The following is a 57,076-nucleotide window of genomic DNA, read 5'->3' on the forward strand; positions in this document are numbered from 1 at the left end:
GACGAGCCGGTGCGCGTCTCTATCCAGCATCTGATGGGCTATCCGCCGCGCACGGCCGGCAGCATCATGACGACGGAATTCGTCAGCGTGCCGGATAGCTGGACCGTTGCCCAGACGCTCGATCATGTGCGCCAGGTCGAACGTTCGCGCGAAACCGTCTACGCCATCTACGTGCTCGACGAGGTCAGCCATGCGCTGATGCACGTGGTGACGCTGCGTCGCCTGATCACCGGCGAGCCGGATGCCTCCATCCTCACTGTCGCTCAAAAAGGCGCTCCGGTTTCGGCCGATCCGCTGATGAAGCAGGAGGACGTCGCCCGGCTGATCCGCAAGCACGACCTGCTCGCCTTGCCTGTCATCGACGAACATGGGCAGGTGCTCGGCATTGTCACCGTCGACGACGTGATCGACACGATGATATCGGACACCACGGAAGCGGCCCAGAGGTTCGGCGGCATGGAGGCGCTCGGCCAGCCCTACATGAAGATCGGCTTTGCCGGCATGATCCGCAAGCGCGCAGGCTGGCTCGCCGCCCTCTTCCTCGGCGAGATGCTGACGGCGAGCGCCATGCAGCACTTCGAAGGCGAGCTGGAAAAGGCCGTCGTGCTGACCCTGTTCATCCCACTGATCATGAGCTCCGGCGGCAATTCCGGTTCGCAGGCGACCTCGCTGATCATCCGCGCCCTTGCACTCGGCGAGCTGAAGCTTTCGGACTGGTGGAAGGTGCTGTTCCGCGAATTGCCGACCGGCATCGTGCTCGGCGCGATCCTCGGCCTCGTCGGCTTCATCCGCATCGTTTTCTGGCAGTCAGCCGGGCTCTATGATTACGGCCCGCATTGGCAGATGGTCGCCATCACGGTGTTTGCCGCCCTGATCGGAATCGTCACCTTCGGCTCGATCTGCGGCTCGATGCTGCCCTTCATGCTGCAGAAGTTGCGGCTCGATCCGGCCAGCGCCTCGGCCCCCTTCGTCGCCACGCTGGTCGACGTCACCGGACTTGTCATCTACTTCTCGGTGGCGCTGCTTATCCTCAGTGGGACGCTGCTGTAGAGCAAAAAGCCCCTCATCCTAGCCCTCCCCGTTCTGACGCGGAGGGGGGACGTGCCTTGCGAGAGGCCTATGGAGGCTGAGAGGTCGCGACCTATCCCCTTCTCCCCGCGTGCGGGGGAGAAGGTGCCGGCAGGCGGATGAGGGGGCGGGCTCGAGGTCCGAGCAGAGAAAAAAGTATTGTTCGTCAACAAACTGCCAGCAAACCGAGGGAAATTATCTCACCTCTGGCAGCTTCAGCGGCCCATGCGTCTTGATGCTGCGGATGGCGAAGTTCGAGCGGATGTCGCTGACATTCGGCAAGGTCAACAGCGTGTCCGTCAGAAGTCGTTCATAGGCAGCGAGATCCTCCACCACCACTTCTGCCAGAAAGTCGGCGGTACCCGAAATCAGGAAACACGAGACGATCTCGGGGATGGCGAGCAGCGCCTTCTGCTGCGCCTCGGAATTTTCGCGGCTGTGATGCACCACCTTGAACTCGACGAAGACCGTCAGGCCGAGACCGACCTCCTTGCGGTCGATATCGGCGGTGTAGCCGCGGATGATACCGGAGCGTTCGAGATTACGAATGCGGCGCAGGCAGGGTGACGGTGAGAGATTCACCTTCTCGGCGATCTCGACATTGGTGGCGCGGGCATCCTCCTGCAGGCATTTCAGGATGGCAATATCGAATTTATCGAGATTTGGCATTTCCGCGATATCCATAGGCATAATTTGGCAGAAGATTGCGTGTACCACGATTTTCAAGCCACAGATAGCAAGGACATGCCCCAGCCTCCGGCGCTAATCTCTTCCTCAACCGGACAAGATCCGGATGGAGGAAAGGATTGGAACGATGAGCACGATCGCATTTTCAAACGACAAGTCACCTTCGCAGACGCTCGGTTATGCCGCCGGCAGCATCACCGTCTTGATCTGGGCGACCTGGTTTCTGGCGACCCGCCACAGCGCCGCGACGTCGCTCGGCTCGATCGATATCGGCCTCATCCGCTACGGCATTCCGGCGCTTGCGCTTTCGCCCGTCTGGCTTCGCATCGGTCTGCTGCCGAAGGGCGTGCCGCTCTATCTGCTGGCGGTCATGGTCGCCGGCTGCGGCGCGGTCTTCTTTCTGGTGACGACGCTTGCCATTCACTCCACACCGGCGGCCTCCTCCGGCATCCTGCTCGGCGGCTCGATGCCGCTTGCCACCGCACTGATCGGCATTGTGCTGTTTCGGGAACGGCCGGATGTCACGCGCCTCGCCGGGCTGGCCGCCATAGTCGGCGGGGTCCTGATCCTGCTTGCCCGCAGCCTTGCCGATGCCTCCCTGCCCTGGACAAGCTTTGTCATGCTGCCGGCCGGCGCCGTGCTCTGGGCAAGCTACACCCATGCCTTCCGCCGCTCGGGTCTGACGGCCATTCAGGCGAGCGCACTGATTGCCGTCTGGTCCTTCCTGATCATGGCCGTGCTCGCACTCGTCTTCGGTATCTCGCTGCCGCAGGCCCCGCTTCCGGAAATCGGCCTGCAGGTGTTGAGCCAGGGCATTCTGTCGGGCCTCGTCGCCATGGTCGCCTATGGCACGGCCGTTCGTACCCTCGGCGGAACACAGGCCGCCGCCTTCACGGCGCTGACGCCCGTTCTTGCCACGCTCGGCGGCGGCCTCCTGCTTGGCGAAGCAATTGGCGTTGCCGAAATCAGCGCCGCCGTGATCACCGGCATCGGCGTCGCACTTTCGACGGGGATTGCCGCGCGACGCTGACCGTCAGCCGCGACCGACAATACGAAGCCGCCGACAGCCATTGCTGCGGCGGCTTTTCAGTGTGTTCTCGGTCGTTCAGGCCTGGATGACGACGACCCTGGCGCCGACCTCGACGCGGCTATAGAGGTCGATCACATCGTGGTTCATCATGCGGATACAGCCGCTCGACATGGCGAGACCGATCGATTCCGGCTGATTGGTGCCGTGAATGCGGAAATGCGTGTCGTTGCCGCCGCGATAGAGATACATCGCCCGCGCGCCGAGCGGGTTGTTCGGGCCGCCCGGCATGCCGCCCGCAAGCCTGCGATAGCGTTCCTCGCGGCGCTGCATGTTTTCCGTCGGCGTCCAACTCGGCCACTCGGCCTTGCGCCCGATATAGGCGTTGCCGGCAAATGCCAGTCCCTCGCGGCCGACACCGACGCCATATCGCATCGCCCTGTTGTCACCGAGGACGTAGTAGGCGCGACGCGCCGGCGTGTCGATGACGATCGTGCCCGGCGCATGCGCGCTTTCATAGGCCACTTCCTGGCGGCGAAGTTCCGGCTTGATCTTGTCGATCGGCACCTGCCTCAGCGGAAACTTTTCATCCGGAAGCGCGGCATAATTCGTCTGGCTGTTCAAGCCGGTCGAGGAGCAGCCGGCGACGAAGAGCGGCAAAGCGATCAGAAAACCCCGGCGGGAGATCGTCATGAATGTGTCCTTAGCGCGTCAACAAGATGTCGCAAGCTAAGGAATTTATGGTTAACGAACGGCTAACAGCAGCCGCCGAAAGGCGATCACGAAGACGTCAGCGGTCGAAACAACCGCCGATGTCCGGCGCTCCACCTCACATATTCGGATAGACTGGCCCCTCGCCGCCCTGCGGCGGCACCCAGTTGATGTTCTGGTTGGGGTCCTTGATGTCGCAGGTCTTGCAGTGCACGCAGTTCTGGGCGTTGATGACGAAGGTCTTGTCGCCATCCTTCTCCACCCATTCGTAAACGCCGGCCGGACAGTAGCGGGTCGACGGGCCGGCATAGACGCCGAGTTCGGAGCTCTTCTGCAGCCCCATGTCCTTGACCTGCAGATGCACCGGCTGGTCTTCCTCGTGATTGGTGTTCGACAGGAACACCGACGACAGGCGGTCGAAGGTCAGGACGCCATCCGGCTTGGGATAGGCGATCGGCTGGTGATTGGCGGCCGGCTCCAGCGACTGCGCATCGGTCTTGCCGTGACCAAGCGTACCGAAGAAGGAAAATCCGAACAGCGTGTTGGTCCACATGTCGAGGCCGCCAAGTGCCACGCCAATCGCGGTGCCGAACTTCGACCACAGCGGCTTGACGTTGCGCACCCGCTTCAGATCCTTGCCGATGTCGCCTTTGCGCCATTCATTCTCGATCTCGACAACCTCGTCGTGGCTGCGGCCGGATGCGATCGCCGCCGCCACCCTCTCGGCCGCCAGCATGCCCGACAGCACCGCATTATGGCTGCCCTTGATGCGCGGCACGTTGACGAGGCCGGCCGAACAGCCGATCAGCGCGCCGCCGGGGAAGGAAAGCTTCGGCACCGACTGATAACCGCCCTCGGTGATCGCACGCGCCCCATAGGACAGCCGCTTGCCGCCCTCGAAGGTTCCCCGGATCGCCGGATGCGTCTTGAAGCGCTGGAACTCCTCGAAGGGATAGAGATAGGGGTTTTTGTAATTGAGGTGGACGACGAAGCCGACCGCCACCAGATTGTCTTCGAGGTGGTAGAGGAAGGAACCGCCGCCGGTCTTCATGCCGAGCGGCCAGCCGAAGGAGTGCTGCACCAGGCCCCGCCTGTGATTCTCGGGCTTCACCTGCCAGAGCTCCTTGATGCCGATGCCGAATTTCTGCGGCTCGCGATCCTTCTGCAGATCGAACCTGGCGATCAGCTGCTTGGCGAGCGAACCGCGCACGCCTTCACCGATCAGCGTATATTTGCCGCGCAGCTCCATGCCGCGGGTGTAGTTCGGGCCGGGCTCGCCGTTCTTCTCGATGCCCATGTCGCCGGTGGCGACGCCGATAACCCCACCCTTGTCGTCATAGAGCACTTCGGTTGCGGCAAAGCCCGGATAGATCTCGACGCCGAGCTCCTCCGCCTTGCCGGCCAGCCAGCGACAGACGTTGCCGAGCGACACGATGTAGTTGCCGTGATTGTTCATCAAGGGCGGCATCAACACATTCGGCAGACGGATCGAGCCGGCCGGGCCGAGCACCAGGAAGTGATCTGCCGTCACCTCGGTCCTGAAGGGATGATCGGCTTCCTCGCGCCAGCCGGGCAGCAGCCGGTCGATGCCGACCGGATCGACGACGGCGCCGGACAGGATATGGGCGCCGACCTCCGCGCCCTTTTCCAAGACCACGACCGACAGTTCCGGATCGACCTGCTTCAGCCGGATCGCCGCCGCCAGACCGGCAGGACCGGCGCCGACGATCACAACGTCGAATTCCATGCTCTCGCGTTCGGGCAGCTCAGTCGTCTCGGTCATTCATTCGTCTCCGCTCGGCCAGTGGCCATCATCCCATGGCCACTGTCTTGTCAAAACCGCGACGCATTGTCGAGCCGGGATGCGACAGCCAATCCTCAATTCGCACAAAGACATTTCTGCCGATACGAGAGTTACAATAACGCTTACGTTAACGTCAATTGCGAAACCAGCGAGACCCAACCCTCCCTTTCCTTTTTCGTCGCCCGCGCCTTATACATCCCTCGAAGACATCGGAGAAGATCATGGATCTCGGTATCAAGGGAAAACGGGCGCTCGTTCTCGCCTCCTCGCGCGGGCTTGGCCTCGGCATCGCCGCGGCACTCGCGCGCGAAGGCGCAAACGTGCTGTTGTGCGGGCGCAGTGGCGAACAGCTGGAGGCCAATTGCGCGGCGATCAACAACGAAGGCAATGGCCGGGCCGACTGGATCTGGGCTGATCTTGGCGACGAGCGCTTTGTCGAGACGGCAACGACGGCGGTGAAGGAGAAGTTCGGCGGCCTCGACATCCTCGTCAACAATACCGGCGGACCAACGCCCGGCACGACCGAAGAGATGACGGCCGAAAAGCTCGAAACCTATTTCCTCTCCATGGTCGCGCGGGTGATCACGCTCACCAACGCGCTGCTGCCTGATATGAAGGCGCAAGGCTGGGGCCGCATCCTGACGGTCGCCTCATCAGGCGTGATCGAACCGATCCCCAACCTGGCCCTGTCGAACACGCTGCGCCCGGCGCTTGCCGGCTGGAGCAAGACGCTTGCCTCCGAAGTGGCGAGCTTCGGCATCACCACCAACCTGCTTCTGCCGGGCAGCATCTTGACGAGGCGGCTCGACGATCTTGACGGCGCCGCGGCAAAGCGGACGGGCAAAAGCCTCGAGGAAATTCGCGCCGACAAGGAGGCGCGCATTCCCGTCGGCCGCTATGGCAGGGTCGAGGAATTTGCCGCAACGGCCGCCTTCCTGTGCAGCCAGCCCGCAAGCTACATTACCGGCTCGCTGATCCGCTGCGACGGCGGCGCGGCACGGTCCGTCTAGAGCCGCTCAGGCCGCACGGGCCGCCGCGGCGGCCCAGGTCGCCGCGCTCCGGATCATCTGTTCGACATTGGCCGGATCGTCGGCGAGTTCGGCGAGTTCGGAAAGCCGATGGAAGCCGGTCAGGATCGCAATACGCCGTCGGTCGAGCCTGCGTCCGGTCAGGAATTCATAGGCCGAGACGATGCGCGCGGTCAGATCGGGCGAGATGAAGTTTGAATAGATGAACTCCTGGTGCAATGGACCAAAACCTGAATCGGCGAAATCGTAAATGCCGTTGAGCCTACCCTGCCGATAGTCGAAGGCCATATTCCAGCCGTGACCGTCGAAGAAACCGTAGATGTTGCCGTAGGGATCCGGCGGCAAGGCTTCGAAATCCGAAACAACGGTCTCGGCAAAGCCTTTGATATCAGCCGGCAGCACCGGCAAAGCCTTCGTTCGAACCGCCTCTGGCGATTGCCATGGCTGGATCGCTCCGGCGCCGGCCGCCCGCACGCGATCGGCATCGAGCGCGTGCAGTTCGGCGTAGAAACGCGAGAGATCCTCCGCCAGGCGCTGGCGGTCGCCCTGCCCGAGCGCATCGTAATCTTCGGCAATGAGATGTTGCCCCTCGAGCTTGGCATGGCTGGAGAAGATCGGCGGCCCGTCGTGAATGCGCATGTCGGGCACCGCCATTGACAGCGACGGTCGAACGATATCGAGCAAGGCGGCTTCCTTCACGAGCGCTCTTTCGGCGCCGATATGGCGGGGAAACTTGAAAATCAGCGTGTCGTCGACGTCGACCGCCATCGAATCCCAGCCCTTTGCCGCGAGCTTGAAAACGGAGCCCGTCAGTTCAGGAAACACGCTTGTGATGAGGGTGCGAAATTCGCTGACGTTCAACTCTGTCATGACGACCTGCCTTTTCTGTTTCCCTGTTCCTTGGGTGCAGGCGAGCAGCATCGGCCCGTCGGGAACTGTCGGCGTGCAGCCGCCGAAGCCGCGCCAAGTGGCACCCGGACTATATTAGTACAATTTGAATATTACGGAACATTCATTACAAAAATTTAAGCCGTTATAACCACTTAGTGATCGCGACACGGGAATTATGTCCTTTTTGCGCCGCAATATAAGCTGCTCAATCAAGCATAAATTCGCACCCTTGCTCGAACCCCGGTCTCGCCCATGAAGAAATTTTGGATCACCGTCAGTTTTGTCGCAATCGCCGCGGTCGGCGTTTGGCAATTCGGGAATCTGGTCCCCTATGCCGCGCACATTCCCTACCTCTCGCAGCTCATCAAGCAGCCGGCCGGCGGCAATGGCGGCAGGCAGGCACAGGGCGATCAGACGCAGACCAATCAGGCGCCGACCGACCAGGCCGAGAATGGCGGGCAACACCAGGGTGGCGGGCGCAGACGCGGCGGCGGTCCGACCGTCGTCAAAACAGTCGCTGCGGTGAAAACGACGCTGCCGACGGATGTCACCGCGTCCGGCTGGGCCGATGCCGACGACAATACGACCATGGCCGCACAGGAACAGGGCCTGATCGTCAGCATCAATGCGCAGGATGGAGCCACCGTCAAAGCCGGCGATCTGATCGCCAAGCTCGACGACCGGACGGCGAAGGCGGCGGTCGACAAGGACAATGCGATGATCGTCCGGGATACGGCAACGCTTTCGGAAGCGGAGACGGCCCTGGTTCGCGCACAGGACCTGTTCGACCAGAAGGCCGGCACCCAGCAGAGCCTCGACCAGGCAAGAGCTGCCCGCGACACCGCCACGGCCACAGTCGAGGCTGACAAGGCCACCCTCGCCTCGGATCAAATCATCCTCGAGAATACGGATATCCGGGCGCCCTTCGACGGCCGGCTCGGCGATATTGCCGTCAGCAAGGGCGCCTTCCTCAATGCCGGCTCGGCAATCGTCACCATCGCGAAATACGACCCGATCTATGTGAAATTCCACCTGCAGGAGCGCTATTTGCGCGCCCTGAAGAAGGCGCTGGCAGTCGGTCCGGTTGAAGTCAGCACGGTTCCCGCCTCCGCCAAGGGGCAAGTCCGCAAGGGCGAAATCAGCTTCTACGACAACACGGTCGATACCGCCTCCGGCACGATCTTGGCCAAGGCACAGTTCGAGAATGCCTCCGGTGCGCTCTGGCCCGGCCAATCGGTCAACATCGTCGTGCACTTCAACAACGACGAACAGCAGGTTGTGGTGCCGACGGTTGCCGTCAGTCCCGGCCCCGACGGGTTCTTCGCCTTTGTCACCAAAGACGGCAAATCACATCTGACACCGGTCACCGTCGCCCGCGCCAATGGCGGCTTCACTGCCATCGAATCCGGGCTTCAGGCAGGCGACCATGTCGTGGTCGAAGGCCAGGGTCAGCTCAGCGACCAGCAGACGATCAACGAGCAGTTCGACGACAAGACGCTTGACGTCGCGTCTGCCGAAGCGACTCGGCAACCGCAGCAGTCCGAGACGATCGCGGTGGGAGCGCAGCAATGATCCCGAATTTCTGTATCCAGCGCCCCGTCGCGACGACGCTGCTTGCCATCGGCGTCATTCTGGCCGGTCTTGCCGGCTACCGGCTCGTGCCGGTTGCAGCCCTGCCGCAGGTCGATTTTCCGACGATCAACGTGTCGGCGCAGCTGAGCGGCGCCTCGCCGCAGACGATGGCGACCTCCGTTGCCACGCCGCTGATCAAGCAGTTCGAGACCATTCCCGGGATCAGCGAAATCAGCGCCTCGAGCTCGCTCGGCAGCACCAGCATCGTGCTGCAGTTCGATCTCAACCGCGATATCGATGCGGCCGCTGCCGACGTGCAGGCGGCGATCTCACACGCGACCCGGCAGCTGCCCGACAACCTGACGACACCACCGAGCTATCGCAAGACCAACCCCGCCGATGCGCCTGTGATGCTGCTTTCCGTGCAGAGCAACACCATGCCCCGCAGCAAGCTCGACGAGATCGCCGAGGACATCATCTCGCCATCGCTTTCGACGCTGCCCGGCGTTGCCCAGGTGAGCGTCTATGGGGCGCAGACCTACGCCGTGCGCGTCGAAGTCGACCCCAACAAGCTGCTCACCCGCGGCATCGGCATCGATACCGTCAACAAGGCGCTTGCTGCCGCCAACAGCCAGCAGCCTGTCGGCACGCTGCAGAATAATTCGCAGAGCATGACCATCACCGCGAACACGCAGCGCACCAATGCCGAACAATTCCGATCGCTCGTCATTGCCAATCCGAACGGTGCGCCGATCCATCTCGGCGACGTCGCCGATGTGCAGGATGGGGTCGAGAACCAGTATACCGGCAGCTGGTATGATGGCCAGCGCGGCATCATCCTCGCTATTCAGCGTCAGCCCGATGCCAACACGGTCGACGTCGTCGATGCGATCAACGCCAAGCTGCCGCAACTTCACGCCGAAATCCCGTCTTCGATGACGACCGTGGTCATGAACGACGCTGCAAAACCCATTCGCGCCGCCATCACCGATGTGAAGTTCACGCTGTTCCTGACCATCGGCCTCGTGGTTTTCGTCATCTACCTCTTCACCGGCCATGCGACGGCGACGATCATTCCGGGGCTTGCCGTTCCGCTGTCGCTGATCTCGACCTTCGGGATGATGTATGTGCTCGGCTACAGCATCGACAATATCTCGCTGTTGGGGCTGACGCTCGCGGTGGGTCTGGTGGTGGACGATGCGATCGTCATGCTCGAAAACATCCTGCGTCACGTCGAAGAAGGCATGCCGGTGCGCGAAGCGGCGATCAAGGGGGCGGGCGAAGTCAGCTACACCATCATTTCCATGTCGGTTTCGCTGATCGCCGTCTTCATCCCGATTCTCTTGATGGGCGGCGTCGTCGGCCGCGTGTTCAACGAATTCGGCATGGTGGTCGCCATCGCCATCATCTCGTCGGCGATCGTCTCGCTGACGGTGACGCCGATGCTCGGCTCGCGTCTTTCCAACAATCACAGCCGGCCGCCGCTCCTCATTCGCCTCTTCGATGCCGGCTTCGAGCGGACGCTCAACGGCTACGACAGGGCAGTCGGCTGGTGCCTTCGCCATCGTCTGACGATCCTCGGCGTGTTCCTGGGCTCGGTGGCGCTGACGGTCTATTTCTTCATGACGCTGCCGACGAGCTTCTTCCCGCAGGAGGATATCGGCCGCCTGTCGATCAGCACGCAGGCCCGGCAGGACATTTCCTATTCCGCCATGGAGGCGCTGCAGCAGCAGGCGGCAGCCGCCGTCAAGGCGAACCCGGCGGTCAACCACGTGATGTCGACGATCGGCGGCAATCCAAACAGACCGCAGAACAATGGCTCGATGTTCGTCGAACTCAAGGACAAGAAGGAGCGCCCGCCGCTTGATCAGACATTGCGTGAGCTGCGCACTGCGATCAACAAGATCCCCGGATTGCAGGCCTTCGTGACGCCGAACCAGAGCCTGCGCTTCGGCGGCCGCCAGACCGCCAGCCAATATCAGCTGGTCATTCAGGCGCTGAGCGCCGACCAGACCAACCTCTGGGCCGGCAAGATCCAGGCGGCGATGCGTGTTGACCGCGGGCTGTTTACCGATGTGACATCGGATGCCCAGAACAACGCCCTGCAAGCCAATATCGTCATCGATACCGAGCGGGCGGCGGCCTATGGGATCGACAACGATACGCTGCGCACGACGCTGCAGGAGTCCTTCAGCGGATATGCAGCGGCGGAGATCCAGTCGACCGGCGACAGCTACGACGTCATCGTCGAATACGACACCAGCAAACCCTGGGACGACCAGAAGCTGTCGGAGATTCGCATCGCCTCGTCCAATGGCAGTCTGGTGCCGCTTTCGAACTTCGCGCACGTGCAGCGCACCACCGGCCCCGTGACGATCAACCAGACGGGCCAGCTCGTCTCGACCACCGTTTCCTTCAACCTGCCGGAAGGGGTTTCGCTCAGCGACGCGACGGCAGCGATCGACCAGATCAAGAAGGAGATCGGCCTGCCGGCCGATGTCTTCACCTCCTATGGCGGCACGGCCGAGATCTTCGCACAGTCGCAAGGCAATACGCCGTATCTGATCCTGGCGGCGGTGCTGACCATCTATGTCGTGCTCGGCGTCCTCTATGAAAGCTTCATCCATCCGCTGACCATCCTGTCCGGCCTGCCCGCGGCGGCGTTCGGTGCGCTGCTGGCGCTTGACATCATGGGGTTCGACCTGTCGATCATCGCCCTCATCGGCCTGTTGATGCTGATCGGCATTGTCAAGAAAAACGCGATCATGATGATCGACGTGGCGGTGGAGACCATGCGCACGACGGGGGAAAAGGCGACGGCGGCGATCCACGAGGCCTGCGTACGACGCTTCCGGCCGATCATGATGACGACGTTCTGCGCCCTGCTCGGCGCCCTGCCGATCGCGCTCGGCACCGGCGCCAGCTCGGAGCTGCGCCAGCCGCTCGGCATCGCCGTGGTCGGCGGCCTCGTCGTATCGCAGCTGCTGACGCTGTTCATCACCCCCGTCATCTTCGTCGAGATGGACCGGTTCGGAAACTTCCTCGGCCGGTTGGTGGGCGGCCGGAAGAGGGTCGAGGAACCAGTGCTGCAGGAGACAAGGGCGCTGGCCGCCGAGTAAGGCGTTCTGGCGATGCCGGGCCTTGCTGGTCCGCTTCCTGCCGCCGATCGGCGAAGAAGCGGACATGGCAGAGCGCCTCGATCTTCAATCCACTTGAATGTGTCACGCCCCTGTGGCATCAACCGCCCTCCTTGATCCGGGCGTCCTTACGCCCTTGCGGAGCGCTGCTCCGTCTCCAACAACAATCGGCATGAAGAGGTGCGGGCATGGCTCAGGCCCTGGGTTTCGACTTCGGCACGACGAATACGGTTCTCGCCATGGCGGATGGCGGAGCAACGGGCTCGATGACGTTCACAAGCGCGGCCGGGACGGCCGACAGCATGCGGACGGCACTTTCCTTCATGAAGGACGCCCAGCTCGGCGCCTCGGCGCTGAAGGTGGAGGCGGGCCATGCGGCGATCCGGCAATTCATCGACAATCCCGGCGAATGCCGGTTCCTGCAGTCGATCAAGACCTTTGCGGCAAGCGCGCTGTTCCAGGGCACGCTGATCTTCGCCAAGCGGCACAATTTCGAGGACCTGATGGAGGTCTTCGTGCGGCGCCTTCGCAACTATGCCGGCGACAGCTGGCCCTCGGATGTCAGCCGCATCGTCACCGGCCGTCCGGTGCATTTCGCCGGCGCCAGCCCCGATCCGGCGCTCGCGACCGAACGCTACAACGAGGCGCTGTCGCGTTTCGGCTTTCCCGAAATCCACTATGTCTACGAACCGGTCGCCGCCGCCTTCTATTTCGCGCAGAACCTGAAGCAGGATGCGACGGTGCTGGTCGCCGATTTCGGCGGCGGCACGACCGACTATTCGCTAATCCGCTTCGAAACCGTCGCCGGAAGGCTGACGGCAACGCCGATCGGCCATTCCGGTGTCGGCGTCGCCGGCGATCATTTCGATTATCGAATGATCGACAACATTGTCGCACCGCTGATCGGAAAGGGCAGCCACTTCAAGAGCTTCGACAAGATTCTCGAGGTGCCGTCCAACTACTATTCCAGCTTCGGCCGCTGGAACCAGCTGTCGATCTTCAAGACCACGCGCGAATTCGAGGATCTGAAGAAACTGGTGCGCACCAGCCTGGAGCCGGAAAAGCTCGAAATTTTCATCGACCTCATCGACCATGACGAAGGCTATCCACTCTACCAGGCGGTGTCGGCGACGAAGATGGCGCTCTCGGCTGCCGACGAGGCGCCTTTCGACTTCGCGCCGCTTGGCCGCGGCGGACAGCGCAGCGTCAAGCGCCGCGACTTCGAAGGCTGGATCGCCGAGGATCTCGCCCGCATCGAAGGCGCACTCGACGAGGTGCTCGTCAAGACCGAGACGAAGCCTGCTGACATCGACAAGGTATTCCTGACCGGCGGCACCTCCTTCGTGCCGGCGGTGCGCCGCATCTTCACCGAGCGGTTTGAGCGTGACCGGATCGAAAGCGGCGGCGAGCTGTTGTCGATCGCCCACGGACTGGCGCTGATCGGCGAACGCGACGACATCGCACAATGGACTGTGCAATAAAGTCGGCGAGCGCGGCCAATGTGCCGCCCGCCCTTTCAATGCCACGATCTCTTCGCTAGATTTGCCGCATGATCTCCGCCAACGACCTTTCGCCCGCCGAGCTTGCAGCGCTTCTGCATTTCCATGCGGATGCCGGCGTGGAATGGCTGCTGGAAGAAGAGGCGGTCGACCGCTTCGCCGAATTCGAGGCGATGAAGTCCGCGCGCCGTCCGGCGGCGCAGGCGCAGCAGGAAAGGCCCATTGCTGAGGAACGTCCTCTCCCTGGGCATCGCCAGACATCGCCTCGTCCGACTGCAGCGGCGCATCCAGCGCAGGTCTCCGGGCCGCAGCCGGCGATCCCGGACGGCGAGGCCGTGCAGCAGGCGCGTTTCGTCGCCGAAGCTGCTCGGTCGCTCAGCGAGTTGAAGACCGCGATCGAAGCCTTCAACGGTTGCAATCTCAAGCACAGCGCCCGCTCGACCATTTTTGCCAGCGGCGACGCCGAAAGCGGCATCATGGTGATCGGCTCGGCGCCGAGCGCCGAAGACGACCGTGAAGGCCTGCCCTTCTCGGGTAAGTCCGGCCAGTTGTTCGACAAGATGCTGGCGGCGATCGGGCTGAACCGCTCGAGCGTTCTGCTGACGCAGGTCATCCCCTGGCGCCCGCCGGGCAACCGGGCGGCATCGGCGGCCGAGATCGACATCTGCCGGCCCTTCATCGAACGACAGATCGCGCTCATCGAACCGCAGGCGATTCTGCTGCTCGGCAATTTCGCGGCGCGATTCTTCTTCGGGGAAAACGACACGATTCACGGCCTGCGGGGCCGCTGGAAGGACATCGTCATCGCGGATCGTGCCATTCCGGCCATCGCCAGCCTGCATCCCCAGGATCTGTTAACCGCGCCAGTCAACAAGCGGCTGGCCTGGAACGATCTTCTCGCTTTTCAGGCGAAACTCATTTCCCTCTCCTTGCTCAGAAATTAGCCGAAGTTGAATAATTTATGAAGCGCGCCATGCATTTTTCGCATGGCTGCACCGCGTCAGCATGCCTTGCAGAATCTATGTTGCACTGCAATATAAGCCTGTGTCTTGGGAGGAATCACAGGAACCAAGGCCATGAACAAAAGATATCGTCCTATCCATTCCGGGTTTGAAACCCTTCGCCTTGCCGGCGACCAGCTTCGCTCCACACATGGCTACAGCCGCTTCGGCTTCGCCACGAACGAACAGATGATTGCCCGCGGCACCGGCATCAACAGCCGCACGGCGCGCCCGAACGCCATTTTCTCGGACTTCCAGCAATACTGAGCGCAATCGCTACAGGCCGCGTCTCTCCAGACGAGCGGTTCGTGCTGTAGCACTCTGAATTTGCTGCATTTTCATGTCAGAATCATCCACCATGTCAACGATCCTGTTATCGCTTCTGCGCAACATCGAAACATTCGAGCATATCCGCGCCGCGGTCTGCGCCGCGCGCGAATATGAGCGCGAGCTGTCGCTAAAACCAGCCGATGCCGCCTCGGGCTCAGGAGCGATCGTGTTGTGATCCCTCCGTCGGCGCGTCGATCTGGGCCTTCGCCCATTCGAAGGCCTCGTCGACATAGGCGAACTTGACAGCCTGCCAGGCGCAATATTCTTCGACGAAATCCCGCGATATCCAAAGGCGCGTCTTGCGCGGCTCGTCGAGCCAGCCGACGCAGCCGCGCTGCGCCGCCTTTGCCAAGAGCCGCTGCAGGTGCGTGCGCGACATCATGAAATCGGCGGCGAGCGCGCGGGTTTCGACGCGGCCGACGAGAAACCTGTCGGACTCGGTGTTCTCCGTATCCATCCGGCTTATGAAGTTGTCGACGACGAGGCCGCCCGCTTCCGTCCAGAGAAACTGCGCCACCCGCTCCGGCGGCTCCCGCCAGGCGGCATCTTCCAGGCAATGGCGGGCAATGCGCGGCTGAACGAGCTTCATCAATGCTGGATTTGCCTGGAAAAAGGCCGCCCTTTCGCCGCTGTCGAGCAGGTCGAGGGCGGCCAGATTGGCGTGGATCCAGCCAAACATCGCCTGGTGGCTGACATTGGCCGGTTCGAAATGTCGTGGCCGGCGCCGCTCGTCACCAGGCGTGTGGGTGATGAAGCGGTAGGTATAAAGTTCTTCGATGAAGGCGAGCACGGTGTTACGGCTCGCCACCTTGTGTGCGGTGATGCGGCCGGTCAGCCGAACGGCGGTGAAACCCGACGTCGGGTCGCGCGGATCATATTCCAGGTGGAGGGCATAGGCGGTCTGAGTCAGGAGCCAGCGCTGATGGGAGGCGAGCAGTCGCGCCAGACGTGGACCGGCGTCGAACATGCCGCGCGTCTGCCCAGCCAGAAAGCGGATGCTCATCAAAAAGGAGCAGTTCCCCGCCAATTGCTCCGCCGTGAACGCCATTATGCTTTTCTCCATCTCCGCTCGCACACAGCGTTCGGAGCAGTAATATCGAAAGCCGTAAAGCGGCTCATTCAGACATGCATAGCGTTGAATAAATGATAGTTTCTCATGTTCAACAACCACATTCCGCAGGTCGACGCCATCCCAAGAATTCGCCATTCTTTTCGCTCACCGGAAGCAAGCCTCGCGCGATGTCGATCGACGCGCTGAAATCTTGCCGGCCGTGAGCCTCAGGCTTGCGGCGTCGTCGCCTTGCGCGCCTCGCGCTGTTCGATGCCCAGCTGATGCTCGCGATAGATGATGAAGATACCGGCGGCAACGACGATGACGGTACCGATCAGCATGGTGACAGTTGGCACGTCGCCGAAGACGAAGTAGCCGACGATACCGCCGAGCAGGATCGAGGTATATTCGAACGGCGCGATGGTGGAGACATCCGCGTGGCGGTAGCTTTCCGTCAGCAGAATCTGAGCGACGCCGCCGCAAAAGCCGGCAGCGATCAGATAAAGCGCCGACGGCCATGGCAGGACGAGCCAGCCGAAAGGAAGGGAAGCCAGCGAGAAGACCGACGCGGTAAGCGAAAAATACAGCACGATCGTCGCGGTCTTCTCCTCCTCGACGAGACGACGCACCTGGATCATCGCCATGCCGCCGAGAACGGCCGAGAGCAGCACGCAAAGCGCGCCGAGGGCCTGTTCGGCTTGCATGCCGCCGTCACGCAACAGCGTCAGCTTCGGCCAGGAGACGATGGCGACGCCAACAATGCCGACGAGGACGGCGCTCCAGCGATAGATGCGCACGGTTTCGCCGAGAAAAACCGCGGCGAAGACAACGGCGACGAGCGGCAAGGCGTAGCCGAGCGCAATCGCCTCCGGCAGCGGCAGATGCAGCAGGCCGTAAAAACCAAAAGCCATCGACAGGATGCCGATCGTGCCCCGCTTCAGGTGGCCGACCGGGTTGGCCGTGTGGAAGGCCGCGCGTAGCTGGCCGATATAGGCGAGATAGGCCATGATCGGGAAGAGCGCGAAGAAGGACCTGCAGAAGGTGACCTGGCCCGGCGGGATATCCGGGCCGGCCAGCTTGATGAAGGTCTGCATGGCCAGGAAGACCACGACCGATGAGACTTTCAGCGCAATGCCTCTCATCGGGTTTCTGAAAACCGAGTGCATGATCCTGGCTCTGATGCTGACTTAACAGGAACGGGGAGACGCGTCCGACTCGGGGACGCGGCGAGTGACGTCTGTCATCGTAGCTAAAGAAAATCGAGTTGGGCGAAAATTTATCGCTTTTCGCATCCAATCCGGCCGGTCAGGCGAAATACCACCAAGCGAATTGCGGCGGCCTCGACTGGCCGCATCGTGCAGCCGACGCAGAGCGGCGCTGCGGCGCTCGATCCGGTATAGCGTTTCGGCCGACAGCCACGTTCATCCGCTTCCAATAGATATTTTGCCTGCGAACTTCGCGTTCGCGGGCAATTTGCTTTAACTTTAGTTCAGACTTTAATGTAATCATGCCCGGCAATTTAGGCAGAGTGCGCCCGCCTCTGTATCCGCGGTTGTCAAATAACGGTCTTCAGGAAACACCATGCGAACAGATAACGGCCAGGTCATTCACCTGGCAGATTACCGTCCCACCGACTTCGTGCTGGAACGCGTGGACCTGACATTCGAACTTGATCCGACGGAGACGAAGGTCGAAGCGCGTCTCATCTTTCATCGTCGTCCGGGCGCCGACATTGCGGCGCCGATCGTGCTCGACGGCGACGAGCTGACACTGGCGGGGCTGCTGTTCGACCAGGTGGAGCTTGACCCTTCACGTTATGACGCGACGCCGGAAAGCCTGACGGTCCGCGACCTGCCGGAGAGCGCTCCCTTCGAGCTGACGATCACCACGATCATCAATCCTGAAGCCAATACCCAGCTGATGGGCCTCTATCGCACCGGCGGCATCTACTGCACGCAGTGCGAGGCGGAAGGCTTCCGCCGCATCACCTATTTCCCCGACCGGCCCGACGTGCTTGCACCGTTCACGGTCAACATCATCGCCGACAAGGACGCCAACCCGTTGCTGCTGTCGAACGGCAACTTTCTCGGCGGCGCCGGCTACGGCCCCGGCAAGCATTTCGCCGCCTGGTTCGACCCGCATCCGAAGCCAAGCTATCTCTTCGCCCTCGTTGCCGGCGATCTCGGCGTCGTCGAAGACACCTTCACCACCATGTCCGGCCGCGAAGTGGTGCTGAAGATCTATGTCGAACACGGCAAGGAGTCCCGCGCAGCTTATGCGATGGATGCGCTGAAGCGCTCGATGAAGTGGGACGAAGAGCGGTTCGGGCGCGAGTATGATCTCGACATCTTCATGATCGTCGCTGTCTCCGACTTCAACATGGGGGCAATGGAGAACAAGGGTCTCAACGTCTTCAACGACAGATATGTCCTTGCCGATCCCGAGACCGCGACCGATGCCGACTACGCCAATATCGAAGCGGTCATCGCGCATGAATATTTCCACAACTGGACCGGCAACCGCATCACCTGCCGCGACTGGTTCCAGCTGTGCCTCAAGGAAGGCCTGACGGTCTATCGCGACCAGGAATTTTCCTCCGACCAGCGCTCGCGCCCGGTCAAGCGCATCGCCGATGTGCGTCACCTGAAATCCGAGCAGTTTCCGGAGGATGGCGGCCCGCTCGCCCATCCGGTGCGGCCGACGACGTATCGCGAGATCAACAATTTCTACACGCGGACGGTCTACGAGAAAGGCAGCGAAGTCACGCGGATGATCGCGACGCTCATCGGCAGGGACGATTTCAAGAAGGGCATGGACCTCTATTTCAACCGCCATGACGGCCAAGCCGTGACGATCGAGGACTTCGTCAAATGCTTCGAGGATGCAAGCGGGCGCGACCTCACGCAATTCTCGCTCTGGTACCATCAGGCCGGCACGCCGCTGGTCACCGCATCGGGCGGCTATGATCCGGCGGCCGGCACCTTCACCCTGTCGCTCGAACAGATGGTCCCGGCGACACCCGGCCATTCGAGCAAGGAACCGATGCATATTCCGCTTAGCCTCGCGCTCTTCGGCGAAAACGGCGGCAAGATCGAGCCGAGCTCCGTCAGCGGCGCCGAATATGCCGACGAGGTGCTGCACCTGACCGGCCGCACGCAGACGGCGGTATTCCACGGCATCGGCTCGCGCCCGGTCGTCTCGATTAACCGCAGCTTCTCGGCGCCAATCAACCTGCATTTCGATCAAAGCCCGGCCGATCTTGCTCGCCTCGCCCGGTATGAGACGGATCATTTCGCCCGCTGGCAGGCGCTGACCGACCTGGCGCTGCCGAACCTTCTCAAGGCCGCCCGCGACGCGCGTGAGGGCAAGCCCGTCGCCTGCGAGGCGACCTTCGTCGAGACGCTGATTGCGGCTGCCGCCGACGAGAGCCTCGAGCCCGCCTTCCGCGCCCAGGCGCTGGCACTGCCGAGCGAATCCGATATTGCCCGCGAACTCGGCGGCAACATCGATCCCGATGCCATCCATGCCGGCCGGCAGGCGATCCTGAAACAGATCGCCGATGCCGGAAAGAACGTCTTTGCCGGCCTCTACGCCGCAATGACAACATCAAACGATTTCAGCCCGGATGCAAAAAGCGCCGGCCTGCGCGCGCTGCGCAACAGCGCCCTCACCTATCTCACCTATGCCGAGCAGACGCCGGCTCGCGCCAAGGCCGCCTTCGACGCGGCCAACAATATGACCGATCTCAGCCATGCGCTGACGCTTCTCGTTCATCATTTTCCCGAGAGTGCGGAGACGGGTGAGGCGCTGGCCACCTTCCGCGACCGCTTCGCAGAAAACGCGCTCGTCATCGACAAATGGTTCTCCATTCAGGCCGGCATTCCAGGCGCCAAGACCCTGGAACGGGTGCGTGCCCTCATGGAGAATTCGCTCTTCAGGCGGACCAATCCGAACAGGATGCGGGCACTGGTCGGGACTTTCGCCTTTGCCAATCCGACCGGCTTCGGCCGTGCCGACGGCGAAGGCTATCGTTTTCTCGCCGGCGAGATTCTTGAAATCGACGAACGCAACCCGCAGCTTGCCGCCCGCATTCTGACATCGATGCGCTCCTGGCGCTCGCTGGAGCCAACACGTGCCGATCATGCCCGCGCCGCATTGAGCAGGATCGAACAGGCGCCCAACCTTTCCACTGACGTGCGCGACATTGTGGAGCGCACGCTTAAGGGGTGATTTGCCGAACCGGCGGCCGCGCAGGATGCTGCCGGCCAGCCGGCCGGCTGATTAGAATAGCGCAAAAAATACAGAAATTTAAATAGTTAACGGTTTTTTACCATTGCCTCTGGACAAGGCGAATCACCCGTGATTCTCTAGGTCAGGTTCGGGCGAGCGGCGCGCGAATCACACGAGGGACAAGGCGAAGAGATGATGGACGTGCGGCGGGCAACCGTGGCCGGAGGACGGCTGCGTGTCGATTTTGACGGGCTGAAAGCCTGGCGAAACAGCCTTTCGGGTCATGCGACATCGGAACCGCTCCTTCGTCATCTGCCGAAGGCGGAGCTCATCCTGAAGCGCACCATTCCGGCGCTGATCATCGCCTTCCTCTCCGTCGTCGCCGCCTCGCATTTCTTCGGCATGGCGAGCGAGTATGCCCGACTTGAGGCTTCCGCCCGCCATGCCACAGCACTCTCGGCGTCAACAGCCTCGGCCGTGTTTGCCGATGCGGCCCAGATTTTCGACAGCGGCGATATCGGCCAGGCGCAGACCCGCCTCACCAAGTACCTGCCGCAGGACCGACTGGACAGCGGTGCTTTCGTGCTGCTGGTGCAGGCCAGCGGCAAGGTTTTCGCCGCAACGACCGCCGGGCTCTCGCATGTCGGCAGCAATGTCGGCGATTTCTTCCCGGAGGTATCGGCGATCCGGCGTTTCGGCGATCGTGCCGGCGTCATCGAAACTACGATTGGCGGCGTGCCGCACTATGCTGAGATCACTTTGATGGGCAATGCCGGCGGCTATATCGTCGCCGCCACCTCGCTCGAGGAGATCAGCCAGGTCTGGCGCGAGGAGCTGGCGCTCAACGTCACGCTGTTTGCCGGCATATCCTCGATCCTGCTCGTTATCCTCTACGCCTATTACACCCAGGTGAAACGCGCCCGCGATGCCGACGACATCTTCCTGGAGTCGAATCTGCGCGTCGAGACGGCGCTGTCGCGTGGCCGCTGCGGCCTCTGGGATTTCGATTTCGAGAACCGCGAATTCTTCTGGTCGCGCTCGATGTATGACATGCTCGGCCTGCCGGGATCCGATAAGACGATGGGCTTCGGCGAGGCCGCGCGGCTCATGCATCCGGATGACGGCGGGCTCTACGAGATCGCACGCGCCATCGCCAACGGACATTCCGGCCAGGTCGACCAGATCTTCCGCATGCGCCACGCCGGCGGCCACTATGTCTGGATGCGCGCCCGCGCCCAGGTGATCCGCAGCAATTCCGGCCGCATGCACTTGATCGGCATCGCCATGGACGTGACCGAACAGCATCGGCTCGCCCAGCGCTATGCGGAAGCCGACCAGCGGCTCGCCGACGCCATCGAATGCACCTCCGAAGCCTTCGTCCTGTGGGACAAGAACGACCGGCTCGTCATGTGCAACACCCATTTCCAGCAGGCCTATGGTCTGCCGGACAACGTGCTGGTACCCGGCACCGAGCGCTCCATCGTCAACGCAGCCGCCGCCCGCCCCGTCATCGAGCGGCGGGTCGCCGATGCCGACGGCTCGGGGCGCACGACGGAAGTGCAGCTTGCCGACGAGCGCTGGCTGCAGATCAATGAACGACGTACCCGCGACGGTGGCAGGGTCTCGGTCGGCACCGATATCACGCTGATGAAACGTCATCAGGAGCGGCTGCGCGAATCCGAACGCCGGCTGATGGCGACAATCGGCGATCTCTCCGCCTCGCGTCAGACGCTGGAGCTTCAGAAGGCCGAGCTATCGACGGCCAACGCCAATTACCAGGCGGAGAAGGAGCGCGCCGAAGCCGCCAACAAGGCGAAGTCGGAATTCCTCGCCAATATGTCGCATGAGCTGCGCACCCCGCTCAACGCGATCCTCGGCTTCTCCGAGATCCTGCAGAACCAGATGTTCGGGCCGCTCGGCTCGCTGAAATACGACGAATATGCCCGCGATATCCATGACAGCGGCAAACATCTGCTCAACGTCATCAATGACATTCTCGACATGTCGAAGATCGAGGCCGGCCACTTGAAGCTGCACTGCGAGCGCATCGACCTCGTGCCGCTGATCGAAGAAAGCCTGCGTTTCACCGCCATTCCGGCCGCCGAAAAGAACATCGTCATCGAACAGCGCATCTCGTCGGGCCTGACGCTGACGGCCGACCGCCGGGCGATGAAACAGGTGCTGCTCAACCTGCTCTCCAATGCGGTGAAGTTCACCGACAATGGCGGCCGCATCGCGGTGCGCACGCGCCGCGTCGACGGCGCCGTCTTCGTCACCATCGCCGACACCGGCATCGGCATTCCCCGTTCAGCGCTCTCAAAGATCGGCCAGCCGTTCGAACAGGTGCAGAGCCAATACGCCAAGAGCAAGGGCGGCTCCGGCCTCGGGCTTGCCATCTCGCGCTCGCTGACCTCGCTGCACGGTGGCCGCATGAAGATCCGCTCCCGCGAGGCGGTGGGCACAGTGATCTCGCTGCGTATTCCGGATGATGTCTAAGCTTTCACGGTTTTGACGAATATCTTTCTCACTGCTTTCGAAAGCCGCTTCACCTCTCCCTCAAGGGTTCTGATGTCAGGGCAGTCGCCGGCACGGCAGACGAGCTCGATGAGGCCGGCAGGCGCGTCATTCGGGTCGAACTCGCTCTCGATGCAGAGTCGGATCAGCTGTGAAAGACTGGTGTAGAGCGCAAAGGCTTCCAGGCATGTGTCGAGATCGGCCGCCGACATCAGCCGGTCGCCGAGCAGCTTAAGAGCCTCGCCGGTGCTCTTGCCGTTCACGGCAATCCCGACGCCCCTCGTTGGCGCGATCAACGCCAGGTACTGGGCAATGAATTCGAGATCGATGACGCCGCCGGGGATCTGCTTCAAGTCCCAGAGACCGGATGGCGGCTTTTCCTTGTCGATCAGTTCGCGCATCTCGGCAACGTCATGCGCCACCTTGGCGATGTCGCGATCCGAAGTCAGCACCTCGCGGATAATATGTTCCGCCTCGGCAATCAGGCTTTCATCGCCCGAAATCAGGCGGGCGCGGCTGAGCGCCATATGCTCCCAGGTCCAGGCCTCCTGGCGCTGGTACTTGCCGAAGGCATTGATGCGGGTGGCGACCGGGCCCTTGTTGCCGGACGGGCGCAGCCGCATGTCGACCTCGTAAAGCACGCCCTCGGCGGTCGGCGCCGACAAGGCGGCGATCAATCGCTGGGTAATGCGAGTGAAATAACGCGTCGCATCGAGCGGCTTCCGCCCATCGGATTCGGAAGCCGCGTCGTCATAATCATAGAGCAGGATCAGATCGATGTCGGAACCTGCCGTCAGCTCGAAGCTGCCGAGCTTGCCCATGCCTGAGATGGCGATGCGGCCGCCGGGATAATCGCCATGCGCAGCCCGCATCTCGCTCGTCACGGCATCGAGTGCGGCCGCGACGATGAGATCGGCGAGATGGGTGAAGGCGCGAGCGGCCATTGCGCCATTGATTGCGCCGGTGAGCAGGCGGATGCCGATCAGGAAGCGCTGTTCGGCGGCGAAGATGCGCAGCCGGTCTAGCACTTCCTCATAGTGGCGGGCCTGGGCAAGAGAGCCCTTCAGGCGTTCGCCGAGATAGTCGCGTGTCGGCAGCTCCGCCATCAGGCCTGGATCGAGCATGCCGTCGAAGACATGCGGCTTGGCGGCGATCACCTCGGCCAGCCGGGGCGCCGAGGACATAATGTTGACGATCAGCGACAGGAGCGCCGGATTGCTGCCGAGCAGCGAAAAGAGCTGGATGCCGGCCGGAAGACCCGAGATGAAGCTGTCGAAGCGCAGCAGCGCCTCATCGGCACGCTTGCTTTCGCCGAAGACGCGAAGGAGTTCGGGCCCCAACTCCGTCAGTCTTTCGCGCGCCTCCACCGATTGCGTCGCGCGATAGCGGCCGTAATGCCAGGTGCGGATGACGCGGGAAATGTCGGATGGCCTGGTGAAGCCAAGCTTCTTCAGCGTCTCCAGCGTATCCGGGTCGTCGCCCTGGCCGGTGAAGACGAGGTTTCCGGTTTCGGTGGAAAGCCTGGTCTCCTGCTCAAACAGGCGGGCATAGCGACGCTCGACCGTCTTCAGCACGCCGACCAGCCTTTCGGAGAAGCTCGGCGTGTCGGTAAAGCCCATCATGAAGGCGATGCGCTTCAAGTCGGCATCGGTCTCCGGCAGAAGATGCGTCTGCTCGTCGCGCACCATCTGGATGCGATGCTCGACATCACGCAGGAACCAATAGGCCTCCGTCAGTTCGTCGCGCGTCTGCGCATCGATCCATTTCGCCTTGGTGAGTTCACCGAGTGTCTCCTCCGTCGACCGGCCGCGCAGCGCCGGCATGCGGCCGCCGGCGATCAGCTGCTGCGTCTGGACGAAGAATTCGATCTCACGGATGCCGCCGCGGCCGAGCTTGACATTATGGCCCTTGACCGCGATCGCGCCGTGACCCTTATGCGCGTGGATCTGCCGCTTGATCGAATGGATATCTGATATCGCCGCGTAGTCGAGATATTTGCGGAAGACAAAAGGCGACAGCCCGCGCAGGAATTCCGCGCCGGCCGCAAGGTCTCCGGCCACGGCGCGCGCCTTGATGAAGGCCGCCCGCTCCCAGTTCTGGCCCCTGCCCTCATAATAGATCATCGCCGCGTCGACCGGGATCGCCAGCGGCGTCGAGCCGGGATCCGGACGCAGTCTCAGATCGGTGCGGAAGACATAGCCGTCCGCCGTGCGCTCCTGCAGGATGCGCACCAGCCGGCGCATCATCCTGGGAAAGATCTCGATCGCATCATCCGGGTCGGGCACGATGCCGGCCTGTTCGTCGAAGAAAACGACGAGATCGATATCGGAGGAATAGTTGAGTTCGGACGCGCCAAGCTTGCCCATGCCGAGAACGATCAGGCCAGAGCCCTCACTTGGTTTCGCCGGATCGCGCAGCCTGAGCTTCCCGCCCTCATGCGCCGTGAGCAGCAGATGGTCGATCGCGGCTGCGACCGAGGCTTCGGCAAGCGCGCTCAGCCAGGCCGTTGTCGTCCGGCTGTCGAAGATGCGCGAGAGATCGGCAAGTGCAACGAGGAAAGCGGCCTTGCGCTTGACGATGCGCAGCCTGGTCATCACCATGGATTCCACCGGCGCCGCTCCCTCGCCATCCGGCCGCCATGAGCTTCGCGCCTCGGCGATCAGCGCCTCGATCTGCGGCTCCAGCGGTTTGCTGATGGCGCCGGCGAGGACGGCCGGATCGAGATTGACGATTTCGCGCAGGTAGGGTGACAGCGTCAGCACGGCGGCGACGAAATCGCGCAAAGGCCCCTCCGTCTTCAGCATTGCGGCCACCGTGGGCTCGCTTTTGCTCACCTCCTGAAGATCGGCCAGCGCCAGCTTCAGCTCCGTCTGGCTCAGCGGACGCAGCAGCCCTTCGGCGACATCCTTCAGGCCATGCGTCGATTTCGTCAGCATGCGCTCTCCCTGGCTCTGCAAAAAAAGAGGCGATTACCTGGAATCGCGGTCGTCGCCTTCGTTCCGGGTTAACTTAGGGTCCCGGCGGAAAACCGCCAATACGCGATTCAGCCTATCGCAATTCGGGACTTCAGGCAGCCTTGGCCGGGAAGATCATGCTGACGGTCAATCCGCGCTGTTCCGGCTTGTCGGGATCAGTGTCGGAGAGTTCCAGCCGACCGTTATGCAGCTCCATGACGGCTTCCACCAGAGAAAGCCCGAGCCCTGTACCCGGCTTTGAACGACTCTCGTCGAGGCGAACGAAGCGCTTCACCACGTCGTCGCGTCTGTCGGCCGGAACGCCCGGCCCGTGGTCAGACACCGACAAGCAGATGCCGTCCGGGCGGCGGGCAAGCTTCAGCGACACCACACCTGCTCCTTCCGTATCGGAGGAATATTTGATCGCATTGTCGAGCAGGTTGAAGATCGCCTGGCCGATCAGCTCGCGATTGCCCTGTACCTCGACACCGGGCTCGACGCTGGCGCTGAGGCCGAGCCCGGCTTCCTCGGCCGCCGGTTCGTAAAGCTCGGCGCTGTCGGAGACAATGGCCGAAAGCTCGACCGGCGACATTTCCGCCGCGACCGATCCGGCCTCGACGCGGGAGATCATCAGCAGGGCGTTGAAGGTGCGGATCAGTTGATCCGATTCGGAAATGATGCCTTCCAGCGCCGCACGCCGTGTGTCGCCATCTGTCATATCGAGCGCATCGGCGGCCTTGTTGCGCAGCCGCGTCAAGGGGGTCTTCAGATCATGGGCAATGTTGTCGGAGACCTGCCGCAGGCCTTCATTGAGCTTCTCTATGCGTTCGAGCATGGTGTTCAACGACATAGACAGGCGGTCGAATTCGTCGCCGGATCCGCCGACCGGCAAGCGCTGCGACAGATCGCCCGCCATGATCTTCTTGCTCGCATCCGACATGCGGTCGATGCGTTTCAGCGCATTGCGGCCGATGCCGAACCAGATGATGATCGCACCGAGCCCCATGATCGCCAAAGCCACCATCAGTGCCTGGCGCACCAGCAGGCGGAAACGCTCGGGATCGCCGAGATCGCGGCCGACGAGAATTCTCAAGCCGTTGTCGAGCACGAAAATGTTGGCGATCGCCTTGTGCCGGCGCTCGACACCGCCGCCGTCCGTATAACGCTGATAGGAGAAGGGAGCCGAGGTCCAGCCGACCTCCTCGAAGACACCGGGCTGCACCGATGCGACATTGCCGGCGAGAATATCGCCCGAGGGACCGGCAATGATGTAGAGATTGGCCCCGGGCTGACGGGCACGCCGTTCCATCGTGCGCAGCAGAAGGTTCATGCCGCCTGTATCGTAGGCGCGCTGCACCTGCTCCACCTCCTGCCGGACGGCGTCGCGGATCTGGCCTGTCAGCAGCCGTTCCGACATCGCCGTCACATAGAAGACGAGCGTCGCGGCGCAGATGGCGAAGAGCAGAATGTAGAGTGCCGAAAGGCGGACTGCAGTGGACTTGAAGAGAACCCTGAAGCGGCTCATCCCTCATCCTTGATCATGTACCCCGCGCCCCGAATGGTTTTGAGGAGCGGCTGGCTGAAGTCCTTCTCAATTTTCGAGCGCAGGCGCGAGACGTGGACGTCGATGACATTTGTCTGCGGGTCGAAATGATAGTCCCAGACGTTTTCGAGCAGCATGGTGCGGGTCACCACCTGACCGGCATTCTTCATCAGATATTCGAGCAGGCGGAACTCACGCGGCTGCAGCGGGATTTCCTTGCCGCCGCGGCGCACCTCGTGAGAGAGCCGGTCGAGTTCGAGATCGCCGACGCGATAGACGACGTCCTGCTCCGGCGTGCCCTTGCGGCGGCCGAGCACTTCGACGCGCGCCAGCAACTCGCTGAAAGCGTAGGGCTTCGGCAGGTAATCGTCGCCGCCGGCACGAAGGCCGGTCACGCGGTCATCGACCTGGCCGAGCGCCGAGAGGATGAGGACCGGCGTGTGAATGCCCTTGCGACGCAACTCGCTGATGACCGAAAGTCCGTCTCGGCGCGGCAGCATGCGGTCGATGACGATGACGTCGTAGGTGTTCTCCGACCCCATGAACAAGCCGGCTTCGCCGTCGCTGGCGTGATCGGCGACGATGCCCGCCTCGCGAAAGGCTTTCGTGAGGTAAGCCGCGGCTTCGAGATCATCTTCGATGATGAGAATCTTCATGCGGCCGACATTACCCACCGGCTGGGTTTCGGCAAGGCTCAAAGCATCCTGCTGCGGGGCAGCGCTCATCACGATCATCCTTGAAAGGTCAGAAGAAACGAGCCGCGCGGACCTCGGTCCGCACGGCTCCGGTTTTCTTTGCGGATCAGCCCTGGCCGTTGATCGGAAGCGCGACGAAACGGCTTCCTTCACTGGACTGGATCTGGAACAACGCGCGGGTGCGGCCGTCCTTCTTGGCCTGGTTCAGCACCTTGACGACATCGGCGGCGGTGGAGACCTCCTGATTGTTGACGGAGGTGATCTTTTCGCCTTCCTTGATGCCTTTGTCGGCGGCATCGGAGTCGGGATCGATGCCGGTGATCGCCAAGCCCTTGCCGTCATCGGAGGGGCCAACCGTCAGACCGAGATCGGCAAGCGCCTTCTCGGAAGCCGGTGCCTCAGGCTGCTGCGGCTGATTGTTGTTGTCATCGGCATTGGCATCCTTCTGATCGGCCGGCAGCGTGCCGAGTTCGACCGTGAGCGACTGGGCCTTGCCGGCGCGCCAGACCGAAAGCTCGGCCTTGCTGCCCGGCTGCATCGCACCAATGCGGCGGCTGAGATCACGGGCATCCTTGATCGTTTCGCCATTGAGCGCCGTGACGACGTCACCGGCCTTCATGCCGGCCTTGTCACCCGGCGATCCGGGCTGCGGGGCGACAACGAGAGCGCCGCTCGGCTCGGAAAGTCCGATTGACTCGGCGATATCCTTGGTCACCGGCTGGATCTGGACGCCCAGCCAGCCGCGGGAAACCTGGCCATCCTTCATCAGATCAGCAACGACGTCCCTTGCGGTCGAGGCCGGAATGGCGAAGGCGATGCCGACGCTGCCGCCCGAGGGCGAGAAGATCGCCGTGTTGATGCCGACGACTTCGCCGTTGAGGTTGAAGGTCGGGCCGCCGGAGTTGCCGCGGTTCACGGCCGCATCCACCTGCAGGTAATCGTCATAAGGACCGGAACCGATATCGCGGCCGCGGGCCGAGACGATGCCGGCCGTGACGGTGCCGCCGAGGCCGAAGGGGTTGCCGACGGCGACGACCCAGTCGCCGACGCGGACATTGTTGTCGTCGGCCCAGTTGACATAGGTGAACTTCTTGCCCTTGCCGTCGACCTTCAGCACGGCGAGATCGGTGCGCGGATCCTTGCCGATCAGCTTGGCGTCGAGTTCGGTGCCGTCATTCATGACGGCGACGAAGGCCTGACCATCGGAAACGACGTGGTTGTTGGTGACGATGTAGCCGTCCTCGGAGATGAAGAAGCCGGAGCCTTGAGCGACCGGACGCAGACGGCCCTTGCCGCCGGGACCATTCGGGCCGCCCGGACCGTTCTGGCCGAAGCGCCGCTGGTGGCCGCCCTGCTGGTCGTTCGGATCCTGGCCGAACTGACGGAACAAGCGCTTCAGCGGGTGATCGTCGGGCAGATCGTCGAAGCCGCGGCCGTTGAAATCGAAGGCGAAGCCGTCATTGTCGGCGACGGGATTGACGCGGTTTTCGACGCGAACGGAGACGACGGCGGGCGAAACGGCATCGACGACATTGGCGAAGCTCGGCACGGCAGGCGCCTGAACCTTGACAGCTTCAGCGTAAGACCGGGTGATTTCGAGCGGAACGCCGGTTGCGAGCACAGCGGCTGCGATACCGGCGACGGTAGAAGCCTTGAGCACAGTGGCGAGGGACGGACGTCCGTTGAAATTCTTCAGCATTGGAGCACCTTCTCTTGTTCTTAGACCTTCAGACCGGCGACGCCGGATCAGTCGATGACTTAAGATATAGGACGCGGCACCTTACTGCGAACTGTCCGGCCAATGAAAAGTTGGTAATGTTTGTGATCTCTGCTTGCGCGAATCCGAGCCATCGCGACGAAGGATCGCTAGTCAGACGTTACTTATCCAAAAGCTCGCTCAGCCGCGCCTGCTCTTCCGGCGTCAGTTTGCTTCCAGTCGGCCGGCCTCTCCTCTTGCGCGCAAAGACGAGCAGCGACACGCCGCCGGCAAGGATCAGCAGCACCGGGGCGCCCCAGAGCAACACCGTCCTCATGCTGAACCGCGGCTTCAGTAGCACGAACTCGCCGTAGCGTGAGACGATGTAGTTGAGCACCGCCTCATCGCTGTCGCCGTTCCTGATGCGCTCACGCACCAACAAGCGAAGATCCTTGGCGAGCTCGGCATTGGAATCGTCGATCGACTGGTTCTGGCAGACCATGCAGCGCAGTTCGGCCGATAGCGCCCGGGCGCGAGCCTCCAGCGCCGGATCGGCCAGCACCTCGTCGGGATTGACGGCGAAGGCGGAAACGGGTGCGAAGAACAGGAACACGGCGACGAGGAGACGGGAGAGACGCATCATTCCGCCGGCTCCATGGCAGGCGCGGCCGGTTTGGCCTTGACCTTTCTCCGCGGGGCGCCGACGCGCAGGCGCCGATCACTCAGCGAGACGAGGCCGCCTGCGGCCATGATCAAGGCCCCGCCCCAGATGCACAGGATGAACGGCTTCCACCAGATGCGCACGACGATGCCGCCGTCCTTGGTGGCGTCGCCGAGCGAGACATAGAGCTGGCTGAGGCCGAAGGTCAGGATGCCCGCCTCCGTCGTCGGCATCTGCCGGGCGGTGTAGAGCCGCTTGGCCGACCAGGTGTCGGCAATGGTGACACCGGCGCGCCGGATGGTGAAGTGGCCGCGCTCCTCGGTGTAGTTCGGCCCCCTGCCCGACCGCATGCCGTCGAACTCAAGGCTGTAGCCGCCGGCATCGACCGTCTGACCCGGCTTCATCTCGACGACATGTTCGCTCTGGAAGGTGGTGACGGCGACGATGCCGAGCACGCTGACGCCGAGCCCGGCATGGGCAAGCGCGGTGCCGAAGGCCGAGCGCGGCAGACCGCTCAGGCGGCGCCAGGCGATGGCGCCCGCCACCTTGCCGATGCCGGCCCGATACCAGAGATCGGCAATGGCGCCGAGGATCAGGAACAGGCCGGCGGCCAGCCCAAGCACCGACAGCACCGGCCCGCCATGCTGGAGATAGAAGAAGACGACCGCGGCGGCGAAGGCGAGAGCCGCGACGACATAGAGCCGCTGCAGGGCGCCGAGCAGATCGCCGCGCTTCCAGGCCAGCAGCGGCCCGAACGGCACGATGACGAGCAGCGGCGCCATCAAGAGGCCGAAGGTCAGGTTGAAGAAGGGCGGCCCGACGGAGATCTTGTCGCCGGTCAGCGTCTCCAACAGCAGCGGGTAAAGCGTGCCGGTCAGCACCGTGCCGCAGGCAACCGTCAGGATCAGATTGTTGAGGACGAGCGCGCCCTCGCGCGAGATCGGCGCAAACAGCCCGCCGGCCGCAAGCTTCGGGGCGCGCAGGGCAAACAGCGACAGCGCCCCGCCGATGAAGATCAGCAGGATGGAGAGAATGAAGACGCCGCGGGTGGGATCGCTGGCAAAGGCATGCACCGAGGTCAGCACGCCGGAACGCACCAGGAAGGTGCCCATCAGCGACAGCGAGAAGGTCAGGATGGCGAGCAGCACCGTCCAGATCTTCAGCGCCTCGCGCTTTTCCATGACGAGGGCCGAATGCAGCAGCGCGGTGCCGGCGAGCCACGGCATGAAGGAGGCGTTCTCCACCGGGTCCCAGAACCACCAGCCGCCCCAGCCGAGCTCGTAATAGGCCCAGTAGGAGCCCATGGCGATGCCTAATGTCAGGCAGGTCCAGGCGGCCAGCGTCCAGGGCCTGACCCAGCGGGCCCAGGCGGCGTCGATGCGGCCTTCGATCAGGGCTGCGACGGCAAAGGAGAAGCAGACGGAAAAGCCGACATAGCCGAGATAGAGCAGCGGCGGGTGGATGGCGAGGCCGATATCCTGCAGCACCGGATTGAGGTCGCGGCCCTCGGCCGGGGCCGGATCGAGCCGCAGGAAGGGATTGGAGGTCAAGAGAATGAACAGCGTGAAGGCGAGCGAGATCCAGGCCTGCACGGCCAGCACATTGGCCTTCAGCGTCTCCGGCAGGTTGGCGCCGAAGATCGCGACCAGGGCGCTGAACAGCGCCAGGATCAGCAGCCAGAGCATCATCGATCCCTCGTGATTGCCCCAGACGCCGGAATATTTGTAGATCAGCGGCACCCGCGAATGCGAATTCTCCCAGACGTTCTCGACCGAGAAGTCGGAGACGACATGGGCATAGGTCAGCACGGCAAAGGCAAAGGCGACGAGCGCAAACATGACCAGCGAGCCGACGCTCGCCACATCCATCATCGCCGGGTCATGGCGGCGGGCGCCGATCACCGGCACGATCGAGACGATCAGCGCCGTCGCCAGCGCCAGCACCAAAGCGTAATGGCCGATCTCGATGATCATGGCGTCGCCTTCGCCTCCTGTCCCTGACCGGCTCCCCCTTGGCCTTCCTGCCACAGCCCCTGCTGCTTCAGCTTGTCGGCCACCTCCTTCGGCATATAGGTCTCGTCATGCTTGGCCAGCACGGTGTCGGCAACGAAGACATTCGTGCCTGGTGTAAACATGCCTTCGGTGACGACGCCCTGCCCTTCGCGGAACAGATCGGGCAGGATGCCGGTATATTGAACCTTCACCGCACTGGCGCTGCCGTCGGTGACGGAAAACTCCACCGTCGAACCGGCGCCGCGCACGACGCTGCCCGCTCCGACCAGGCCGCCGAGCCGGATGCGGGTCTCCGGCGCCACCGGCGTCTTGGCCAGATCGGCCGGCATGTAGAAATAGGCCACCGACTGGCTGAAGGCGAACATCACCAAAAGCACCGCCGCAAGGATGAAACTCATCCCGCCAGCGATCACCGCAAGGCGCTTCTGCTTGCGCGTCATCGCGTTATCCCCTCCGTGGCAATGCCAAGTTCCCTGGCAAGCGCCAGCAATTGCCGGCCCTGCTCACCGGACGGCGGAAAGGCGGCCAGCCCACGCCTCAGGGCGTCGGCTGCGCGATCCTTATCGTTCAATACGGCGTAAGAGCGGACGAGCCGCATCCATCCCTCGAAATTGTTGGGATCCTCGCTGAGCTTGGCATCGAGGCTTTCGACCATGCCGCGGATCATCTGCTGACGATCGCCGGCCTTCATGTTTTCAGCCGCCGCTACGTCTTCCGATGTCGGTCCGCCGGGCGCCGCCGGCGGGGCGACCTCGCCGCCGTTCTTGGCGATATGTTCATTGACCAGCGGCAGCCAGGGCGCATCGGCCGGCGATTGCTGCGCCAGTGCCTCGAAGGCCTGGCGCGCCTCGTTGGCCCTTCCGGCCTGCTCCATGCTGAGCGCGATGTAGAAGCGGGCACGCGGATTGTCGGGCTCCAGCGTCAGCGACTGTTCCAGCACCTGACGCGCCTCGTCCGTCACGACGCCGTCGGAGACCGCCATCAGCGTTTCGGCAAGGCCGTCGAGCCGGATCGGGCTTGGGCCGAGAAGCCGGATCGCATTGCGGTAGGCCACCTCAGCATCGGCCATCCGCATCGTGCGGAAATAGATCGGCGCCAATACGTCCCAGCCCTTGCCGTCGTCGGGATTCTGAGCCAGATGCCGCTCCGCTTTGGCGATCAGCACCGCCACGTCGTCGCCGGGGTTTTCCAACCGCGCCTCCAGCGGCTGCGACGGCAGATCCGGCCTGCCCGTCGTCAAATAAAGACAGAGCCCGAGCACCGGCAGGATCAAGAGAACGAAGACTTCAGTGAGACGATGATGCCGTGCGGGTTTCTCCATCGTCTCCGGCTCGCCGGCAGAGGCGGCGATCAGCCGCCGGCCGATTTCGGCCCTGGCGTAATCAGCCTCCTCAGGCGTGATCAGCCCGCCGGCAAGGTCGCGGTCGAGTTCGCGCAACTGGTCGCGGTAGACTGCCGCCTCGCCGGCACGGCTGTTCTGCGCCGCCTTCGCACCACGCAGAAGGGGGTAGAGCAGGATGACAGCGACGGCTGCCGTCAGAACGGCAACGAGAATCCAGAACAGCATATCGGCCCAAATACGTGAAGCTCACGCCTATTCCAACTGCCAAAGCCGGAATGACGAAGATTTGAGGCTATTCGCCGCAATTCACGCTGAAAACCACCTCAGCCGAGCGGCGACCAGCTGCCGTCCTCATTGCGGCAGGCTGCACCCCGAGCCACGGTTTCCTTGCCGTCGACGGTCAGCGTATGGGTATATTGCCGGCAATTCTGCGAGCCGACCTGATAGGGTGCGGCCGCCACGACCTTGCCTGTCACGTCCTTGCCGCTCCAGACCACCGGCTGGCCGACCGCCGCCCCTTCCAGCGCGCGATACTCCGCCTCGAGCGCCCGCTGCTTGTCGCTATCGCTCAAGCTCACGCCGCTGCGGCCGACGATGCCGCCCTGGAGCGCGGTGATGAAGGCGGCCGACGCGGAGGGTTTGCTCGAAAAAATGCCGCGCGAAGCGGCACCCTTCGTCGTCGTGCAGCCGGTGAGCGGGACGGCGAGAAGAAGGATGGAAACCATCATGCCTTGCGCGCGTAGAATCATTGCGTCGAACCACGATCAGAGGTCAAATTCAGCCGATCGAAGTGCAGCGTCCCCGTGTCAGCTTTATGGCAAAGCATGCTATACATTGCCAGTATCCTTGTGACATCAAGCAGTTGGTCATGCAACATCCTTTGTGACGCCGGGCAGGATAAGCTTCGCCTTCAGCCCGCCCCATTCGCCGCGGGACAGTTCGAGCCTTCCCTGGTATTCGTTGGAAATCTCGGTGACGATCGAAAGGCCCAAGCCGGTTCCGGGCTTGCTTTCATCGAGCCTGCGGCCACGCTTCAGCGCCTCGCGGATCTGGTCGGGCTCAAGGCCGGGCCCGTCATCCTCGACGGCAAGCTCCACCCAGCGCCGGCGGGCGCTCGCCTCCGCCCCTTTCACGTCCTCGCCGGCTTCGACGGCCGAAAGCCGCACCCTGCTCTTGGCGAAACGCGCGGCGTTTTCCAGGAGATTGCCGACGGTTTCCTCGAGATCCTGCTGTTCCATGGCGACGGCAAGATGCGGCGGCGAGACGACGAGATCGAATTCGGTGTCGACATTCAGGCGGCGCATGACGCGCACCAGGCGTTCCAGCGCCGGCTCGGCGTCGGTGCGGGCGAGCACGGATTCGCGCTGCGCGGCGATGCGGGCGCGGTTGAGATAGGATTGCACCTGCCCCTGCATCGATTCCGCCTGACTGCGCACCAGCTCGCCATGGGATTTCTCCAGCACCCGCGCCTCGTTGAGGAGAACCGCGATCGGCGTTTTCAGTGAGTGCGCCAGGTTGCCGACCTGCATGCGCGCCCGCTCGACGATGCGGCGGTTGCTGTCGATCAGCGCGTTGACCTCGTTGGCGAGCGGTAGGATCTCGCGCGGGAAGTCACCCTTCAGCTGCTCGCTCTCGCCGGCTCGAATGCGCTCCAATGCTGCGCGCGCCTTGTCGAGCGGTTTCAGGCCGTAAAGGATCGCCAGCGCATTGACGATCAGGCTGCCGACGCCGAAACCGGCGAGCGCCAGATAGAGGCTGTGCGAAAAGGTGCGGACATCATCCTCGACGACGTCGACATTGCCGGTGACGCGGAAGCGCGCCGCGCGCCCGTCGGTGTCGAGCACCACTTCGGTCTCGGCCACCTGCACGCGGTTCCCGGAGGCGTCCGTCACCTGGTAGTAGCGCTCGTAATTCTTGTCGAAAGGCGCCTCGACGACGGAGGGTACCGGAATGAGCGCCGAGCCGAGCGAGGGCGAGACCAGCGGCGCAGTGGTATAAGTGCCGAGCGGCTCGACCACCCAGTACCAGCCGGTCTTCGGCTGGGCAAAGCGCAGATCGCCGAGTTGCGGGCTGCCGCTCAACGCGCCCTGATCGCCGATCGTCACCGAATTGATGACGTTATAGAGCTGCGCCCGCAGCAGATCCTGGAAACCGCGTTCGGCGCTCTTGCGATAGAGCGTGGAGATCAGCAGGCCGATCACCACAAGCGCCACCGTCGACCAGACCGTGGTCAGCAGCAACACGCGTGCGGTGAGCGACTTAATTCGCATGTTTCGGCGCTTGGATGCGGTAGCCGAGACCGCGCACCGTTTCGATCAGGTCGACGCCCATCTTCTTGCGCAGACGGCCGACAAAGACCTCGATCGTGTTGGAATCGCGGTCGAAATCCTGGTCGTACATGTGCTCGACCAGCTCCGTGCGCGAAACGACCTCGCCCATGTGATGCATGAGATAGGCGAGCAGGCGATATTCGTGCGAGGTCAGCTTCAGCGTCGTGCCGTTGACCGTCGCCTTTGAGGATTTGGTGTCGAGCCGCACCGGCCCGCAGACGATCTCGGAGGAGGCATGGCCGGCCGCGCGCCGGATCAACGCCCGAATGCGCGCCAGAACTTCCTCGACGTGAAAGGGCTTGGTGACATAGTCGTCGGCGCCGGCGTCGATGCCGGCGACCTTGTCGCTCCAGCGGTCGCGCGCCGTCAGGATCAGAACCGGCATGCCGCGGCCGGCGCCGCGCCATTTTTCCAGCACGGTGACGCCGTCCATCTCCGGCAGGCCGATATCGAGGATGATAGCGTCATAGGGTTCGGTGTCGCCGAGGAAATGGCCCTCTTCGCCGTCGAACGCTTGGTCGACGACATAACCCGCCTCCTTCAGCGTATCGGTCAGCTGCCGGTTCAGGTTGACGTCGTCTTCGATTACCAGGATGCGCATCGGTCCGCCTTCGTCCGCTTCAAATCGATCGTGTTTGAATAGACCGATTCCGCTTACATCGGAACCTTTACCGTTACCTTGCGTGGACGCTGGCCATTGCCCGACACGAGAACGGTAATGATACAGCTATCGCCCACCGGTTGCACGGACAGGAGCTGCCCGCCCGTCTGTTCGACGACCTGGGCTGCGGCGGCGCTGCAATCGCCAGCCACGCGCAGGACGAGGGCGCCTGCGCCATCCGGTGAGGGCGCCGATACCACCAGTCCGGCGGCCACTACTGCGACGCTCAGAGGAAAGGCCATGTCTTACGCTTTCAAGGTAATTCCAACTTGCTGCGAATATGTACTCAAGCGACCTGAATGGCAAATGAATGCGCTGTAATACAGGGCGTTTAGAACGGTTCTCGACTGCTTGGGGCAATCGATTTCTGCCCTTGGAATCCGCTGCTGCCGCAAATGCCGCTGGTCCTCCCTGCGCCTGAAAACGAGGCGTCCCACCCCTGGCAACCAGATGTTGGCCAGCGCCTCCGGCAAGCATGCAAAACCGGCCACTCCACCGCGGTCGTCGCTTCCGAATCGGCCAGGTCGTTCAACCACGATAGACCGGCCGGTGGCGGCACGCGGCAGGGGCACAGCGGGTCGTCCTCAAATTGTACCGATCCCTCATGTCATCCGTGCATCTTTTCATCGTTCAAAAAAAGAGACGCAGGCGGCAGGCATAGCGGAATTGCCGATCGCAGCTTTCGCCGGTTGGTTGAAACTGCTATCCCTTGCTGGCCCCCGCATTTCAGACCCTTTCAGCCCCGATGCCAAATTCCTTCCGCTTCCGTTCGGCGCAGACGGTCACCGTGCTTGCCGTTACCCAGCTGATCGGCTGGGGCACGACGTTCGACATGCTCGGCGTCATGGGCCGCGCCGTGGCGCCGGCTCTCGGCGTGGCGAACGAGGTGATCTTTGCCGGCCTGCCGCTCATGATGGTGGTCAGCGCCATCGCCGGCCCGACGACCGGCCGTTGGCTCGGCCGCTACGGCGCTGCCCGGGTGCTTTCGGCCGCCTCGCTGATCTTCGCGCTCGGCCTCTCTCTGCTGGCGGTGGCAAACGGCATCCTGCTCTACGCCGCCGCCTGGCTCGTCATCGGCATCGGCGGCGCATTGGGTCTCTCGGCACCGGCCTATACCGCGGTCGTCGAACGCGAAGGGCCAAACGGCAAACGCGTCATCGCCATCCTCATGCTGTTCACCGGGCTATCGAGCACCATCTTCTGGCCGATCCTCAGCCTGCTCAACGAGGCGGTCGGCTGGCGGCTCACCTTTGTTTTCTGCGCGGCGCTGCAATTCTTCGTCTGCCTCCCGCTGCATCTTTTCGCTCTGCCGAAGCCGATCATGACGCATGCCGAGAGCAGCGCGGCGGAGATCCCGCCGGTGCCATTGTCGAAGACGGCTCAGCGCAAGGCCTTCCTGTTGATTGCCGCGGTGACAACGATCTCGACCTTCGTCACCTTCGGCATCGCCCCATCGCTGCTCGAAATCTTCCGCCAGTCCGGGGCTTCACCGGCCCTGGCGCTGCAGCTCGGCTCGGCGCGCGGCGCCCTCGGCATCTCGGCCCGTTTCCTCGACATGCTGCTCGGCCGCCGCGGCAACCCCATCCTCAGCGCCGTCATGGGCATCAGCCTGACGGTGATCAGCTTTCTGATCATGCTGACAGCCGGCCCATCGACGCCGGTCCTCGTCACTTTCATCCTGCTTTACGGCTTCGGCTCGGGCGTCATCGCCGTCGCCCGGGCCCTGCTACCGCTGGCGCTGTTCGCGCCGAGCGAATTCGGCCTGCATTCGGCCCGGCTGTCACTTCCGCAGAACCTCGCCAACGCCATCGCTCCCGTCGTCTTCACCGCCATTCGGCGCTGCTCGCCTGCGCCGTTCTCTCAGCTTTCGCGCTCACTCTCGTGCTGATGCTGATGACGCTGGTGCGGGGCGCCGGGGCACCGGAGCCGAGCCCGGTCGTTTCGTGAGGCTCGGGCCTGGAAGTCAGCGGTTCCGAACATCTCTCGATCAGCATCTTCGGACCGCTGCAGCTGTTCCGACGAGCCATGCCCGTCGCGATCGGCGAGTCTTTTGAGTCCCTTGCGGCGGGTTTCTCGAAAAGTGATTCCGGTGTCTCAGAAGGTCGGTCCGTGTCGCAACGACTTGAATCCGAAGAATCGCTCATCTCTCTGAAAACAAACGGCGATTTCCACGATCGCCCCAAGCGCGGCGACCGGAAGATGGCCGGCGTCAGAGCGGCCGCGTCACGGCCGTGCGGCTGTCGTAATCGGCAGCGATGCGTTTTTCCCGGAGCGGGCGCACGCGCTCGATCGAACGCTGGTAATCGGGGTGCGCCTTATAAGCAGCGAGAGCCGCCTCATCGTCGAATTCGCCATAGACCACGAGATCGATCTCGGTGCCGAGCTGATCGGTCTTCACATTGGTGCCGATTTCCAGCAGGCGCGGGTATGGAATGGCGGTCAGGATCGAAAGACCCGCCCTCACCTCCTCCAGATGTTCCTCCTGCACGGTGAAGAAGACGATATGGCGGATCACGCGGAAGCTCCTGTCAGATTCCAGAGGGGTTTGCCCGCGCGATAACATGCGCGCGGCGGGCCTTCAACCGCGCGGCCGGCCCTGCGCGGCATCCGGACGCAGTGCCGCATGGAAGGCCAGGGCGTAACCCGCAAGCTTCTCGGCCCGGTCGGTGCCGTTGACGATGCGGCGCGCATTGACCCAGTCCTCGGTCGTCGCATTCAGGTGATCGGCGAGTTTGTGGCCGGTAAAGCTGCCCTGCAGCATGCCTTCGATCAGGATCGTCACCGCCGCCTCCATCTCCATCGCCCGATCGGGATCGGCAACCAGATCGATGCCGGTCAGCACGCTCATCGCCTCATAATTTCGTTGGTGGGTGAGCTGCACCAGGCCGCGTCCGAGCCAGCAGCGGCCATCCTCATCCGGCCGCCAGTAGGGTGTCTTCACCCAGGAGAGCCGGCCTGCGGCAAAGGCTGCCTCTAATATCTCGACCGCGCGCATATCGCTTTCCGCCAGCGTCTCACGCACCGGCTGCATCGTATAGGCGGTCTCATGAAAGGCGGTAGCGAGGATATAGGCGAGCCACCGGCGGTCGGCCTCAACAGAGCGCTTTTCCCAGGCATCGAGAATCGCCGTCATCCCCACTACCTGAGGCTGAGTCAGCTCTCCTTTGAAGAGCTCTTGCTGCACCGCATCAAAAAAGAATACCCGGTCCATGTGGACAACCATTCCGCGCTCCCCGTGAACACCACGGTTAAAACCGTCTTAATCGATTAAAATAAACTTAATCGTTTGAAGTGTCTAAGCCCCTGATTTACACGCCTTTTGTCTTGTGCAATGCATTTTCTTGCCCTGAAGCCTTACCACCACAAGAGGAGACTTCCGATGCAGGCGCCGGCCAACACACAGACCACCATTCCCCAGCATGTCCTCGACCAGATGGAAAATGAGTGGCGCCAGATTCGCCTTGAGCGCGAGAATGCCCGCCCCGATCCGGGAGCCTCAACAACAGCGCTGAGAGATACAGGCAAAGCGGTGCAGATGTAAGGCCTGCCCTCATCGCGTCGCAGCCTCAAGCCGGCTCGCCAGCGTTTCCAGCGACCGGGCGAAGACCGTTCCATCTCTGAGCGCGCGCGACAGCACCAGCGCGCCTTGAATGCCGCAGACGCCTTCCTCAGCAAGCGTCTGCGCCTCTGTTTCAGCGCAGCCAGCCCGCGTCAGCGCCGAACTCAACGCCTCGATCCAGCGGAAGAAATAATCGGCGATCGCAGACGAAAACCGATCGCGGGTGTCGTCGAGCGCGAAGGCACCGACGAGGCAGATGCGGCCGCCGGCGCGGAAGTAGTCATTGACATTGATCCACATCGCCGCAATCGCCTGGCGGGCGTCGTCATTCCTCAGCGGCCGATAGATCGCCTGCTCGAACCAGGCACCGACATCGGCGAGCACGGCGCCGGCCATCTCCTCCTTGCCGCCGGGGAAGAAGTGATAAAGGCTGCCCTTGCCAATTCCGGTGCGTTCGGTGATGCGGCTGAGCGTGGCGCCCTCATAGCCGAGCTCGCGGAAGGCTTCCGCGAGCAGCGGTACGATGTCGGCGCGTTCGTAGACGGTCTTCACCGGTCCAAGTTCATCCCATTCTAGCTGAAACTGCGCGCCCTCATCAATTTCGCAACGCCGCGCCTGCGCGCAACGCTGAAATAGCATTAGGCAAGCCTGCCTTCTTCCGCCTTGTAGAAATACTGGCTGGCGACCAGCCAGCCTTTCAGCGGCCGGAGCGGCGGAATGCAGGTGGCGAGCATGAAGGGACCGGTGACGAGAAGCTGCACCCAGATCGGCGCCGCGAATGCCACCTCCAGCCAGACGCCGAGCAGCACGCTCGGGATGCAGGCGAAGCAGATGACGAAAAAGGCCGGGCCGTCGGCCGGATCGGCGAAAGAATAATCGAGACTGCAGGCTTCGCACTGCGGCTGCAGCGTCAGGAAGCCTTTGAACATATGGCCTTGGCCGCAGCGCGGGCAGCGTCCCCTGATGCCGGTCTGCATCGGAGGAAGCGGGGGATATTCGGTATCCATGATGACCTTGTCCTATCTCGCGGCTCAGTCAATGCCGCATAATGAGTGCATTCAATATAAATACATTATATGGAATAGACCAATCAATCTGCCAGATTGCCGCACAAGCAAGTCGACCGGTCAAGGACCGGTCGCGGCTTGTCGTAAATCCATTCGAAGAGCGTCCCGCCTAGACCAATTCCGTTTTTCTTCTAGCAGGCTCAGCCGCGATATCGCCGGATCAGAAGAACGAACCCGCCATTTCCGGCGGGCCTTCCAGCGCATGGGCCATGAACTCCAATGCGCCCTGTAATTTTGCCCGGGCGATCGGGCCGCCGAGGCAGACGCGGACGGCCTCGGGTGCGGCGCCCTCGACCGCGAAGGCATCGCTTGCCACCACGCCGATGCCGGAGGAATGCATATGGCTGCCGAACGTGGAACGGGTCCAGCCGTGGGCCAAAGGCAGCCAGATATTGAAGCTGATCGGATCGGCGCGGTAGCTGCCGGCGGGCAGGATGGCGGCGACCATCTGTTGGCGGGCGCCCGCCTCGGCGCGGATGAAGCGGAGGATCGCATCGGCCGTGCCGTCCTCGATCCAGCGGGTGGCGAGCGCCATATTCAACGGCGAGGCCATGACATTGTTGGCGCGCATGGCGCCGACGAAGGGCCACACTGCCCTGGTGTCCGGAGCCACGACATAAGCAAGGCGCAGGCCGGCGCCGAGGCATTTCGCCAGGCCGCCGATATGCCAGGTCAGCTCGGGCGCCGTTGCCGCAAGCGGCGCAGGCCCTTCCTGCGGAATGAAGCCGTAGGCATCGTCCTCGACGATCGGCAGACGATATTTGCGGGCGACAGCTGCGATTTCCTCGCGGCGGCCAGCTGGAATCGTCAACGTCGTCGGGTTCTGCAGCGTCGGATTGAGGTAGAGCGCCTTCGGCTTCAACCGCTCGCAGGCCGAGGCCAAAGCATCGGGCCGGATCCCGTCTCCGTCCATCGGCAGGCCGGCAAGATTGAGCCGCAACTGGGCTGCGATCGAGCGCATGCCGGGATAGGTGACGATTTCCGAAATCACGGTCTCGCCGGGCTTTGCCAGGAGGCCGAAGATCGCCAGAAGGGCCGGATGGGCGCCCGGCGTGACGAAGATCCGCTCCTGCGAAGGCGTCAGACCGCGGCGGCCGAGCCAGGCGGCGGCGGCCTCCTTGTCCATGCCGGAACCGCCGAAGCCTTGATAACGCAGAAGCGGGATCAGGCTCGCCGCCACCGCCGACATGCCCTCGCGCATGCGGGCGATCAGTTCCGGATCGTCAGGTTCCGGCGGCAGGTTCATCGAGAAGTCGACGACGGCCGCTCGCCGGGGGTCGGGTGCGGCGCCGACGCCCCAGTCCTGGCGGTGTTTGATCGCCGCGCCGGTGACGAAAGTGCCTCGGCCGACATGGGAATCCACCAGGCCGCGCTTCTGCGCCTCGACGTAACCTCTCGCCACCGTAGTGAAATCGACGTTCAGCCGTTTGGCAAGTTCGCGCTGCGGCGGCAGCCGGTCACCGACCGCCAGATGCCCGCTGCGCAGATCCATTTCGATCAGATCGGCGATCGCCATGTAACGCGGGCTGCTGCTGCGGCTCAGGTCGGGATGCCAGTCTTTCATTCTTGATCCGATCAACATAATGGAAGCATTGACCGTATATTGTTGCATCTCCCCACTGTCACGAAAAAAGTCAGCCTCCGCGACGGAAGCCGACGCCGACTGGATGTCTCACCGCATTGATGGTGACGCGAAGGCGTCGATGCCGCTCAGCCTGGCCGACAGGGCCCACAGCCGCTCGGCCTGCTCGGGGTCAACGGCGTGATCGCTCACGCCGCCCGGCTTCCCATCGATCGCCCTGTTCGCCACATCGCAATCTTCGCAATAGAGGCCTCCCATACCCTCGAGCTGAGGTGAGGTCGCCGCCCATAGCTGGGTAGCGGCGCCTTGCGACGGCGTCTTGAATGTCGGGTCGATCGGATTGCCGTTCGAGTCGATCCACCCCGCACCCACCATTTCCTCTCGTGAAAGATACCGCTGCAGTGGCGTGAGGATCTTGCCCGGGTGCAGCGAAAACGCGCGGATACCAACGCCGCGCGCGAGCCTGTCCAGATGCAGGGCGAAAAGCGCATTGGCTGTCTTCGACTGCCCATAGGCTTGCCATTTGTCGTAGCCAGTCTCGAACTGCAGGTCGTCCCATCGGATGCCGGAGATCCGATGGCCGCCTGATGAAACCGAAACGATACGCGCATTCCGCGACAATGCCGGCCAAAGGCTGTTAACCAAAGCGAAATGGCCCAGATGATTCGTTGCGAATTGCGCCTCCCAGCCATCGCCGACGCGGGTCTCCGGGCAGGCCATGATGCCGGCGCTGTTGATCAGAATATCGATGCTGCGGCCGGCCGTGACGATGCGCTGGGCGAAGCGGCGGACGCTTTCCAGATTGGAGAGATCCAGCCGTTCGACCTGTACGCCATCAATGCCGGCAACGGCGTCTCGGGCCGCGTCAATGTTCCTTGCCCCGATGATTACCCTAGCGCCAGCGCCAGCCAGAGCGCGTGTGGTCTCCAGCCCGAGGCCGGAATGGCCGCCCGTGATGACGGCGCACTTGCGGGAAAGATCAAGGCCGGCCACGACCTCGACAGCGGTCGTGCGGGCTCCGAAGCCGGAGCCGATAGGGACTTGCTTATCATTCATGATAATTGCCTTCATTAACGTTTCTAGTAGGACAGTCGCGAGGATAGGGCGTGGCGATCAGACGATCCATGCGCTAGAGTCCGTCACCTCTTCGTTATCGTCCGGAATTTCCGCATGGACCCTTTATCCAATGTCCTCGCATTGCTCAAACCTCGAAGCTATGTCTCCGCGGGACTGAATGCCGGCGGCGCCTGGGCGCTCGATTTTCCACCTCCTGAAGGCATCAAGTTCAACGCGGTCATTTCCGGGGCGTGCTGGCTCAGCGTCGATGGCGTTGCCGAGTCCGTCCGGCTGGAGGAAGGCGACTGCTTTCTCCTGACAAGCCGCCGGGCTTTTCGTCTCGCCAGTGATCCATCTGTCGAAGCGATGCCATGCGAGGCGATCTATTCGATTGCCCGCGATGGAATTGCGACCTGCAACGGCGGGGGCGATTTCTTCCTGATTGGCAGCCGTTTTTCCTTTTCGGGAGGAAACTCCGACATCCTTCTCGGCATCCTCCCGCCAATCGTTCATGTGAAAAGGGATTCCGATCACGCCGCCGTGCTGCGCTGGTCGCTCGATCGGATGACGCGCGAACTGCGCGACCGACAACCCGGCGGTTTTCTGATGGCAGAGCATTTCGCGCATGTGATGCTCATGCAGGTGTTGCGCCTCCATATCGCATCGCCGGATGCCCGCGGCGTCGGCTGGCTTTTCGCACTCACCGACAGGCGGATCGGAGCGGCGCTCGCGGCCATGCATGCCGATCCGGCACGCAAATGGACGTTGCAGTTGCTGGCCGAACGGGCGTCGATGTCTCGGTCCACCTTTGCCCTCCATTTCAAGGCAAAGGTCGGGCTGGCGCCGATGGATTATTTGACGCGCTGGCGCATGCTTGTCGCGGCAGACCGGCTGGCAAATCCGGCCGAAGCAATTGCGAGCGTCGGCCTGTCGCTCGGTTATGATTCGGAAAGCGCCTTCAGCACCGCTTTCAAACGGGTCATGGGGTGCTCACCTCGGCAATATGGTGCCGCTCAGCAGGTCGGCGATACCATGCGAAATGAGGTTGGCGCTCGATGAACCTGATCGTGTGCCATTAGCGGGCAATCGCGCATCGGCCGGCGGAGATTCCGTTTGACACGGTCTTGCACCCGTCGCCCACTCTCTTACCTATCCAAGAATGAATGTGCCGGTCTTATTCCGTACCGGCACTCCATTAGGATGAAAGCATGAATATCAATCCCATCTTGCGGTCAATCGTGGGCATCCGCTCCTCCATTCCGGAAGATGCCTTCACGGCGGAGACGCTGGGAACCATCCGTGAGGGCAGCGGCGTGGTCATCCGCGACAATGGATTGGTGCTGACGATTGGTTACCTCATCACCGAGGCCGACGAAGTCTGGTTGACGACGCTGGACGGCCGGGTGGTTCCCGCCCATCCGCTTGCCTATGACCAGGAGAGCGGGTTCGGGCTGGTGCAGGCGCTCGGCGTCCTGAACGCGCCAGCAGTGGATTTTGGCGATGCGGCCGCGGCAAAGCCCGGCGATCCCGTCGTGCTTGCCGACGGCATTGGCGAATATGTCCAGGCAAGTATCGTGGCCCGACAGGAATTCGCCGGTTATTGGGAATATCTGCTGGAGGAGGCGATTTTTACTGCGCCGGCCCATCCCGCATGGGGCGGCGCAGCCCTGATCGGCGCGGACGGCAAGCTTCTCGGCATCGGTTCGCTTCGCCTGCAGATGAGCCAGGACGGCGAGGTCGCCGATATCAACATGGTCGTTCCGATTGATCTACTGCCGCCGATCCTGGACGATCTCTTGAACCGCGGCCAGGTCAACAAGCCGCCGCGGCCCTGGCTCGGCGCATTCTCCGCCGAAAGCAGTGGTGGCGTGGTGGTGATGAGCGTCGCCGAAGGCGGTCCGGCCGCCGAGGCCGGCCTACGTCAGGGCGACATCATTTCGGAAATCCGCGACGAGGAGGTCGATGGCCTGGCCGATTTCTACCGAAAGCTCTGGAGCAGCGGCCCGGCCGGCGCCGAGATTCCGATGCGAATTCTGCGCAACGGCCGGGAAGCCTGGCTGCGGATCAAATCCGCCGACCGCAACAGCTTTCTGAAAAAGCCGCAGCTGCAATAGGGCCGCATCGCGCGTGACTGCCGTCGAAGACTGAAACCGCGGCTGGCTTCACAGGCCGGTCCGGTATGCGGCCCACCTACGAGCGAGCCAAGTTCGTTCGTTGACTCGGAGCTGCCATTGAAAGATGCTGCCGTCAATCCTGGGATCAACGGAGTTTGCGGTCCATGTTCGATCATATCTCCATCGGCGTCAAAGATCTCGAAAGAGCCCGCCGCTTCTACGACGCAGCGCTGGCGCCGCTCGGATATGAGCGCCTGTCGAATTCCGACGGCATGATCGGCTACGGTTCGGAACAGGTCGGCCTTTGGGTGATGCAGGTTGCCCATCCCGTTGTGGCCGACATGCAATCCGGGCTGCATTTCTGCTTCGTCGCCCCGAACGAGGCCGCGGTCGACGCGTTTTATGCGGCTGCGATCGAATCCGGCGGCACGGATAACGGTGAACCGGGTATCCGCCCGGATTACGGCCGCTTCTATTACGCCGCCTTCGTCATCGATCCGGACGGCTATCGCCTCGAAGCCTATTTCCACAAAGGCGAGATATAACGGCCGTCAGGCCGTAGCTCTGGAGATCGCCATCACCCTTGCGGCCGCCGGGCCGAGGGCAGCCCTCACCCGTCCGCCAGCCGCAAAAATCCCGTTGCGTTGCCCCAGCGAAAGGCGCATTGTTTCGGCTTCGGCAGCCATCGCACGGGCGCTGCCGACTGAGGGTTTCATAACCCCCGCCCCGACGAAAGGAGGACTTCGATGTCTTCCACTTCCGATAAGCCCTATCTGACGTCATCCGATCTCGATATGCTTCAGGGTGTGCTCGACACCGCGGGCTACAAAGCAAGAATACCGGCCGGCGACGAACAGACCTGCAACGCCGCAGCCATGCTGCTGATCAAGCTGTTCCAGGAGGGCGTCACCTCGCCGGCCATGCTCTTGCGGGCGCTCGAATACCATTTCGGCAGACCGAAGAAGCAACAGAAACCGGTCACCCCCGTCTGTAACCGCTATGCGATCCAGGGATTGCCGCGCGAGCGCCGACCGACGCGGCCGGGCAATTCCGCAGGCCGGTAGTGCGTGGCTTTCAATTCCGATCTAAAGGGAGATCCATCCATGGCAAAGGGACAGCTGAGAAGCAATCGCGAGGCCCGCAAGCCGAAGAAGGACAAGCTGGCGACGAAGCCGGAAACCAGCTTCGCCGGGCAGATGAAGACGGCGGCCCAAACGGCGCCTCATGGCAGCAGCGCGCCCAAGGGCGGCGGTCAGCCTCACCGGTAGCCAGTTACGTCAGCCGGTTTGTCCCGTTCCTGCACTTCCACCAGGTAACGCCAACAATCCGGCCGCGAACCGTCAACATCGTCGAAACCATAGGCCTTCGCCACCCCGCCGCTCGACAGCGACTGGCCGTTCCAGCGGGCGCGGTCGGGATCGGCTGACAGGGCCGCTACCGCACGGCCGACGAAACGCGGGGTTTCAGAAATGGCAAAATGCGGCTGCACCCCGGTCGCGTCGCGCCAATTCTCCTCGCTCACGCCATAGGCCTCCAGCATCATTTCGGAGCGCAGCCAGCCGGGCGTGATCGAAACGGCGGTGGCGCCGTGTCTGGCCAGATCCTGGGCATGCGCCCAGGCCATGCGGGTGACGCCGGTCTTGACGAGGTCGTAGAACGGCGAGAGCCGGTAATGCGCGGCGTTGTATTCGGCCGTGCCGTCGGTTACCTCCACCAGCAGCCCGCCCGGCCGCTCGATCATCAGCGCCAGCGCGTAATGGGCGGTGATCAAATGCGTCTCGATGCCGAGCCGCAGCATGCGCAGGCCCTTGTCCAGCGAATGCTCCCAGACCGCCTTGTCCCATTCGAACAGCTTCTCGCAGCCCCAGATGTCGTTGACGAGGATGTCGAGCCGGCCGGCTTCCGCGCGGATGCGCGCGACGAGCGCCTCGACCTCATGCGGAACGAGATGATCGACCTGTACGGCAATGCCCTTGCCGCCCGCCGACGTCACCAGTTCGGCCGTTTCCTCGATCGTCTCGGGCCGGGCATAGTCGGACTGCTGGGCGCGTGTCGTGCGGCCGGTGACATAGACGGTGGCGCCGGCAGCACCGAGTTCGACCGCAATGCCTCGGCCGGCGCCACGCGTGGCGCCCGCCACCAAGGCCACTTTTTCGCGCAAGTCCGCTGTCACGTCTCCATCCTCCACGCTAGAACCGGGAGCCGGCCGACTGCGACTGGCTTTGGTTGAATATAAACGAATGTTCGTTCATATTCAAAATGAACGCAAGAGGAATTTCATGCCGCGCCGCCGCACCCTGTCCGACGAACAGCTTCTCGCCATGGTGCTGGCGCTGATCCATGCGGAAGGGCCGGATGCGGCGACGTTTGCCGCGGTGGCGAAGGCGAGCGGTCTTTCCGGTTCAACCCTGGTTCAGCGTTTCGGGACAAAGGCGGCGATGCTGCGCGCCGCGCTGCTTTACGCCTGGGACCGGCTGGATGCGGAGACGGCGCGCCTTGCCGGCGCCGTGCCGAAGACGCCGGACGGCGCCGTCGCGCTGCTCGTCGGCCTGTCGCATGAATATGGCGATGATGCCGCCGCCTATGGCGAGGGATTGCTAGTGCTGCGCGAAGATTTTCGCGATCCGGTGCTGCGCGCCCGCGGGGCGGCTTGGGGAACGGCGTTGACAGCGGCGATCGCGCGCTGTTTCGGCTCGGCGAAGGCGCCGGAAACGCTCGCCCGGCTGATGCTGGCGCAATGGCAGGGATCGCTCACCTGGTGGGGATTTGGCGCGGGCGGCCCGGTGGCCGCCTATGTGGAGACGGAATTGCGGCGCTTCCTGACTGCGGTGAAATCCTGACCCCGCTCACGCTTCTTCTTCATCCTTTTCCGCACCCACGGTCAGCGGCCAGTCGACGACATAATCCTCGAGATCATCGATATCGATCTCGGTTTCATTGATCGTGCGGCCGCGGGCGGAAATGCCGGCGGCATGGACGGTCTCGGGATCGCCGGAGACAAGCGGATGCCACCAGTAGAGATCGCGGCCCTCATTAATCAGCCGGTAGCCGCAGGTCGGCGGCAGCCAGGCGATCTCAGGCACGTTCTCCCTGGTCAGCTGCACGCAGTCAGGCACGAAATCCCACCGGTTCTGATAGCTGGAGCAGCGACAGCTTTGGCCGTCGAGCAGTTTGCAGCTGACCGAGGTGAAATAGATATCGCCGCTCTCCCACTCCTCGAGCTTGTTGAGGCAACAGAGGCCGCAGCCGTCGCAGAGGCTTTCCCATTCGGCGGGGCTCATTTCGGCAAGGGTCTTCTTCTTCCAGAAGGGCAGATCGGTCATCGTCCGTTTCTTGCAACAGCGGCCCAATTTCACGTGACCGCCGCTCTATCTCTCTTGTTATCCGCCATAAAATCAATCAATTCTTCAGCATGCTCCTGGTATCGGAGAGCTTTTCGGGCCTTGAGGGCCTCGCGCTTTCGTCGCTTTCCGGCGGCCGGACATGAGGCAAGCGCGATCAGGCGGGAATACAGGACGTGCAGGATCCGGACAACCCTGAAAAAGGGCCTGAAAGGGAATCAGACAAACGAACCGGTGACGCGGCGGGCAGGCGGCCGCCGAAGAGCCGCCACATTCTGTTGCGCATCGATTCATGGATCGATTCGACCGTCTGGAACGCCGGCTTCCGCGCCGCCGAGATCTGGGAAGACACCACCATCTTCTTCCGCCGCTTTCGCGTTCGCGGCTGGAAACGCATGGTCTTCGAACTTGCCGGCGAAGGGCTGACCCTCGGGGCGGCCGGCGCGGTGCTGATGCTGGTGCTTGCCCAGCCAGCCTTCGAGGCGACCAAGGAGGACTGGCGCAATCGCGGCGATTTCGCCGTCACCTTCACCGACCGCTACGGCAACGTCATCGGCCATCGCGGCGTCATCCACCAGAATTCCGTCCCGATCGACGAGCTGCCGGATTCCCTGATCAAATCCGTCCTCGCGACCGAAGACCGGCGTTTCTTCGACCATTTCGGCATCGACGCGATCGGCCTCTTCCGCGCCATGGTCACCAACGCCCAGGCCGGCGAAGTGGTGCAAGGCGGCTCGACGCTGACGCAACAGCTCGCCAAGAACCTGTTTCTCTCCAACGAGCGCTCGATCGATCGCAAGATCACCGAAGCCTTCCTGGCCCTATGGCTCGAAGCCAATCTCTCCAAGAAGGAAATCCTCTCCACCTATCTCGACCGCGCCTATATGGGCGGCGGCACCTTTGGTGCCGCGGCAGCGGCGCAATTCTATTTCGGCAAGAACATTACCGATGTGAACCTTGCCGAGTCGGCAATGCTTGCCGGCCTGTTCAAGGCGCCGGCCAAATATGCGCCGCATGTCAACCTGCCAGCCGCGCGTGCCCGCGCCAACGAGGTGCTGACCAATCTCGTGCAGAGTGGGCTGATGACGGAGGGCCAGGTGATCGCCGCCCGGCGCAATCCGGCGACTGTCGTCGACCGCAACGAGGTGGAATCGCCGGATTTCTTCCTCGACTGGGCCTTCGACGAAGTGCAACGTCTTTCGCCGCGCTTCCACCAGCATTCGCTGATCGTGCGCACGACGATCGACATGGGCATCCAGAAGGCGGCCGAAGATTCGGTCGAGACATCGCTGCGTGAATTTGGCGAGGCCTATCACGCCAAGCAGGGCGCCATGGTGATGATCGAGAACGGCGGCGCCGTCAGGGCCATGGTCGGCGGGCGGGATTACGGCGAGAGCCAGTTCAACCGCGCCACCAAGGCGCTGCGCCAGCCGGGCTCCTCCTTCAAGGTCTATACCTACGCGCTGGCGATGGAGAGCGGGATGACACCGCAGACGACGATCGTCGACGCCCCGATTTCCTGGGGCAACTGGAGCCCGCACAATTATGCGAACCGCTATGTCGGCCGCATCACACTCGAGACGGCGATCGCCCAGTCGATCAATACCGTGCCGGTGCGGCTTGCCAAGGAAAAGCTCGGCATCCAGCCGATCCGGGCAATGGCGAAGAATCTCGGCGTCGAAACGCCGATCCGCGACGACGTCACCATCCCGATCGGGACATCGGAGGTGACGGTGCTCGACCAGGCGACGGCCTATGCCACCTTCCCGGCCGGCGGCTATCAGTCGCGCCGCCACGGCATTACCCAGATCCTCGATTACGAAGGCGATGTGCTCTACGATTTCGACCACGACGAGCCGGCGCCGAAACGCGTGCTGTCCGAACAGGCCGATGTCTATATGAACCAGATGCTATCGCGCGTTCCCTATGTCGGCACGGCGCGCAAGGCGGCCCTCGACAACGGCATCCTGACAGCTGGCAAGACCGGCACGACCCAGGCCTATCGCGATGCCTGGTTTGTCGGCTTCACCGGCAATTACACCTGCGCCGTCTGGTTCGGCAATGACGACTATACCTCGACCAACAACATGACGGGCGGCTCACTGCCGGCAATGACCTTCAAGCGCGCCATGGACTACGCCCATCAGGGTGTGACGTTGCGCCCCATCCCCGGCGTCGAAAACCCCCTGCTCTCGGAAAAGGATCTTGCCAAGACCGTCGCCGCCAAGCCGCAGGACGGACTGCCGCAGCTCATCCGGCCGCGCATGCTCTCGGTCCAATCGACTGATATCCTTAAGAAGCTCGGAGGGAAGCTGAAGGCCGCCGCGCCATTGACGCCGGCGAAGGTGGCAAGCTCGGAGTAGACGCTGCGTGGTCGCTGCGCTCGTTCGTGTCGGAGATCGGCGAGACCCGCCCCTCATCCGCGTCCAACGCGCGTGCCCCGCGATCTGGACAGATCGACGTCCATGTCATGGCGCGGCATTCCACCCTGCCAGAATCAGTGCTAACCCTGTCATCCCGGTTTCCAAGGTCATGACGTGTTTCGATTCCCCCTTTTCATCCTGATCACGCTGATCGTAGCCTTCGGCGGCGGCATCATGATTTCGCTTTATGCGCTGGATGCGACACAGGGTTTCGGGGCGATCAAGCTTGGCGCCTGGGAGGCCTTTCCGGCGTTGCAGACGGTCGATGCCGATCCTTACGCCAAATCGCACCGGGCACGCGCCGGCAAGTTGCTCTACGGCAGCGCCGAGGGGCTGACCTTCACGGCGAGCGTCGACGACGACGGTGCACGGCTGAACGCCGGCTGCCGCTACAGCCTCAGCGGGCAGACGCCGCCCGCCCGGCTCTGGACGCTCTTTACCGCCGACAATGGCGGCAATCCGGCGGCGGTGAAGACCGGGCTTCCGGCGGCGCTCAATTCCTGGACGGTGCTGCGCCAGCCCGACAGCAGCTTTTCGATCGAGATCTCCGCCGCCGCTCAGCCGGGCAACTGGCTGGCCTTGCCGCAGGCCGGTACTTTCCGGCTGGTGCTGACGCTGTTCGACACGCCAACCGCCGGCAGCTCCGGCGTGATCGATCTCGCCATGCCGAAGCTCACCAAGACCGGATGCGGCAATGCTTAGGATCTTCTTCGCCGTCCTGACCGGTCTTTTCGGCGCAGCGCTCCTGCATCTCGTCATCATCCTGTCCCTGCCGCATTTCACCGGCAGGGATGCGGCGACCCGCGTGGCGGCGGAAGGCGATCTCAACAATTTCTATCTGCTCGGCGAGCAGTACGACGAGGCTGGTCTCGCCAATGGCGACCCCTTCCTGCGGACCGCCGTCTGCTCCTTCGACGTCGAGGATGCGCCGGTGCATTTCACCGCCAAGGGCAACGTCCCCTTCTGGTCGATCGCGATCTACGACAGCGCCTCCAACGAGGTGTTCAGCATGAACGACCGGACCTCGGTGGGCGGCGCGCTCGACGTTCTGGCGGGCGGCCCGATCCAGTTGACGGACCTGCGCAAGAACCTGCCGCAGGAACTGGACCAAGCGATCCTGGTGGAAATGGCGAGGCCGGATGGTTATGCCGTGCTACGGACGCTGGCACCGCAGGCAAGCTTCGATGAAGCAGCACGCAACTTCCTGACGGAAGCGGGCTGTGAGCAATTCACCCCCGGCAATTAAGCGGAATGTCTGTTCTCAATTCGGCATCACGCTCCGGGGTTGAAGAGGCGCTTACTTCTTTCTGGCGCGCGGCGCGGGCGCCGGACCATGTCTAGGGCTCTCGGCGAGCCGCTCATAGCGGACCCCCGTGAACCAGAGAATCTTGGCTTCGCGCTGTTCCTTGTCCAGGCGACGCGGCGCCCGCGGCCGCCGATCCGCCAATGCGACTACTATTGCCATTCTCGTCTCCATGCACTGCCCGAGACGGATGAACTTGCGATGGATTTCACCCTGCCCGCCACTCTGCGAGCCGGCGCGTCCTGCGGTGCCGGCATGGCCGGACCGAGGGCATTCGCGCCTTTCCCACGGCACCTGATTGAAATACCGTGATGCGGAGTTTCGACGATCCAAATACTCAAATCGCGTCGTTCCTGTCCGAATTGAGACACATGACAGTTAACAGTTTACTAATATTCAGCGGATGCCAAACACAGTTACCGTAACTTCCTCTTCAACGCTTGAGGAGTCGATTTGGTTTCATGCCCCGCTGAAAGACCGGAAGGCAGCGAGCAATATAAAATTACAAAAAATTCATATAGTTGACGACGATACAGCGATCTATCCAGAGCCGCTGTTGCAAATATGCGGCACAGAAATATTTGTTGTGGCAGATCAGCGCGGGCTTCGGTTTATCCTGGGTGCCCACTCGTTTTAGAGGCGCGCCGATTGCAATTCCCGCCGTCCGCGAAGCGGCTTTCTCGTTGCGGCATAGTGATAACTGCTGCAAGCGATGGCGCATCGCCGGACCCGATCAGGAGGAGGACCGGTTTGCTTGCCGCCGCAGCGCCCTTTCGGAGCCCATAGCCTTTCCATTGCCGGCTAACCATTATTCGCAGGTTCCTCGGGTATATTTCTGTATCATTTTAATAAAATCTTCAGCATCCATTAACCGTACAAGTGTAGGATTTGTTCATATCCGTGTGGTCCGAGAGGCGTCCCCGCCAGCGCTATCGGCCCCATGGTTTCCCTTGGTTCTGCGTTTTCAGGGTGTGCTTGTGCGTGACCGGTTTCGAGACCTAGAGGGCCCGTTGGCCGTCAGGAAAAAGGACGTGGTGTTGATGGCGACTGTGAGCAGTTTCGAGAGCCTGTCTCATCCGACACGATCCGAACTGCGCCAATTCGCCGAGCTTTTCACACCGCTGTTCCAAGCTTCCTCCGACGAAGCCAAGCGCCAGGCAGTCGCCGCCCTTTCCCAATGCGAGACCATGCCGGCAGCCGTGGCGCTGTTCATCGGCAATCAGCCGATCGAAATCGCCGCGCCTTTCCTTATCGCCTCGAAGGCCGTTGCCGACGACACGCTGATCACCATCGCCCGCATGCAGGGTGCGGCGCATGTCAAGGCGATCGTCAGCCGCGATTCGCTCTCACCGAAGGTCATCGACGCGCTGGTGGCGCTGCGCCAGACCCAGCCGCGCTCCGCCACCGCTTCGGCGCCGATCACGGAAGCGCTGGCCGTCCCGCTTTCGCCAGTCCAGGTGGAGAGCAACGAGGCCGAAGCGCTGGAGGAACAGCGGGTCGCCAATGAAGAGGCCTTGCGCGGTCGCATCCTCGATCTTGCCGGCCATCTCGGCCGCGACGATCAAGACAGGCTCGGCCTGCGCACCCTCACCGACATTCAGGAGGCGCTGCTGGTGCGCTTCGCCCGCTCGCACGAGGCGACGCATTTCGCCACCGCACTCGCCGATGCGCTTTCCGCCAGCCGCTGGCTTGCCGAACGCATCATGCTCGACCTCTCCGGCCAGCAGCTCGCCACGACGCTGACGAGCCTCGGCATGGGCTTTCTCGACGCTGTCTTCGTGCTGGAACGATTCTATCCGCATCTTGCCGAACAACAGCATAATGTGACGCGCGGCTGGATGGTGCTCGATGCGCTCGATCCGGAAGAATGCCACGAAAGGGTGGAGGCCTGGCGGCGCGCCGATCGCTACACCTACAAGGCCGAGACCACCGATTCGCGCACATCTCGGGAAACCGAAACCCACCGCTTCGCCCGCCAGGCGCCGGTGCAGCGCGACATACGCGCGCTGGGGCGGCGGTCGCGTTGAGTTGAAGAAGACCTGACTCTCAGCGATCCCCCGCCAGCGGGATTATGTCCCCCAATTCCTCCGCCTCCAGCTCGACGATCCAGAGATCGGGGTCGAAGCGGCGTTCGCGATCCAGCATCGCCCGCACCGCTTGCGGCTCGCTGCGCGCGAGGCGGACTTCGAACAGCCGGTCGCGGATCTCGTCTTCGCCGAAGGCGGTCTGCGGCGCCGGCGCATAGAGCGTTTCCAGACCATCGCGAAAGTGTTGGCGGATGAAGATCGCGCCCGCCTCCTCCGCGCCCTTCTTCTCCACAGCGGCGAAATCGCCGCTTGCGAAGACGCGGCGCAGAAGCGAGGAAACGAAGATGTCGGCGCGTAATCTCATCGGGGCGGTATAGAGCCTTTCCGAGTTAGATTGAAGCATTCTGTTGGCTCAAACGGAGAGGATGGTCGACCGGCCGGCGTGCGTCGTAGCCCAACTCTGCGGCCAAGCCGGCCGGTCGATCAGCCGGCCCGTTTCAGCCAACATCCCGCAGATTTGCCTGGCAAAACTGCAAGACTTTGGAATCGCCGGACCCACTTTGTCGCTTCGCCACTGCGAAGCGGTGCGGCCGGTGGGCCGGGCATGTTTCCGCCAGGATCAAAGGCGATCGGCTCGGACGTACCTGGGGTATGCCCGTCGCCAATCGCCTTTGCCCTGACGAAAACCTGCTCCGGCAGAATGCTTCAATCTAACCCGGAAAACCTCTAAGACCGGCGCGCCGGGGCCGGCAATCCGCAACCGAGCTTTGGCGGATGCGTCAGACCTTGACCGCCAACCGCAAGCCGCCCCAATGGCGGCCCCTGACGGTGATCGGCGCGGAGATATCCTTCATCATCACGAAATTGCCGCCGCCCATGTCGCGCCGGTAGGTCTGGACGAGGAAAGGTGCGATGCTGCGGCCGGCGGCAAGGCCGACGCGATCGGCGAAGATGCGGCGGTTGCGGCAGTTGGCGGTGTTCCAGACGATGTCGCCCGGCCGCTGCGGCTGCGAGAACTTCCGGTTATGAGTCGGCAGATAACCGTTTTCGTCGACCGCCGCGCAGAAGGCGACGCGCTCGTCCAGGGCGACGACGGGCTCCTGGATCGGCGGCAGCAGACGGTCGGTGAGTTCGGTGAAGGCAGCCATCATCTGAACCGGATCGGTGCCAGCCATCGGCCGGTAGCGCCGGTCGAAGAGGGCGTCGAAACCGATCTGACCGTCGGCGACGGCGCGTTCGAAAACGCCTGATATCTGCCTTGCCACGGATTGTGCTTCCTCGATCCAACGGCTGTCGGCGGTCTTGACGCCGGCGCTCGCCGTCAGCTGAATCAGCGTTTCCGAGAGGCCGACGACGCTGTCGACGCGCTTTGCCGCCTGCTGCAGCCTGACATTCGAACCGGCGATCTCGCCGGACATTTCGCCGAGCTTCTGGACGAAACCGGCGCATTGTTGGTCGACCGCCTCGGTGGTGTTGGCCATGACAGTCGAACTGTCGAGAATGCGGGTGATGACATGTTCCATGCTTTCGAAGGCGCCGCGCATCGCCTCCGACTTGTCGCGCACGCCGGCGGCACTGTCGCGGGCATCACCGCCGACCGCCGACAGCCGGTCGATCTTCACCCGAAGCCCATCCAGCGTGTCCTGAATGGAGCCCGTCGCCTTCGAAGTCTGCAGCGAAAGAGCGCGCACTTCGGCGGCGACGACGGCAAAACCCTTGCCCGCATCGCCGGCGCGCGCCGCCTCGATCGCGGCGTTCAGCGCCAGGAGGTTGGTCTGGCGGGCTATGGTGCTGATCTCCTCGGCAATCTTGTCGACATCGGCAAGCGATTTCGAGAAGCTGGCGATTTCAGCACCGATGACGTTGGAGGACTGAACCATATGGCCGATCTCGGCAACGGAACCGGACATGCGGTCGGCCGACTCCTTCAGCATCTGGCGGGCTTCGGCCGCCGTGCGGTCGGTCTCGCGCAGCGACAGGGCTACCGAGCGATTGGTCTCGGCAATCGAAAGTGCGGTGCTGGTGACATGATCGAAGGCGGAGGCGTGGCGCGCCGACATCGCCGCCATGTCCTGGATGGCGCCGGCAATATCGACGAGATCGATGCCAAGGGTGGAGGCTTCTTCGGCAAGGCGCTGCAGGATGTGGCGCAATCCCTCG

At 62.9% G+C, this 57,076-nt stretch carries 50 protein-coding genes and 3 pseudogenes (2 of these 53 cut by a window edge); 23 read left to right on the forward strand and 30 right to left on the reverse strand.

The genetic code is table 11. The features are described 5' to 3' along the window. Positions 1–1,050, forward strand: partial view of a magnesium transporter gene (mgtE, locus tag J7U39_RS12950; protein WP_210628551.1) — the 3' portion only. It extends 324 nt beyond the left edge of the window; the window shows 1,050 of its 1,374 coding nt (coding positions 325–1,374); its start codon lies off the left edge, out of view; its stop codon occupies positions 1,048–1,050. A gap of 213 nt (positions 1,051–1,263) precedes the next feature. Here the strand turns inward: mgtE and J7U39_RS12955 are convergent, their stop codons facing one another. Then, positions 1,264–1,737 carry an Lrp/AsnC family transcriptional regulator gene (locus J7U39_RS12955; RefSeq protein ID WP_210628552.1) on the reverse strand — a complete coding sequence of 158 codons (474 nt, stop codon included), beginning with the start codon at positions 1,735–1,737 and terminating at the stop codon, positions 1,264–1,266. 145 nt (positions 1,738–1,882) lie between these two features. Between J7U39_RS12955 and J7U39_RS12960 the strand changes: the two genes are divergently transcribed. Further along, entirely contained in the window at positions 1,883–2,785 is a 903-nt protein-coding gene (locus J7U39_RS12960; protein ID WP_210628553.1) for a DMT family transporter, read from the forward strand. A gap of 75 nt (positions 2,786–2,860) precedes the next feature. Here the strand turns inward: J7U39_RS12960 and J7U39_RS12965 are convergent, their stop codons facing one another. After that, positions 2,861–3,475 (reverse strand): L,D-transpeptidase, encoded by a 615-nt coding sequence (locus tag J7U39_RS12965; protein ID WP_210628554.1) that lies wholly within the window; start codon positions 3,473–3,475, stop codon positions 2,861–2,863. Positions 3,476–3,611: 136 nt separating this feature from the next. Further along, positions 3,612–5,276, reverse strand: coding sequence for an electron transfer flavoprotein-ubiquinone oxidoreductase (locus J7U39_RS12970; RefSeq protein WP_210628555.1), 1,665 nt, complete (start codon positions 5,274–5,276; stop codon positions 3,612–3,614). 242 nt (positions 5,277–5,518) lie between these two features. Between J7U39_RS12970 and J7U39_RS12975 the strand changes: the two genes are divergently transcribed. Next, positions 5,519–6,307, forward strand: a complete 789-nt coding sequence (locus tag J7U39_RS12975; RefSeq protein WP_210628556.1) for an SDR family oxidoreductase — start codon at positions 5,519–5,521, stop codon at positions 6,305–6,307. A 6-nt stretch (positions 6,308–6,313) separates the two neighbouring features. Here J7U39_RS12975 and J7U39_RS12980 read toward each other — a convergent pair whose 3' ends face one another. Beyond that, positions 6,314–7,195: an aminoglycoside phosphotransferase family protein gene (locus tag J7U39_RS12980; RefSeq protein ID WP_210628557.1), complete on the reverse strand. Its 882-nt coding sequence runs from the start codon at positions 7,193–7,195 to the stop codon at positions 6,314–6,316. A gap of 273 nt (positions 7,196–7,468) precedes the next feature. Here J7U39_RS12980 and J7U39_RS12985 point away from each other — a divergent pair, with 273 nt between their 5' ends. The 6 genes from J7U39_RS12985 to J7U39_RS13010 all read left to right on the forward strand — a co-directional run bounded on the left by J7U39_RS12985 (position 7,469) and on the right by J7U39_RS13010 (position 14,930). Continuing rightward, positions 7,469–8,788 (forward strand): efflux RND transporter periplasmic adaptor subunit, encoded by a 1,320-nt coding sequence (locus J7U39_RS12985; RefSeq protein ID WP_210628558.1) that lies wholly within the window; start codon positions 7,469–7,471, stop codon positions 8,786–8,788. Continuing rightward, positions 8,785–11,907 carry an efflux RND transporter permease subunit gene (locus J7U39_RS12990; protein ID WP_210628559.1) on the forward strand — a complete coding sequence of 1,041 codons (3,123 nt, stop codon included), beginning with the start codon at positions 8,785–8,787 and terminating at the stop codon, positions 11,905–11,907. Before J7U39_RS12985 ends, J7U39_RS12990 begins: the two co-directional genes overlap by 4 nt. A gap of 206 nt (positions 11,908–12,113) precedes the next feature. Beyond that, positions 12,114–13,406, forward strand: coding sequence for an Hsp70 family protein (locus tag J7U39_RS12995; RefSeq protein WP_210628560.1), 1,293 nt, complete (start codon positions 12,114–12,116; stop codon positions 13,404–13,406). A gap of 68 nt (positions 13,407–13,474) precedes the next feature. Next, a complete protein-coding gene (locus tag J7U39_RS13000) occupies positions 13,475–14,368 on the forward strand; it encodes a uracil-DNA glycosylase (protein WP_210628561.1) in 894 nt (297 codons plus the stop codon). 132 nt (positions 14,369–14,500) lie between these two features. Then, positions 14,501–14,692: a hypothetical protein gene (locus J7U39_RS13005; RefSeq protein ID WP_168294200.1), complete on the forward strand. Its 192-nt coding sequence runs from the start codon at positions 14,501–14,503 to the stop codon at positions 14,690–14,692. A gap of 91 nt (positions 14,693–14,783) precedes the next feature. Then, positions 14,784–14,930, forward strand: a complete 147-nt coding sequence (locus tag J7U39_RS13010) for a hypothetical protein (RefSeq protein WP_210628562.1) — start codon at positions 14,784–14,786, stop codon at positions 14,928–14,930. Here the strand turns inward: J7U39_RS13010 and J7U39_RS13015 are convergent. Continuing rightward, positions 14,910–15,803 (reverse strand): hypothetical protein, encoded by an 894-nt coding sequence (locus J7U39_RS13015; protein WP_210628563.1) that lies wholly within the window; start codon positions 15,801–15,803, stop codon positions 14,910–14,912. The two genes, J7U39_RS13010 and J7U39_RS13015, sit on opposite strands and share 21 nt — an antisense overlap. Positions 15,804–16,033: 230 nt before the next feature. Continuing rightward, positions 16,034–16,972: a DMT family transporter gene (locus J7U39_RS13020; protein WP_210628564.1), complete on the reverse strand. Its 939-nt coding sequence runs from the start codon at positions 16,970–16,972 to the stop codon at positions 16,034–16,036. Positions 16,973–17,387: 415 nt separating this feature from the next. Between J7U39_RS13020 and pepN the strand changes: the two genes are divergently transcribed. Together pepN and J7U39_RS13030 are read left to right on the forward strand one after the other, a co-directional pair. Next, complete coding sequence (gene pepN / locus J7U39_RS13025) at positions 17,388–20,036, forward strand: aminopeptidase N (protein WP_210628565.1); 2,649 nt, start codon at positions 17,388–17,390, stop codon at positions 20,034–20,036. A 192-nt stretch (positions 20,037–20,228) separates the two neighbouring features. Next, positions 20,229–22,532 (forward strand): ATP-binding protein, encoded by a 2,304-nt coding sequence (locus J7U39_RS13030; RefSeq protein WP_210628566.1) that lies wholly within the window; start codon positions 20,229–20,231, stop codon positions 22,530–22,532. Here the strand turns inward: J7U39_RS13030 and J7U39_RS13035 are convergent. The 12 genes and pseudogenes from J7U39_RS13035 to J7U39_RS13090 all read right to left on the reverse strand — a co-directional run bounded on the left by J7U39_RS13035 (position 22,529) and on the right by J7U39_RS13090 (position 36,686). Further along, positions 22,529–25,486 carry a bifunctional [glutamine synthetase] adenylyltransferase/[glutamine synthetase]-adenylyl-L-tyrosine phosphorylase gene (locus J7U39_RS13035; RefSeq protein WP_210628567.1) on the reverse strand — a complete coding sequence of 986 codons (2,958 nt, stop codon included), beginning with the start codon at positions 25,484–25,486 and terminating at the stop codon, positions 22,529–22,531. The genes J7U39_RS13030 and J7U39_RS13035 overlap by 4 nt on opposite strands. A 130-nt stretch (positions 25,487–25,616) precedes the next feature. Continuing rightward, positions 25,617–27,029 carry a HAMP domain-containing sensor histidine kinase gene (locus J7U39_RS13040; RefSeq protein WP_210628568.1) on the reverse strand — a complete coding sequence of 471 codons (1,413 nt, stop codon included), beginning with the start codon at positions 27,027–27,029 and terminating at the stop codon, positions 25,617–25,619. Continuing rightward, the gene (locus tag J7U39_RS13045; protein WP_064706671.1) at positions 27,026–27,772 is read right to left on the reverse strand and encodes a response regulator transcription factor; all 747 of its coding nucleotides are present in this window, start codon (positions 27,770–27,772) and stop codon (positions 27,026–27,028) included. Before J7U39_RS13045 ends, J7U39_RS13040 begins: the two co-directional genes overlap by 4 nt. Positions 27,773–27,848: 76 nt before the next feature. Further along, positions 27,849–29,441, reverse strand: coding sequence for a Do family serine endopeptidase (locus J7U39_RS13050; RefSeq protein ID WP_210628569.1), 1,593 nt, complete (start codon positions 29,439–29,441; stop codon positions 27,849–27,851). Positions 29,442–29,619: 178 nt separating this feature from the next. Continuing rightward, positions 29,620–30,081 carry a cytochrome c-type biogenesis protein gene (locus tag J7U39_RS13055; RefSeq protein WP_210628570.1) on the reverse strand — a complete coding sequence of 154 codons (462 nt, stop codon included), beginning with the start codon at positions 30,079–30,081 and terminating at the stop codon, positions 29,620–29,622. Then, entirely contained in the window at positions 30,078–32,072 is a 1,995-nt protein-coding gene (locus J7U39_RS13060) for a heme lyase CcmF/NrfE family subunit (RefSeq protein ID WP_210628571.1), read from the reverse strand. Before J7U39_RS13060 ends, J7U39_RS13055 begins: the two co-directional genes overlap by 4 nt. Further along, positions 32,069–32,551 carry a cytochrome c maturation protein CcmE gene (ccmE, locus tag J7U39_RS13065; RefSeq protein ID WP_210628572.1) on the reverse strand — a complete coding sequence of 161 codons (483 nt, stop codon included), beginning with the start codon at positions 32,549–32,551 and terminating at the stop codon, positions 32,069–32,071. The genes J7U39_RS13060 and ccmE overlap by 4 nt, the downstream gene beginning before the upstream one ends. After that, positions 32,548–33,709 (reverse strand): annotated as a pseudogene (gene ccmI / locus J7U39_RS13070) (c-type cytochrome biogenesis protein CcmI). Before ccmI ends, ccmE begins: the two are co-directional and overlap by 4 nt. A gap of 67 nt (positions 33,710–33,776) precedes the next feature. Continuing rightward, on the reverse strand, positions 33,777–34,202 hold the full coding sequence (locus J7U39_RS13075) for a hypothetical protein (RefSeq protein WP_210628574.1): 426 nt from the start codon (positions 34,200–34,202) through the stop codon (positions 33,777–33,779). 117 nt (positions 34,203–34,319) lie between these two features. Then, positions 34,320–35,723, reverse strand: coding sequence for a HAMP domain-containing sensor histidine kinase (locus J7U39_RS13080; protein WP_064706664.1), 1,404 nt, complete (start codon positions 35,721–35,723; stop codon positions 34,320–34,322). Then, positions 35,713–36,384: a response regulator transcription factor gene (locus J7U39_RS13085; RefSeq protein ID WP_085777499.1), complete on the reverse strand. Its 672-nt coding sequence runs from the start codon at positions 36,382–36,384 to the stop codon at positions 35,713–35,715. Before J7U39_RS13085 ends, J7U39_RS13080 begins: the two co-directional genes overlap by 11 nt. A gap of 53 nt (positions 36,385–36,437) precedes the next feature. After that, entirely contained in the window at positions 36,438–36,686 is a 249-nt protein-coding gene (locus J7U39_RS13090) for a hypothetical protein (RefSeq protein WP_210628575.1), read from the reverse strand. 503 nt (positions 36,687–37,189) lie between these two features. Between J7U39_RS13090 and J7U39_RS13095 the strand changes: the two are divergent. After that, positions 37,190–38,391, forward strand: a pseudogene (locus J7U39_RS13095) (MFS transporter). A 262-nt stretch (positions 38,392–38,653) separates the two neighbouring features. Here the strand turns inward: J7U39_RS13095 and J7U39_RS13100 are convergent. After that, on the reverse strand, positions 38,654–38,959 hold the full coding sequence (locus J7U39_RS13100; protein ID WP_210628576.1) for a Dabb family protein: 306 nt from the start codon (positions 38,957–38,959) through the stop codon (positions 38,654–38,656). A gap of 13 nt (positions 38,960–38,972) precedes the next feature. After that, positions 38,973–39,667 (reverse strand): annotated as a pseudogene (locus tag J7U39_RS13105) (hypothetical protein). A 156-nt stretch (positions 39,668–39,823) separates the two neighbouring features. On the opposite strand from J7U39_RS13105, the gene J7U39_RS13110 reads away from it, so the two are divergent. Further along, complete coding sequence (locus tag J7U39_RS13110; protein WP_210631716.1) at positions 39,824–39,985, forward strand: hypothetical protein; 162 nt, start codon at positions 39,824–39,826, stop codon at positions 39,983–39,985. Between the two features lie 9 nt (positions 39,986–39,994). Here J7U39_RS13110 and J7U39_RS13115 read toward each other — a convergent pair whose 3' ends face one another. The 4 genes from J7U39_RS13115 to J7U39_RS13130 form a co-directional block, all read right to left on the reverse strand. Then, on the reverse strand, positions 39,995–40,555 hold the full coding sequence (locus J7U39_RS13115) for a TetR/AcrR family transcriptional regulator (RefSeq protein ID WP_210628578.1): 561 nt from the start codon (positions 40,553–40,555) through the stop codon (positions 39,995–39,997). Positions 40,556–40,641: 86 nt separating this feature from the next. Beyond that, entirely contained in the window at positions 40,642–41,010 is a 369-nt protein-coding gene (locus J7U39_RS13120; protein ID WP_210628579.1) for a DUF983 domain-containing protein, read from the reverse strand. A gap of 220 nt (positions 41,011–41,230) precedes the next feature. After that, the gene (locus tag J7U39_RS13125; protein ID WP_210628580.1) at positions 41,231–42,634 is read right to left on the reverse strand and encodes a PLP-dependent aminotransferase family protein; all 1,404 of its coding nucleotides are present in this window, start codon (positions 42,632–42,634) and stop codon (positions 41,231–41,233) included. A gap of 108 nt (positions 42,635–42,742) precedes the next feature. Continuing rightward, the gene (locus tag J7U39_RS13130; RefSeq protein WP_210628581.1) at positions 42,743–43,708 is read right to left on the reverse strand and encodes an SDR family NAD(P)-dependent oxidoreductase; all 966 of its coding nucleotides are present in this window, start codon (positions 43,706–43,708) and stop codon (positions 42,743–42,745) included. A gap of 114 nt (positions 43,709–43,822) precedes the next feature. Between J7U39_RS13130 and J7U39_RS13135 the strand changes: the two genes are divergently transcribed. From J7U39_RS13135 to J7U39_RS13145, 3 genes are all read left to right on the forward strand, one after another. Further along, positions 43,823–44,767: an AraC family transcriptional regulator gene (locus tag J7U39_RS13135; protein ID WP_210628582.1), complete on the forward strand. Its 945-nt coding sequence runs from the start codon at positions 43,823–43,825 to the stop codon at positions 44,765–44,767. Positions 44,768–44,916: 149 nt separating this feature from the next. Then, entirely contained in the window at positions 44,917–45,822 is a 906-nt protein-coding gene (locus J7U39_RS13140; protein ID WP_210628583.1) for a S1C family serine protease, read from the forward strand. 164 nt (positions 45,823–45,986) lie between these two features. Further along, a complete protein-coding gene (locus tag J7U39_RS13145; RefSeq protein ID WP_210628584.1) occupies positions 45,987–46,367 on the forward strand; it encodes a VOC family protein in 381 nt (126 codons plus the stop codon). A gap of 6 nt (positions 46,368–46,373) precedes the next feature. Here J7U39_RS13145 and J7U39_RS13150 read toward each other — a convergent pair whose 3' ends face one another. Beyond that, a complete protein-coding gene (locus tag J7U39_RS13150; RefSeq protein ID WP_210628585.1) occupies positions 46,374–46,538 on the reverse strand; it encodes a hypothetical protein in 165 nt (54 codons plus the stop codon). A 30-nt stretch (positions 46,539–46,568) separates the two neighbouring features. Between J7U39_RS13150 and J7U39_RS13155 the strand changes: the two genes are divergently transcribed. Beyond that, positions 46,569–46,886 carry a hypothetical protein gene (locus tag J7U39_RS13155; protein ID WP_210628586.1) on the forward strand — a complete coding sequence of 106 codons (318 nt, stop codon included), beginning with the start codon at positions 46,569–46,571 and terminating at the stop codon, positions 46,884–46,886. 39 nt (positions 46,887–46,925) lie between these two features. Continuing rightward, positions 46,926–47,090: a hypothetical protein gene (locus tag J7U39_RS13160; protein ID WP_176439425.1), complete on the forward strand. Its 165-nt coding sequence runs from the start codon at positions 46,926–46,928 to the stop codon at positions 47,088–47,090. Here the strand turns inward: J7U39_RS13160 and J7U39_RS13165 are convergent. Continuing rightward, the gene (locus J7U39_RS13165; protein WP_210628587.1) at positions 47,081–47,995 is read right to left on the reverse strand and encodes an SDR family oxidoreductase; all 915 of its coding nucleotides are present in this window, start codon (positions 47,993–47,995) and stop codon (positions 47,081–47,083) included. The two genes, J7U39_RS13160 and J7U39_RS13165, sit on opposite strands and share 10 nt — an antisense overlap. Positions 47,996–48,101: 106 nt before the next feature. On the opposite strand from J7U39_RS13165, the gene J7U39_RS13170 reads away from it, so the two are divergent. After that, positions 48,102–48,662 carry a TetR family transcriptional regulator gene (locus tag J7U39_RS13170; RefSeq protein ID WP_210628588.1) on the forward strand — a complete coding sequence of 187 codons (561 nt, stop codon included), beginning with the start codon at positions 48,102–48,104 and terminating at the stop codon, positions 48,660–48,662. 6 nt (positions 48,663–48,668) lie between these two features. Here J7U39_RS13170 and J7U39_RS13175 read toward each other — a convergent pair whose 3' ends face one another. Then, complete coding sequence (locus J7U39_RS13175) at positions 48,669–49,145, reverse strand: YcgN family cysteine cluster protein (RefSeq protein WP_210628589.1); 477 nt, start codon at positions 49,143–49,145, stop codon at positions 48,669–48,671. A gap of 194 nt (positions 49,146–49,339) precedes the next feature. Between J7U39_RS13175 and J7U39_RS13180 the strand changes: the two genes are divergently transcribed. The 3 genes from J7U39_RS13180 to J7U39_RS13190 all read left to right on the forward strand — a co-directional run bounded on the left by J7U39_RS13180 (position 49,340) and on the right by J7U39_RS13190 (position 52,832). Then, a complete protein-coding gene (locus J7U39_RS13180) occupies positions 49,340–51,526 on the forward strand; it encodes a transglycosylase domain-containing protein (RefSeq protein WP_210628590.1) in 2,187 nt (728 codons plus the stop codon). 174 nt (positions 51,527–51,700) lie between these two features. Continuing rightward, complete coding sequence (locus J7U39_RS13185) at positions 51,701–52,288, forward strand: DUF1214 domain-containing protein (RefSeq protein WP_210628591.1); 588 nt, start codon at positions 51,701–51,703, stop codon at positions 52,286–52,288. Beyond that, positions 52,281–52,832, forward strand: a complete 552-nt coding sequence (locus J7U39_RS13190) for a DUF1254 domain-containing protein (protein WP_210628592.1) — start codon at positions 52,281–52,283, stop codon at positions 52,830–52,832. The genes J7U39_RS13185 and J7U39_RS13190 overlap by 8 nt, the downstream gene beginning before the upstream one ends. 51 nt (positions 52,833–52,883) lie before the next feature. Here the strand turns inward: J7U39_RS13190 and J7U39_RS13195 are convergent, their stop codons facing one another. Next, a complete protein-coding gene (locus J7U39_RS13195) occupies positions 52,884–53,051 on the reverse strand; it encodes a hypothetical protein (protein ID WP_210628593.1) in 168 nt (55 codons plus the stop codon). Between the two features lie 815 nt (positions 53,052–53,866). On the opposite strand from J7U39_RS13195, the gene J7U39_RS13200 reads away from it, so the two are divergent. Next, a complete protein-coding gene (locus J7U39_RS13200) occupies positions 53,867–54,916 on the forward strand; it encodes a hypothetical protein (protein ID WP_210628594.1) in 1,050 nt (349 codons plus the stop codon). A 19-nt stretch (positions 54,917–54,935) separates the two neighbouring features. Here the strand turns inward: J7U39_RS13200 and J7U39_RS13205 are convergent, their stop codons facing one another. Together J7U39_RS13205 and J7U39_RS13210 are read right to left on the reverse strand one after the other, a co-directional pair. Continuing rightward, a complete protein-coding gene (locus tag J7U39_RS13205) occupies positions 54,936–55,280 on the reverse strand; it encodes a DUF1491 family protein (protein ID WP_210631667.1) in 345 nt (114 codons plus the stop codon). 415 nt (positions 55,281–55,695) lie between these two features. After that, positions 55,696–57,076 carry the 3' portion of a methyl-accepting chemotaxis protein gene (locus J7U39_RS13210; protein WP_210631668.1) on the reverse strand. It continues 68 nt past the right edge of the window, so only the last 1,381 of its 1,449 coding nucleotides appear in the window; its start codon lies beyond the right edge, outside the window; it ends in the stop codon at positions 55,696–55,698.

The organism is Rhizobium sp. NLR16a (assembly GCF_017948245.1).
In the GTDB taxonomy this organism is placed as follows: Bacteria; Pseudomonadota; Alphaproteobacteria; order Rhizobiales; family Rhizobiaceae; genus Rhizobium.

Coding starts and splice junctions, on each gene's coding strand:
- J7U39_RS12955 (WP_210628552.1), bottom strand. CDS start 1,737: ATGCCAAATCTCGATAAATTCGATATTGCCATCCTGAAATGCCTGCAG.
- J7U39_RS12960 (WP_210628553.1), top strand. CDS start 1,883: ATGAGCACGATCGCATTTTCAAACGACAAGTCACCTTCGCAGACGCTC.
- J7U39_RS12965 (WP_210628554.1), bottom strand. CDS start 3,475: ATGACGATCTCCCGCCGGGGTTTTCTGATCGCTTTGCCGCTCTTCGTC.
- J7U39_RS12970 (WP_210628555.1), bottom strand. CDS start 5,276: ATGACCGAGACGACTGAGCTGCCCGAACGCGAGAGCATGGAATTCGAC.
- J7U39_RS12975 (WP_210628556.1), top strand. CDS start 5,519: ATGGATCTCGGTATCAAGGGAAAACGGGCGCTCGTTCTCGCCTCCTCG.
- J7U39_RS12980 (WP_210628557.1), bottom strand. CDS start 7,195: ATGACAGAGTTGAACGTCAGCGAATTTCGCACCCTCATCACAAGCGTG.
- J7U39_RS12985 (WP_210628558.1), top strand. CDS start 7,469: ATGAAGAAATTTTGGATCACCGTCAGTTTTGTCGCAATCGCCGCGGTC.
- J7U39_RS12990 (WP_210628559.1), top strand. CDS start 8,785: ATGATCCCGAATTTCTGTATCCAGCGCCCCGTCGCGACGACGCTGCTT.
- J7U39_RS12995 (WP_210628560.1), top strand. CDS start 12,114: ATGGCTCAGGCCCTGGGTTTCGACTTCGGCACGACGAATACGGTTCTC.
- J7U39_RS13000 (WP_210628561.1), top strand. CDS start 13,475: ATGATCTCCGCCAACGACCTTTCGCCCGCCGAGCTTGCAGCGCTTCTG.
- J7U39_RS13005 (WP_168294200.1), top strand. CDS start 14,501: ATGAACAAAAGATATCGTCCTATCCATTCCGGGTTTGAAACCCTTCGC.
- J7U39_RS13010 (WP_210628562.1), top strand. CDS start 14,784: ATGTCAACGATCCTGTTATCGCTTCTGCGCAACATCGAAACATTCGAG.
- J7U39_RS13015 (WP_210628563.1), bottom strand. CDS start 15,803: ATGGCGTTCACGGCGGAGCAATTGGCGGGGAACTGCTCCTTTTTGATG.
- J7U39_RS13020 (WP_210628564.1), bottom strand. CDS start 16,972: ATGCACTCGGTTTTCAGAAACCCGATGAGAGGCATTGCGCTGAAAGTC.
- pepN (WP_210628565.1), top strand. CDS start 17,388: ATGCGAACAGATAACGGCCAGGTCATTCACCTGGCAGATTACCGTCCC.
- J7U39_RS13030 (WP_210628566.1), top strand. CDS start 20,229: ATGATGGACGTGCGGCGGGCAACCGTGGCCGGAGGACGGCTGCGTGTC.
- J7U39_RS13035 (WP_210628567.1), bottom strand. CDS start 25,486: ATGCTGACGAAATCGACGCATGGCCTGAAGGATGTCGCCGAAGGGCTG.
- J7U39_RS13040 (WP_210628568.1), bottom strand. CDS start 27,029: ATGAGCCGCTTCAGGGTTCTCTTCAAGTCCACTGCAGTCCGCCTTTCG.
- J7U39_RS13045 (WP_064706671.1), bottom strand. CDS start 27,772: ATGAGCGCTGCCCCGCAGCAGGATGCTTTGAGCCTTGCCGAAACCCAG.
- J7U39_RS13050 (WP_210628569.1), bottom strand. CDS start 29,441: ATGCTGAAGAATTTCAACGGACGTCCGTCCCTCGCCACTGTGCTCAAG.
- J7U39_RS13055 (WP_210628570.1), bottom strand. CDS start 30,081: ATGATGCGTCTCTCCCGTCTCCTCGTCGCCGTGTTCCTGTTCTTCGCA.
- J7U39_RS13060 (WP_210628571.1), bottom strand. CDS start 32,072: ATGATCATCGAGATCGGCCATTACGCTTTGGTGCTGGCGCTGGCGACG.
- ccmE (WP_210628572.1), bottom strand. CDS start 32,551: ATGACGCGCAAGCAGAAGCGCCTTGCGGTGATCGCTGGCGGGATGAGT.
- J7U39_RS13075 (WP_210628574.1), bottom strand. CDS start 34,202: ATGATTCTACGCGCGCAAGGCATGATGGTTTCCATCCTTCTTCTCGCC.
- J7U39_RS13080 (WP_064706664.1), bottom strand. CDS start 35,723: ATGCGAATTAAGTCGCTCACCGCACGCGTGTTGCTGCTGACCACGGTC.
- J7U39_RS13085 (WP_085777499.1), bottom strand. CDS start 36,384: ATGCGCATCCTGGTAATCGAAGACGACGTCAACCTGAACCGGCAGCTG.
- J7U39_RS13090 (WP_210628575.1), bottom strand. CDS start 36,686: ATGGCCTTTCCTCTGAGCGTCGCAGTAGTGGCCGCCGGACTGGTGGTA.
- J7U39_RS13110 (WP_210631716.1), top strand. CDS start 39,824: ATGCAGGCGCCGGCCAACACACAGACCACCATTCCCCAGCATGTCCTC.
- J7U39_RS13120 (WP_210628579.1), bottom strand. CDS start 41,010: ATGGATACCGAATATCCCCCGCTTCCTCCGATGCAGACCGGCATCAGG.
- J7U39_RS13125 (WP_210628580.1), bottom strand. CDS start 42,634: ATGAAAGACTGGCATCCCGACCTGAGCCGCAGCAGCAGCCCGCGTTAC.
- J7U39_RS13130 (WP_210628581.1), bottom strand. CDS start 43,708: ATGAATGATAAGCAAGTCCCTATCGGCTCCGGCTTCGGAGCCCGCACG.
- J7U39_RS13135 (WP_210628582.1), top strand. CDS start 43,823: ATGGACCCTTTATCCAATGTCCTCGCATTGCTCAAACCTCGAAGCTAT.
- J7U39_RS13140 (WP_210628583.1), top strand. CDS start 44,917: ATGAATATCAATCCCATCTTGCGGTCAATCGTGGGCATCCGCTCCTCC.
- J7U39_RS13145 (WP_210628584.1), top strand. CDS start 45,987: ATGTTCGATCATATCTCCATCGGCGTCAAAGATCTCGAAAGAGCCCGC.
- J7U39_RS13150 (WP_210628585.1), bottom strand. CDS start 46,538: ATGAAACCCTCAGTCGGCAGCGCCCGTGCGATGGCTGCCGAAGCCGAA.
- J7U39_RS13155 (WP_210628586.1), top strand. CDS start 46,569: ATGTCTTCCACTTCCGATAAGCCCTATCTGACGTCATCCGATCTCGAT.
- J7U39_RS13160 (WP_176439425.1), top strand. CDS start 46,926: ATGGCAAAGGGACAGCTGAGAAGCAATCGCGAGGCCCGCAAGCCGAAG.
- J7U39_RS13170 (WP_210628588.1), top strand. CDS start 48,102: ATGCCGCGCCGCCGCACCCTGTCCGACGAACAGCTTCTCGCCATGGTG.
- J7U39_RS13175 (WP_210628589.1), bottom strand. CDS start 49,145: ATGACCGATCTGCCCTTCTGGAAGAAGAAGACCCTTGCCGAAATGAGC.
- J7U39_RS13190 (WP_210628592.1), top strand. CDS start 52,281: ATGCTTAGGATCTTCTTCGCCGTCCTGACCGGTCTTTTCGGCGCAGCG.
- J7U39_RS13195 (WP_210628593.1), bottom strand. CDS start 53,051: ATGGCAATAGTAGTCGCATTGGCGGATCGGCGGCCGCGGGCGCCGCGT.
- J7U39_RS13205 (WP_210631667.1), bottom strand. CDS start 55,280: ATGAGATTACGCGCCGACATCTTCGTTTCCTCGCTTCTGCGCCGCGTC.